Source organism: Paenibacillus sp. EPM92, assembly GCF_016586185.1.
Classification (GTDB): Bacteria; Bacillota; Bacilli; order Paenibacillales; family NBRC-103111; genus Paenibacillus_G; species Paenibacillus_G validus.
Genome location: NZ_BCPS01000044.1, coordinates 1 through 57,671 on the forward strand (window position 1 = coordinate 1; position 57,671 = coordinate 57,671).

Here is a 57,671-nt window from a genome sequence, read left to right on the forward strand (position 1 = left end):
CTGCCCGGGGAAGCCGCCAGGTCCCTGCCCCGGGAAGCCGCCGGGCCCCTGCCCGGGGAAGCCGCCAGGTCCCTGCCCCGGGAAGCCGCCGGGCCCCTGCCCGGGGAAGCCGCCGGGCCCCTGCCCGGGGAAGCCGCCGGGTCCCTGCCCGGGGAAGCCGCCGGGCCCCTGCCCGGGGAAACCGCCGGGCCCCTGCCCGGGGAAGCCGCCGGGTCCGCCCGGCGTCCCGGGAAAAAGACCGCGGTCCGGATCTCCGTTCGTAGGTTTAACCATTGTAAATCTCCCCTCTGCTAGTAAGTTGCTATCGGATAGGCTGATGCCTAATAGAAACCTTACCCAACTATATGTAGCAATACTGCAAAGGTGAACAAGAAAAAAGAAGAGGCTTGTCGCTTTTCGCCTCTTCTTGTCCGTCCGAACCGCGCGCCTTTCGCTAAACGGTTTGGAGTATGAATTTATCCACGACGTGTTTGACACCGTCCTCATTGTTGCTGAGCGTCACGTAATCGGCGATCTCCTTCAACGGGTCGACGGCGTTGGCCATGGCCACGCCAAGACCGGCCGCCTCCAGCATTTCACGGTCGTTCCAGCTGTCGCCTATGGCGATGACTTTCTCCAAATCGAAGCCGAAATGGCCGGCCAGATGAGCCAGCGCATGTCCTTTCGTTCCTTCCGCGTGAACGATCTCCAGAAAATGCGGCTTCGATTTCGTAATGTGCACCTGCTGCCCCAACAACCCGCGCAGCTCGGCGGCGACGCTGTCCAGCTTGTCGGGCTCGTCGATCACCAGAAGCTTGTTCGACGGCTTGCCGGCCAAGGATCGGAAATCCGGTTCGACGATGAAAGGGACCTTGGATAACGAGGCATACGCTTCCGCCTTTTCGTTACGCTCTTTCACGTATAATTGGTCGTCCACATACAGCTGCAGATGCAGTCCGTTGCGCTCGCAATAATCGAAAATGAGCTGCGCGGCGGAAGCCGGCACACAGCGCTCGTACAAGACGTTGCCGTCTATCGCGTTTTTCACAAGCGAGCCTTGATAAGTGATCAACGGTACGTTCAGACCGAGCTGTTCGGCGATCGATCGGGCGGACGCATACATGCGGCCGGTAGCGAGCGTTACGACAACGCCGCTGGCTATGGCTGCGGCAAGCGCTTTCTTCGTGCCTTCGGTTACTTGTTTGTCATCGTTGATCAAGGTGTCGTCAATGTCGATCGCGATCATTTTATAGTTCATGATTCGTCCACTCCCGTGCTTCAAATTGTTCTTATTATAACGGAAGGGCACGGGTTTGAAAACCTTGACTCCCGGCCATCGCCGCAGAGTTCCGTGAGCGTGGAGCAACCGCGCATGAATTTGAATGTGCTTATAGTATTTTTTTCTCAAGGGATTGAAGCTGCGAAAAAAAGTGCTATCATGCTTGGAAGGTAGCGAATTAGCGAAGCTTGGGCTGGAAAAAAAGTATGGTTGCCGCTAATCGCCAAATCAATTACCTTATGAATGTGACATTGCCAAGGAGGTATAAGATGCCTGGAAAAGAAAGAGGTCGAAAAGGAGTCAAGGCGCTGCTTGTCTTGGTTTGTTTTACGGCTTCCGTACTGAGCGCATGCACAAGCAACGAAAACGGGATGAACAAAGGAGGAAAAGAACAAAATCCGGACAAACCGCTTGAGGTAAGCATCATGACTACGTTCCGCGGTGCAGAACCCCCTTTGAAGGATAATCCGATATGGATAGAGCTGGAAAACAAGCTGAACGTCAAGCTGAACATAACGTGGTATTCTCCAAATAATTACTTGGACAAAATGAATGTGACCCTGGCTTCCGGAGATTTGCCGGATTTGCTGTTGATCGAAAACCCGTTCGCGCCGAACGTTGTTAGCGCGGTGAAACAAGGGGTTTTCTGGGATTTAACGGACATCGTTACCCATTACCCTAATTTGATGGCAGCTCCGAAAGATTCCTGGGAAAATATTAAAATCGAAAATAAAATTTACGGCATTACCCGCGCGCGTCCCACGGTGGGCCAGTATGGAATTCCAATCGTTCGTAAGGATTGGCTCGATAAGCTGAATCTTGAAGTTCCGGAAACGATGGACGATTTGTATCAAGTCATGAAAGCGTTCACCGAACAAGATCCTGACGGCAACGGGTTAAGAGATACCCCCGGGTTTGTCGGGATGGTGGAAGCCGATAACATGGGTTATTTTACTTGGGCTCGCGACGTATTTAATCATGCCAACGGTTGGAAAGTAGACGGCGACCAAATCATTCATCCCGATCTGCTGCCCGGGACCCGGGAAGCGCTGCTATGGTGGAATAAAGCCTACACCGAAGGTCTGGTGAACCCCGATTTTGCCGTCATGAAGCTTTCCCGGATGAAAGATCAGCTGAAGGCGGGAAAAGGAGGCGTCTTTTCCTCCGCCGTCATCCAGGACTGGATTCTGCTAAGAGATTTGCGGAAGGTTGAACCGAAAGCCGATTATTATCCATTAAACTATGTACAGGGTCCCGGGGGCAGATTTGTCGGACGGGATACGGGCAATTTCGGTATGTATGCGATTTCAAAAAGGGTGCCGGAATCCAAAATGAAGCAAATATTGAGCATGATGGATAAAGGAGCTACGGATGAAATCGCCAACATCGCGAACTTCGGCATGGAGGGCATTCATTACAACGTCGTGAACGGGATGAAGGTTTCCACGGAGCAAGCGGTTAAGGATAACGTATCCTTGGAAGTCTTCGGACAAGTGTTCACAACGAACGACAAGTATGCGTTAAGAGCTTTCGCTACGGGCATTCCGAAGGATTTGTACGAAAGAAACAAACTTACGCTCGATGAACGGGAGAAGTACAGCGTGGCCAACCCGGCGGCAAATCTTATTTCCGAAACCGGAGATAAGTACATGCCGGAAGTTAACAAAAAATCCCAGGATCTGAAGACGAAGATTATTATGGGAACCGAACCGATTGAAGCTTGGGATCAATTCGTTCAAAAGCTGAAAGCCGATGCTAACTTTCAGAAATATATCCAGGAAATGAATGAAGCATACAAAAAGTCCCGAGGGAAGTAAGCGCAGCAAAAATTAGGATAACTCATAAGGTGGGCGTTCGAATGTTTGAAGCAGCAGCACAAGAATTAGGTTTGAAATTTGCCGGGGATATCCATACGGATGTTTTTGTTATGGGAGGGGGGTTCGCGGGCATAGGGGCGGCCGTTGGGGCGGCGAAGAGCGGAGCAGAGGTTTTGCTTATTGAAAAATACGGATTTCTAGGCGGCATGGCTACCGCCGCGGCCGTGAGCACCATTTGCGGAGCTTACTCGGCCGACAAGCAAAAAAAGATTATAGGCGGTATTCGAGATGAACTCTTCGATGAGTTGAGAGCGCTTGGCGGGGTACAAGAAGGCGTCGATTTCGGGCAGCATCGCGCCGATACATGCGACCATCACTTGTTGAAATATGCCATCGATCGGGTGTTGTTGAATTACAGCAATATCCATCTATTATTACACACTCAAGTGATTGGGGTTAAGCAAGAACACGCGAAGATCCAGTATGCGATTATTACGAATAAAGAAGGGATCTTTCGGGTATTTTCAAAAAATTATATCGATTGTACCGGCGATGCGGATATTGTCGCTCTGGCCGGCGCCCCTTATGTAATCGGGAATGAAAAGGGACAGATTCAGGCGGCGACCACCGTGTTCAAAATGGGGGACGTAAAGGTTCAGGAAGCCAAAACGATTACGCGGCAAGCATTTAAGGACAAGGTTCAACAAAGCATCGATGACGGCGAATACGATTTATTTCGGACTGCCGGCGTATTTATGGAGTCGGCTGTGGGCGACTCCGTCATTTGCAACATGAACTGGATATCCGATTTTTCTTCATTGAACGCCAAGGAAATGACGTATGCGGAAATCGAAGGAAGGAGGTCGAGTATTGAATACAGTAAATTTTTGAAAGATAAGATTCCAGGGTTCGGCAGTGCCCATTTGAGTGAAATCGCTACGCAAATCGGCATCAGGGAGTCAAGGAGGATCATTGCCGATTTTGTTCTGACCGAAGAGCATGTCATGCAGGGTGCGTCCTTCGAAGACGCGATTTGTTGGGGAGCATGGCCTGTCGAATACCACGATGCCCGAGAGAACAAAACGATAAAAAAATATTTGGATCATGATTACCAAATTCCTTATCGAACCTTAATTCCCCGAAACGTAAACAATCTGCTTGTCGCCGGAAGATCCATCTCGACGACGCATTATGCCAATGCCTCCACCAGGGTCATGGCGCAATGCATGGCGATAGGTCATGCCGCAGGCGTAGCGTGCGCATTAAGCGGTAAGCAGAATGTGCCCCCGAAAGATATAGATATAGCGGGCTTGCAAAAGCAATTACGCGATCAAGGCGCCATCATTTAATCATCCCATAGCGATTATAGGAGGAATACTCAATGAAATTGCATAGCCAAGGAAAGTTTTTGAAAAAGGGAATCGTTTTTACGGCAATCGCAAGCATGCTTATGATTACCGCTTGTTCTGCGAACGGCTCTGAGCCGAAGTATCCTACCAAGTCTATCGAGGGCATCGTGCCGTTCGGAGCGGGCGGAGGAACCGATCTCGTTTCGCGCGCCATAGCTACGGTTGCCGAGAAGAAGCTGGGCCAGGGGATTGCGATCACGAACAAGCCCGGCGCAACCGCCACGGTAGGTACGCAGTACGTTTATGATAAAAAGGCGGACGGCTACACCTTGCTGTTCTCAGCGGAAAATCCCGGCATCTACGGCGTGCTGCAGCTTTCGGAGCGGGGGTTTCATGAATTTTATCCGGTCAACATCATGGGGCGCGGTATAGCCACGATCACCGTACCGAAAGATTCCAAATATAAAACGCTGAATGATCTGATACAGGATGCGAAAACGAATCCGGGCAAAGTTAAAATGGGTTCGAGCGGCCCCGGGGGACTTTCATTCATGGTCACCACGATGATCAATTCCATCTCCGATACCAAATTCAACATGGTTCCGTTTGACGGCGACGGCCCGATTCTCACGGCGCTGCTCGGCAATCATATTGACGTGTCGGTCGTAGCTTTGTCGGCGGCGATCGAAAATGCGAAAGCCGGAAAGGTACGCGTGCTTGCCGTTGTTAACGATGAGAAGGTGAAGGAACTGCCGGACGTGCCGGCGATTACGGAAACGTTGCCGGATATGAAGAAGTTTCTTCCGTGGGGACCGTTTTATGGCGCTTGGGTGAAAAAGGATACCCCTGACTCTGTTAAACAAAGTTTGGTGAAAGCGTTCTCGGAAGCGCAGAAGGATCCCGAATTCCTGAAACTGCTGGAGAAAATGGCCGTGGTACCTATGGGAATCTCCGGCGATGAAGCAGAGAAGTTCTGGCGCGACTGGCAGTCAACCTCCGCTTGGCTATTGCAGGATGCCGGCGCGGCTAAAGTAAGCCCTGAAACATTGAAAATTCCTAGGAAACAATAATCGTTCCTATCGATTATAGGAAGCATGCGATCGCATGTTCGATGGGCAGCCGTGGGCAAGCAGGAGACCGTTCTCCCTCTTGCCCGGCTGGAGGAAACATGGAATGAAAGGAGGATACCCTATGTTGTCAGACCGTATCGGCGGGCTGATCAGTATCGTCTTCGGCGGCATATCGGTGTCGGAAGCCATACGTTTATATCCCGAGCGTGTAAGTACGTTTGTCGGGGATTACCTATTGCCCGGAGTTGTAGGCGCAGGTTTGATCTTACTCGGCCTGCTCATGCTCTTCGCGAAAGGGGAGCGCTTCAAGGTAGAGTTCCCCGAATCTAAAATCATGCGCGGGATGCTCCTCGTCGTAGGCATCATGTTTGTTTATTGGATTTTACTTCAATTTTTAGGGTATACCCTTAGCACGTTCGTCGTTTCCATAGCTTTATTTAGGGTCATCGGCTCCTACAATTTGCTTAGATCGGCGATTTATTCGACCATTCAAGTAGCGGTCATTTACCTGATTTTTGTTTATTGGCTCAGAATGCCGTTCCCTGAGGGAATTTTAAATTTTTAGGCTAAGGGAGTAAAGGTTAAGATGGAAGCAATAAACTTGCTGTTAGACGGCTTTTCAGAAGCCCTTTCGCCTATGAACCTCATGATGGCCATGTGGGGGGCTATAATCGGTACATTAGTCGGCATGCTGCCGGGGCTTGGACCTACATCCACCATTGCTATTTTGCTTCCGTTCACAACGATACTCGGACCTACAGAAGGCATCATTATGTTGGCCGGCGTTTATTACGGCGCTATGTATGGCGGCTCTACCACCGCAATCCTGCTTAATATTCCGGGGGAAGTTTCCGCAGTCCCGACCTGCCTGGACGGTTATCCGCTTGCCAAACAGGGCCGTGGCGGACCTGCGCTCGGTATTTCCGCCATAGCTTCTTTTGTTGCCGGAACGATGGGGGTCATCGGCCTCGTATTTTTTGCACCGATGCTTGCCGATCAAGCGTTAAAATTCGGCCCTCCCGAATATTTTGCGCTCATGGTATTAGCGCTTACCGTTATTGTTAACTTGTCCGGCAACTCTTTGAAAAAAGGGTTGATCATGGGACTTTTCGGTTATTTGCTCTCCATGGGAGGGATGGGGCTGACCGGAGGAAAGATGCGCTTCAGCTTCGGTTTCGAACCGTTAACGGCAGGTATTGACATGATCAGCGTTGTCATTGGCCTGTTTGCTATCACCGAAGTGATCAAAGGAATGGAAGAAAACACAAAAACGATCGCGATTCAAAAAATCGGCAATATTTATCCGAAATGGTCGGAATTGCGCCAAACGTCTAATTCGATGCTCAGGGGAGGCTTGGTTGGTTTCTTCCTCGGTCTGCTCCCGGGGTGTTCCGCAGCCGTTACAACCTTCCTGGCTTATGACTTGGAAAAGAAAGTGTCCAAAACTCCCGAAAGATTCGGTCACGGGGCCATGGAAGGGGTCGCCTCTCCCGAAGCGGCCAACAATGCAACGAGTTCATCGGGCTTTATCCCGCTTTTTGCGCTGGGGATCCCCAGTTCCACGCCGCTCGCCGTATTGCTGGCGGGTCTGATGATTAACGGACTTACGCCTGGGCCCACCCTGTTTGAAGAGCACGGACCCTTTGTTTGGACGATCATTGCAAGTATGTTTGTCGGGAATGTGATGCTGCTTGTATTAAACTTGCCTTTAGTCGGGCTGTGGGCCAAATTAACGCGGATTCCTTATGGAATCATGGCTCCCATTATTTTGATTCTTAGCGTGATCGGGGCATATTCCATCAATAACAGCATGTTCGATGTATTTGTATCGCTCCTGTTTGGCGTGATCGGATATATCTTTCATAAATATCGTTGGCCTGTCGTTCCGCTGCTTTTATGCTTTGTGTTAGGACCGATGTTCGAGAAGTCCTTTATTCAGTCCATGGCTATGTCATCCGGCAGCTTCAGCATTTTCTTCGAGCGGCCGATCTCGTTGACCATTATGCTGCTTTCCCTGGTGCTTTTCGCATTCTCCATCGTGATGATCAAGCGAACCAAAGCACGGGTCAAGGCTGCTGTTGGCGCTGACGTTGACATTGCTGAATAAAGCCGGAATACGGCTTCATTGGAATGCTGCGGCTTGGCAGCTTATGATTGATCATGCCGGCTCCGTAAGTTAGTATGATATTGGAGCTTCCAAGCGGCAGCAGACTTCAGCTTTTCTAACAAACCAATGGAGACGAAGCATAGTGCATAGACTCATTAACAGGATGACGTCATACAAAAGTGTTGCGATGCGTAAAGGCAATTTGTACAAAAAAATATTGATCATTATCCTTATCATCACTTGTTTCCCGGCGGCCTTGATCGGTCTAAGCTTTTACTTTATCGGCACCGAACAAATCGAGAACGAATTGATGCAAACCCATCGGAGTCAGCTGGAGAAGGATCGGGAACGAATTGAAGAACAGCTTGCGCATATCGAGCTGACCGCTTCCCAATGGGCGCTCAATCCGCAGTTTGACGAAAAACTCAAAGATATCGATTTCTACAAGCAATTCCTGGTCACGCAAGAGCTCTATAAGTCATTATCGATTATTAAAGGTTCAAGCACGTTGATCGATCAGGTTTATCTGTATGTGGACGGGCAGCGTTTGCTCGTTTCCGAGGACGAAGGAATCATACAGCTGACCGAGGAAAACAACCACATCTATCATACGTTGCTGCAGGATAACCGGTCTATTCTATGGACGAAAGCAGCCATCCGCAAAGCGGGCACATCCTTGTCTTTAGTCCATGCATTGCCCAGATTCGGTGCGCTCATCATTACTTTAAACGAGTCCAAATTCAATGATATGGTCAGTGAACTGACCATTGATAAGAAAGGGTCCTCCTTTATTATCAAGGAAAACGGAGAATGGGTAACGACGGGAATGGACGGTGTGCAAGCGCCAAGCGATCAGGCCGTTTTTTTAGGCAACGAAGTGCTCAAGCGAAGTACGGAGGCCGATTCGTTTATCCTGAAGTGGAACAAGGAAGATTATTCGGTTTCCTACGGGAAGTTTTCCAGAGCGAATTCCACCTGGATTTATATTACGGCTACACCGGTTTCCCAATTAATCGCTCCCGTGCTTTTAATGTCGAGAATGATCCTGGTTGTAAGCGGGGTCGGCATTGCGACCGCCATTTTTCTGTCCTGGTTCGGCTCGGTGCGCCTATACAGCCCGATTCATCATCTGGTCAACATGTTCCGGGAAACCGGTTCCGGGAAGCACGGCGGAGAAGCGGACGAGTTTTCTTTCATCAAGAACCAGTGGCAGCAGCTGATACACGAAAGCCATTACTTGCAATTCCGTATCGAAGAGCAGTCGTCCATGCTAAGAGAAGGCTTCTTATTGCAGCTCGTTCAAGGGCATTTGTATTCGTTTACAGAAAAAGAACTGCGGGATCGCATGATTGACTTCGGCTGGAACGTCGATGAGAAATGCTTTTCCATCATGGTTGTACAACTGGTTGGCTTCTTTAACTCTCCGGGCAATTTTCTGGAAAAGGATAGACAACTGATTACGTTTGCCGCAGCCAACATTATCGAAGAATTAGCCTGCAGTAAATTGGATGCTCCTGCCGTCATTAACTTTCAGGATTTAACGATCGGACTGATGGTTGCTTTTCCGGCGGAGAAGCATTGGCGCCAATTCAAGAGCGAGCTGTTTAAATTAGCCGATGAAATCACCGCGACGCTGAATGCGCTTTTGAAATTGAATGTGATCATCAGCATCGGGAAATCGACCGATTTGATCGGTGAAATTCCGAACGTGCTGCAGGAAGTCAGACAAACGCTGCCATTTCGTACTTTGGAGGAAAACAATCAGGTACTGGACATGGATGAATTCCTGCCTCCCATGACCAATGCCTCCTATTATCCGTTTCAACTTGAAAAGGAGATTCATTCTGCGGTTCGCCGCGGAGACGGGGAGGAAGCGGGCAGACTCATCGGTCAATTTTTCGAAGATATGAGGGACCATCGGACGACCGAGTTTGCTCTTTTACAGTCGGCGTTATATTTGTTGGGCAGTATACTTCAGACGATCATTCAGATCGGGTTTAATCCTCATCATCTTTACAAGGGAGAAAATTTATTCGAGCAACTGGTCAAAAAGCGGGAGCAGGATGAAATCCACGTATGGTTCAACGATAAAGTGCTCGCGCCCTTCGCCAAGGAATATTCGGAAACGCAGGATTCACAATTAAAGTCTTTCGTAAAAAGTGCGATTGATACGATTGATACATGTTATATGAACGATATCTCGTTGGAAGTATGCGCGGATCAGCTGGGCATTCACCCCGTCCGCTTAAGCAAGGGCTTTAAGCAAATTGTCGGGACGACGTTTATCGATTTTTTGACCAAGGTTAGAATCGACAAATCGAAAGAACTGCTCAGATCCACGGATTGGAAGATTCATGATATCGCCAAGCAGGTGGGCTATAATCCTTCTTATTTCAATAAAATTTTTCGCAAGCATGAAGGCATGACGGCAAGCGAATACCGCAGCTTATGCAAGGGTGAGCATTAGAAAAAGGAACAGTGATGTCATGACGAGCAATCAAACCAAATGGACAGGGCTATTAGGGTATCCCGTCGAGCACTCCATGTCTGCGGTTATGCAAAATGCGGCGTATCAAGCTTTGGGCTTACCTTATCAGTACGTGTCTTTCCCGGTTCCGCCGAATGAGTTAAAAGACGCGATTTCCGGAATTAAAGCGCTTGGATTCCGGGGAGTTAACGTCACGATTCCGCATAAAGTTGCGGTTATGGAGCTGCTCGATGAGGTTGACGACTTGGCGCGCGATATCGGCGCTGTAAACACCATCTCCTTAGACCGGGGCCGCCTGATCGGATTTAATACGGATGGAACCGGATATATTCAGTCGTTACAGGAAGATTGCGGCATCGATGTATCCGGGTTGAATGTGCTTGTGCTCGGGGCAGGAGGAGCTGCGCGCTCCGTTACGGCCGCGCTGGCGCGTGCGGGAGTCGGACGGCTGCATATTTTCGACCCGCGGCCCGACTGCTCGCACAGCTTGGCGAAGCAGTTGGCCTTGCGGGTGGAGGCCGAAGCGGTAACGGATACGGTTATGGAGAAGAGAGGGCTGGCCGACATCGATTTATTGATCAATGCAACTCCGGTAGGGATGTACCCTCATGTGAACCATATGCCTCTGGCTCCGTCACTGCTGCATCCGGGATTGACCGTAAGCGATATCATATACAATCCCTACGAGACGGCCTTGATTAAGGAGGCGCAAAAAATCGGCGCTAATGTGCATCGGGGCGTAGGCATGCTTGTTCATCAAGGGGCTTTGTCTTTCCGATTATGGACGGGTCAGCAGGCGCCGAGCGATGTGATGAGAAACGCCGTGCTTAACCAATTGAGCATCGAGGTTAGGGAAGCATGAATCGGACGATTCCGTTTATGAAGACATGAATATCAGGAGGAGGAATCCGCTTGAAGATAAGCGTATGCACTTCGGGATTTAAAGATTGGCCCATCGAAAAAGTGTTGGAGTGGGCGCATCCGCTTGGGTTTGATGGGATCGAGCTGTGGATGGGGCATATTGAAAGGTACCAGGAGGAACATGGCCCGTTGGATAAATTATACGCCCGATTGCAGGAGTACGGACTCGAGGTTCCCGCTATTAGCGGATACACCACGTTCTCGGGCGGGTTTTCAGGCGAGAAGGATTTGAAGCAGGAGTTCAAAGCCATGAACCGCTTGCTTGATGTGGCCAGGCAGCTGAAGTGCCCCTTGATTCGTACGTTTGTAGGGCACATCTCATCGCGACGCGCGTCGCCGGAGCAATGGGGGCAAATCGTGCGCGACGTGAAGAAAGTCATGTCCATGGCCGATCAATATGAAATCGATATCGCCGTGGAAGTTCATTATGATACGTTCGCCGACAACACAGAATCCGTGCAAACGCTGATTCGGGAAGTGGATCACCCCCGGCTGCAGCTCGTTTTTGACGGAGCCAACCTGAATGTGGAACGGATTGATCAAATGGATGCATTGCCCATTTTATATCCTTTGGTAAAGCATGTGCATTTGAAAAACTACAAATGGGATCATTCGAACTGGTACAAGAGCACCCCGGTACCTATTTTTGAAGGCGACATTGATAATCGGACGCTGATTAAGGAGCTTGAACGGCGGGGGTACCCACACTATATTTCCTTCGAATATTTTGGGGAGAAGAAGGAAGCGAACATCAAGGGTTCGCTGCAAAACTGGAATGAGCGGCAGCCTGCTGCAACGGAATGTGAATAACTTCAATCCCGATATTAGCGAGACACCTGGCCAGCGCTTAGCCGGGTGTTTTTTTCTTGGTATGGACAAATAACGAGAAGCAGCTCGGGCGCGTACGTCTTCTGAACCGGTACAATAAAAAAACGGAGCGAATAGCAAGATCTATTGCATTAGCCAACCACACCCCTGCAATTCCCATATCCAAGTGGAAGCACAGTGCATAAATGCCGACAACGCGTACGAGCCATATGCCGATCGCCGTGCTGTACATGGGGGTTTTCGTGTCGCCCGCTCCTTGTAGCGCTCCGGCGATAACTAAACTCATCGCTAGAAACGGCTGCGCGAACGCATCGATACGGAGTGCAAGGGTCACCATTTCGATGATATATCGAATCCTCTGTAAACAAACCGGCTGCTATATGACCTGCAAGAAGATGGGCGGCATATACGTCCGTTCCAATCCGTACAATCAGTCCCATATAAAAGACTTGCCCTAAACGCATCATTAAACGCTCGGCGGCTGCGGGGGCGGAAAGCCTCAACAAGGGAAGCGTGAATGCAGTCGAGGATCCTTTGCGCAAGTACAGGACAGCCGCTCCCATGATCCGAACGCTCATTGTCGCCCAGGCGGCTCCCGCAATTCCCCAGCCCTCCCAGTCCCCTAAACCAAAGATCAGCACGTAGTCCAAGCCGATATGAATCAAGTTAATCCAAATGCCGACCTTCATCGGGGTCGTGGTATCGCCGGCTGTACGTAAGATACTGCCGAACACCGTCATGAGGGAAATGAAAATGGAGGGAATGGCTACGATCCGGAAATAAACGACCCCGACCGCTATTGCCTGCGGTCCGGTTCCTATAAGACGTAATAATGATTCGGCACAGAAGAGTGTGACGATGCCGAACAATAGACCTGTAATCGCTGCAACCATTGTGGAAAGCCGTGCTGCTGCTTTCGCCTTATCGACCTCCCCGGCACCCAGGCACCGGGCAATGAGCGAGGAGGCTCCGATCCCAACTGCCATAAATACGGCGATATGACCGCAATAATCGTATGTGTCACTCCGATCGCCGTTACTTCATGTAAACCGATCCTGGATACAAACAGGGTATCTACAAATCCGACGATGGTTAGTAAGAAGTTTTCGATCATGGTGGGTACGGCAAGTCCCAATATGATTTTTATTTTTTGTTTTTGATTCGTATCACCAATACGAGTTGCTTCTGGCATGAATGAACCTCCATGATCTGGGGTAATGGAGCAGCCTTCTGCTACCGTACATATGGATTGTTCCGTATAACTTGGCATGGATCCTGGAAATACAGGATACTTCCATAATCGGTCCTGTACTCATTGTTACTAATCGTAATATTTACATTTACAAATAGTAATAATTACGTTTATAATGAGGTTTGTGTCGACATAAAACCAGAATGAGAACGATAGCATAGAAAGGAAGAAACCGTTCTTGAGTACATGGATGTTCAATTCCAAACGCACACTTGTTCTTCTGTATGCATGCTTGCTAGTTGTTGTTATCGCGCTGGCCGGCTGCAGCCAGAAGGAGCAGCTTCCCGGGAATGCCCAACCGGCTTCAGATAGCGGCGGTAAGGCTGGGAACGCATCTGACAAAGTTAAACAAGCAACGCTGATTTATCATTTTAAAAGCAGCAGTCTTGATCCTGCCAATGACTATATTGTGTTGAAGGCAGGGGTTGTTGAAACGCTGGTCCGTCTGGACGAGAAGCTGGAGGTTCAGCCATGGCTGGCGACAAAGTGGGAAACCAAGGACAATAAGACCTGGAAGTTCACCATTCGCGACGGCGTATCGTTCCAAGACGGACTGAAATTGGATGCGACAGCCGTCAAGGCATCGCTGGAACGTTCAATCGCTGCGAGCAAGTCGCTGAAAGGCGCGCTGAAGATCGCTTCCATGGCAGCGGCCGGGCAGGAATTGACCCTTGTGACAAGTGAGCCGCATCCTGCCCTACTCTCGGAATTGATCAATCCTTACTCAGCCATTATTAGTGTGGAAGCCGAGAAGAAAATGGGAACGCAAGCCTTCAACGCGGCCCCGGTCGGTACGGGACCCTTTAAGGTGAAGAAATTTACGCCGAACGTGGAGATTTTATTAGAACGTTACGACGGTTACTGGGATGGGGCTGCCAAGTTGAACGAAGTCGCATTTAAGTTCAATGAGGACGGTAATGTCAGAGCGCTGGCGCTGCAATCGAAGGAAGCCGATATTGCCACCCAGATTCCGGCCGAAAGCGTTGCTTCCGTACAAAAGGACAGTGCCTTAACCGTCGAAACGATAGCAGGACTTCGCGTCCATTTCCTGCTCTTCAACCCGAGTCGGGAAGCCGTGAAGGATGTAAAGGTCCGCAAGGCGCTGGACATGCTGCTGAACCGTGAAAGCATCGCCAAAGACATCATGCTCGGGAATGCTACACCGGCCAACGGACCTTTCAACACACGTCTTCCTTTTGGCAGCCAAGATCCGGTCCAGAAGCTGGATATAGAGGGAGCGAAGAAGCTGTTGGAAGAAGCGGGGTACACCGCGGGAGCTAACGGGAAGCTGGCGAAGGACGGCAAGCCGCTGACGCTGGAAATCGTGACTTACAAAGCTCGTCCCGAATTGCCGCTTATCGCGCAGCTGCTGCAGTCGGATGCGGCGAAAGCCGGGGTTACGATCAACATTCAAACCGTGGAGAACATCGACACCTTTTTACGCGAGAACAAGAATTGGGATATGGTTACCTACAGCAACTTGTCCGCGCCCCGCGGCGACGGGGGCTATTTCCTGAACTCGGCATTGATGCCGGGGGGATCGCTGAATGCGGGGAATATCAGCATTGAGAAGTTGACTGCGGTTATTACACGTCTTAACGCGACTAGCGATGTGCAACAGCGCAACGAAATCACGCAGGAAGCATTAGCCATTATCAAGGAAGAAGTTCCGCATGCTTATGCGGTTTATCCCAATGTCATCGTGGGCCTCAACAAGCGAATTACCGACTGGAAGCCGGGTGCGGAAGAGTACTATATCGTGACCCATAAGATGGATGTGAAGTAATGTGCTGAGACTGGTCAAAGCGCGATTGCTGCAATTGGTTGTCGTCCTGTTTATATTATCGCTGGTGACGTTTTCCTTGATGAAGCTCGCGCCCGGGGATCCTGTCCTTCGGTTATTACGGGCGGACGAAGTTCATGTAACGCAAGCCGATGAAGCCGCGCTCCGGGAGGAGCTCGGCCTCAACCGGCCTATATACGTGCAATATTTGGAATGGATGTCTAATTTGCTCAGGCTTGATTTTGGAGATTCGTTAATTAAGGGGAAGCCGGTTTTGGACGAAATGGCGGATCGTCTCCCCGCAACCGTGCAGCTAACGATGGGCGGTTTAGCGGTCATGCTCCTCCTTGCCGTGCCTCTCGGCATGCTGGCTGCGAAATTTCCGGGCGGTCTTCCCGATCAATTGGGACGAATATTTGCGCTTATTGGTGCTTCCATGCCGCTATTCTGGGTTGGTCTCATCATGATTTATATCTTTGCCTTCAAACTGCAATGGTTCCCCACAATGGGACACGGCGGCTGGCGTGAATTCGTTCTTCCTTCCGTCTCGCTTGGTTTCGGATTGGCGGCGGTACATGCGCGCTTGCTGCGCTCCGGCATGCTCGACAGCTTGTCCCAGGAATATATACGCGCGGGGCGGGCAAGAGGCATTTCGGAGTGGCGTATATTTTTCCGGCATGCGCTGCGTGCAGCCCTCATCCCGGTATTGACGGTATTTGGCATGACTTTCGGCAGTTTGGTTGCAGGCTCGGTTGTCATCGAGACCTTGTTCTCTTGGCCAGGCTTGGGAAGTATGGCGGTTGAAGCCATATTCCAGCGGGATTATCCGTTGGTTCAGGGATATCTGATGCTGTGCGGAGCCTTTATTATTATCATAAATCTGGTCGTCGACCTGATCTATGGCATCCTTGATTCCCGGATTCGCCTGCACAAGGGGGGAACGGCATGAACGGTTCTGGTTCTGCAGCGGTTCCATTCACTCGGCATGCCCGTCCCACGGTATTCGGAAGCATGCTGCGCGATCCGATGGTTGTGACCGGCATGAGCATTTTGCTTGCCATGCTGATCTTAACGCTGGCGGGTCCTTTTCTTATTGCGAACGATCCGGTCACCGTAAACATGTCGGAGCGGCTCCTTCCGCCCAGCTGGGAATACCCTCTCGGCACGGACCAGTTGGGCAGATGCCTCTTCACCAGACTCGTGACGGGAGCGGAAACGACGCTTGGCATCTCGGCGCTTATCATCGTGATGGTGATGCTGATCGGCATTCCGTCAGGATTATTATCCGGTTATATCGGCGGCCGCGTCGATGCCCTCCTGATGCGGATCGTCGACGGGATGAGCGTTCTGCCAGACTTTATGCTGGTCATCGCCATATCCGGGTTTCTGGGCCCCAATCTCCAAAACATGATTATAGCCATCGTGCTGATCAACTGGATCGGGTATGCAAGAGTGGTTAGAAGTATCGTACTATCCGAGCGGGAGAAGGAATATGTATGGGCGGCTCGCGTCGCCGGTTGCAGCATGTGGACGATCCTGAGACGGCATTTGCTGCCGCAAATCATTCCGCCGGTTCTGGTTTTTGCGGCATTGGATATCGGCAAAACCATTTTGGTCATTTCCGGGTTGTCCTACCTGGGCCTGGGCGCCCAGCCTCCGTCACCGGAATGGGGGGCTATGTTGAACGATGGACGCACATATTTTCAGACGGCCCCTCAACTGATGATCTATCCGGGCGTCGCGATTATGCTGGTCGTCATTTCCCTGAATTTGATCGGAGAAGGGCTGAGGGACATCCTTGATGTTCGCGGCCAATAGTTTTTGGCTTAACAAACGGGAAGGAGGCGGCATATGCAGCTGCTTGAACGCCAAGCAAGCGGCGTCAGGGAAGAGGACAGAAGCTTGCAATCTTTCGAAGCGCCGGTTTCCCCGACAAATCCCGTCCTGCAATTGAACGGGTTGACCGTCCAGATTAGACATAAAACCGGTGTCGATTCCATCATTCAGGATATATCGTTTGATATCCATCCGGGGGAAACGGTCGCTCTGGTTGGGGAAAGCGGCAGCGGGAAAAGTGTGACGGCCGGAGCCATCCTGGGGTTACTGCCGAAATCCATGCATGTGGCGGCCGGACAGATTTTGTTTCAGGGCGAAGACATTGTGCAGTGGCCGACCCCAAAGCGGAGAAAACTGTGCGGTAGTCATATCGGGTACGTATTTCAAGACTATCAGGGAAGCTTCACGCCCTTTATGAAAATGGGGAGCCAGTTGGTGGAGACGCTTCGCACGCATCGCAAACAATCGTATAAGCAGGCGAAAGTGGCGGCCCTGGCATGTCTCGAGCAGGTTGGCCTGCCGGCGGAACGCGCGTTTGACAGCTATCCGTTCCAATTGAGCGGCGGGCAGCTTCAGCGGGCCGCATTGGCAGCGGGCATGATGCTTCAGCCTGCGCTTCTGATCGCGGATGAACCGACTACTGCGCTTGATGTGCTGACGGGTGAACGAGTTCTCGATCTGCTTGACCGGATGCAGCGTCAGATCGGCTGCGCCGTTCTGTTCATCTCGCACGATTTGCATCACGTCATGAAGCGGGCGGATAACGTTGCGGTCATGCGCAGCGGCATGATCGTCGAAAGGGGGGCGTCGTCGGCGATTCATGGACGCGCCAAGCATCCGTACACGCGAATGTTATTGAATGCGAAGCCGCTTCTTTCGGAAATCCATCCGGACTTCGACCTGGAAGACGATGAACACCTATTTGAGTCCATGCACCGGGCAGGAGGGGGACCGGTATGAATGAACTGATGAGCGTCGAGGGGATCAGCAAAACATACACGGATAACGGCCGTAAGATTGCCGCTTTGCAAGGCGTTTCGCTGCATATCGGAGAAGGAGAATGTCTTGGCGTCGTTGGCGAAAGCGGCAGCGGGAAGAGCACGCTAGGGCGGCTTTTGCTTGCTCTGGAACGGCCGGACGAGGGGGATATCAGGTTTCAGGGTGTGTCCCTCACAGGATTGAAAGGCAAAGCGTTACGCACAATGAGACAGCATATTCAGGTTGTCTTCCAGGATCCCACCGCATCGCTGAACGGGCGGCTTCCCATCTGGCGTTCCGTCATGGAGCCGCTCGATAATTTCCCCAGCGTGATTCCTCCGTTCCTCGCCGATACGAGGAAATCCCGAAGAGAGACAGCCGCCAAGCTGCTGGAGATGGTCGGTCTGCATCGGGATTATGTGGAGCGATATCCGCATGAGCTGAGCGGCGGGCAGAGACAGCGCGTCGCGATCGCACGCGGAATCAGTTTGAACCCGAAGCTGCTCATTTGCGATGAACCGACCTCCAGTCTGGACGTATCGGTGCAAGCCCAAATCCTGAAGCTGCTGAAAAGCCTGCAGGTTAAGCTCGGGATGTCCTATTTGTTCATTTCTCACGATATAACGGCTGTTCGAATGATCAGCAACCGGATCATCGTGATGAAAGAGGGACAAATTGTGGACCGGTTCCAAAGCGATCAGATCACTAGCGAAGAACGGCACGCCTACACGCGTTTGTTGATTTCCGCTGCCGGTTAACCGGTAAAATAAAATCTTGCTATCTTCCCTTATTTTTAGCGTGATGAATGCACTGGTTAAAGAAGTCAGTTCTACGATTCCTTCATCGGAGGTTGCCTTCTTCCGAGGGTTGATCGGCACGGTCATAATCTGGTTCATGATGCGCCATAGCGAGGTTGCTTTCTCAAGGCGCGGGATTTCTATGCTCGTCTTGCGGGGCGTGCTTGGCGCGCTTTATTTAATTGCCTATTTTTATACCATTTCCAAAATCCCGCTTACGGACGCCAGCATATTGGCGCATTTGTCGCCGATCTTTGTCATCATCATGTCGGCCATTTTCCTGAAGGAGAACATATCCGGGAAGATCGCGCTGATGTTACCGATCATATTCATCGGCGCGCTGTTGTTGGTCAAGCCGTTCGACTACTCCAGCTACTCGGTTTACGCTTTTGTCGGTGTTTTGAGCGCGATGCTGGGGCAGCTGTATTTAACCAAAGCGTTCACCCATGAGAAAGCCGTTGTCGTGGAGGTCACCCGCTATATCGGGATTGTCTATAATGCGATGCGGGGCTTTCTGTTTTGGGGCGAAGTTCCGGGCATTGTCACAATAGCAGGAGGCGTCCTGATTGTGGCCGGTTGTATGGCGTTGTCCAGGGTGGAGCCTGCTTAAGAGTTGAACCATCGAAAAGTCGTCCGTTATTGCGGACACAAACGCCAAGGAATCGCTCCCATCGCGTGGACGCTGCGAAAGAACTCAGATTTGGAAAAGCAGTCGGATGAAATCGGGAATATCGTGCAAGCTGTAGTGAGAATCGCAGATCAGACCAATCTGTTGGCCTTAAATGCCGCGATTGAGGCTGAAATCTTGCTGAAATATCTGAGAAGTCGGCAAGAAACATCAGAGAATTGGTTACCGAAATTCAAAGCAATGTGAAAATTGTCGTTAGTGATATTGAAAATGCAGGGAAAGCCGCTAATGCAGAGGTGGAAAAGGCAAAGAAAACGACTGCAGATCTTGTGAAAATCAACGAGGAAATCGTGGTTGTACAGAAAGCCGTTGCTGAAATATCACAAAATGCTGTCGATGCCAACAAGGGTGCCTCTGAATTTCTTAACATTGTCGAACAAATTGCCGCGGCGGCTGAACAGCAAAGCAGCGCTTCCGAGGAAGTAGAAAAATCCTTGCAATTGCAAAATAAAGCTTTCGATGAGTTGAATTCGGCTGCTTCCGAATTAGCCCAGATAGCTGAAGATCTGAAGCTATCTACAGACGCGCAAAAATCATCCGAGGCTCTTGCTGCCGCGGCACAGGAATTAGCCGCCAACGTGGAGGAGGCGAATTCAACATCCAGTGAGATTATGAAGTCGGATATGAGGCTGAGCACCGATAGGATAAAGCTTATTGTGCCCAATATGTTTGATCAGCGAACCAATGATTCGAAAGAAAACTTAGCGTTATTGAAGGAATTTATTGCGGACGATCATCTGCTGACCGAACCCATCCATCGCAGGGTAAAGATCGCAGAGGCCGGGAAACTGGGGAAAACTGTTTTTGAGTATGACGATGAATCTGCACAGCAGTTTCTAAGCATCGTTAAAAAGGTGATAAGCAAAAATGCCCAGGAAGAGCAATAGTAAAAAGGACCAATCGAATTTGGAAAAGATGAAAAACGAAATGAGAAGAAAAAAGGAAAAAGCGGAAAAAGGTCCAGTCGCCGCTCTGATTGACGAGTCGACGGATATGCCGCAAAAACAAGATAAAGGGGAGACGGCGTCATCCGGTTCGGAAGAAGCTTTTTTGGCGTTTGCTGAAGGTGAGTCCCATAATCGGGAAATGGGCCAAGTCTTACATCATGTTGAGGTTGACGATGTTAAGCTTGTTATTTTGCAGCCGCCGGCCAACATACAAAATAATCAAAGCGGGGAAATCAGCGGCATTGTATGGGGAGATAACGGAAAAAGCATCATTATGGTTGTAGATGTGGAGAACGTTGTGAAATTTGAACAGTTGAATAACGATTTTATGAGCGGCGGCAAGGCATTGGAACGTGCTAAGTCTTTTTCTCCGAGTACCCATCATGTTGACGAAATAGAGTGGGTCATTTTCCTTATCAGCGGAGAGCAATATGCCCTCGACGTCAGAAACGTAAAAGAAATTCTGCGATGTGCTGAGCTTTTAAAAGTTCCCCATTCTCCGTACTATGTGGAAGGCGTTATTTCTGTAAGGAACCATCTTCTTGCGGTAATAAATCTCGCCAAGCTCTTTGGGACCGGGCATTGCGGGGTTGATGAATCGACCCGAATTATTGTTGTTGATGCCGGCGATATTTCTTATGGGATGATTGTCGATCAAGTGTCGGAAGTAGCGCGGGTTCCAAGGAATCTTGTTTACCAACCTAATCATAGGCTCCTAAATGCCGGTATGCAGTTTATACGTGAATTTATCCATGTCAATGATGGGAAACAGGTTGTTATGGCTCTTGACCCATATCAATTAATACCCTGTAACGATTTGAACGCAATTCGCTTTGAGAGTCTGGCAGACGGTGAAAGCGGGAACGTTTTGAACAAAGAGATGTCGCGGAATCTACATCTGGATCAGGAGCAAATTGTAGCTTTTAAAATAGATAACGAAGAATATGGCATAAAAATCGATTTTGTTTGTGAAGTGAACAATATTGATGAAATTTACAGCTTCCCCGGCGCTCCCGACTTCATTGACGGAATGGTAAACCTAAGAGGGGATATCATACCTGTATTAAATTTGGGAACATTTTTTGGGATATCTGTTACCCAAAAGAGTTCCTTCTCCAAGCTTCTGGTTGTTGAATATCAAAAAGAACGCATAGGTATCATGATCGATTCCGTAACAGAAGTCGAAGCTTACAATAGGATGTCAGCTCTTCACAATTGATTCGAACATTCCGAGCAGAATTAATCGGAGTTGGCTTTCAAGTTTCAGAGATTATGAATATAATAAGAGATGGTAGTGAGGTGGACAGAACGACTTTTGAAAAAATAGAGGGACTTGATCAAGGGAAAATTAAATGCCTTCGTCACGGCGCAAAGTTCTATCTTATGAGGTGAATAATGAAAGCTTATTTAGATCTTCTTAGGGATGTTTTAGATCATGGAATAAAGAAGGATGATCGCACGGGTACAGGGACGATTTCCGTTTTTGGTAGACAGATGCGAATGAATCTTAAAGAAGGCTTCCCGATCCTGACTACAAAGAAGCTTCATATCAAATCCATCGTTCATGAACTGTTGTGGTTTTTAAGCGGAAGTACGAATGTAAAGTATTTACGTGACCATGGTGTGACGATATGGGACGAATGGGCTGACGAAGAAGGAAATCTTGGTCGAGTCTATGGCGCTCAGTGGAGAACGTGGCAAGCGCCAAACGGTCAAGTTATGGATCAGATCTCAAAGTTGATTCATCAAATAAAGACTAATCCCGATTCTCGCAGACACTTGGTTAGTGCATGGAACGTTGCAGAAGTGGAGAACATGGCATTACCGCCTTGTCACTATGCGTTTCAATTCTATGTTGCAAATGGCCGACTATCCTGCATGTTCCAAATGAGATCGGTTGATACTTTTTTGGGGCTTCCCTTTAATTTGGCGTCATATGCCTTATTAACGCATATGGTTGCACAGCAGTGTGATTTGGAAGTCGGAGATTTGATCTGGACGGGTGGCGACGTACACATCTACCTAAATCATATTGAACAAGTCAAGCTTCAACTAACAAGGGAACCCAGACCACTGCCCACGCTGCACATCAAAAGGAAGCCTGATTCCATTCTGGATTACCAATTCGAAGATTTTGAATTCATTGGCTATGATCCTTTACCAAGTATTAAGGCACCAATCGCAATATGAATAGTGCAACAGAAATGGAACTTTATGAATCGTCAAAAAAGTTTTTCCATTAGACTTTACCAGTTCAAAGAGGCGTATGGCTGCGCTTCTTTTTTGTTTAGAAATAATACATGAACAAACAGGACTCCTATATGCATGTAGTTGATGTAAGGAATCGAATCATCATTCAACGAGTTACACGAAGTCGCCGGCGTTTATTTAAGCTGCTGGTAGCGCAGGGATATTTCTTTGGCTGCCTGCAGCACGTGTTTGGTCAGTAACGGTATGTTGTCCGGGGTGATGCGCTGGGCTGGTCCGGGCATGCTCACGGTTGCGACGACTTGCCCCTTGGCATTCCGGATCGGAGCGGCAATCGAGGTTATTCCCTCGTGCAGCTCCCCTATGCTTACGGCATATCCTTGTTCCCTGACCTTGCGCAGTAACGCATGCATCAGATGGGCCTCCGTTATGGTTGTTTTTGTGTAGCGCTTTAATCCCTTGTTTATAATACGGTCTACGACTTCTTTCGGCTGATAGGCCAGAAAAACTTGGCCCGAGCTGGTGCAGTGGGCGGGGACCCTGCTGCCGATCTCGGAAAGCGCGGGAATGAAGTCCAGGCCGCCCACGATACGATTGAGAAAGATCACTTCATCCCCCCGAAAAATACCGAAAAGGAAAGACTCCTTCGTCTTCTTTCCCAATTCGTGCAAGACAGGTAAGGCCGCTTGATGGACGGGCATCGTCGATGTGAGGACATTGCTTAATGCCAGAATCGAGATGCCGAGACGATACTGATTCGTATTCTTGTCCTTGGCGATAAAGCCTTCGCTTGCCAATGTCGTGACCAAACGGTGAACGGTGCTCTTGGCGATTCCGAGTTTGTCCGATAGCTCGCTAATCCCGAGCTCCGCTTCCTCCACCGAAAATACATTCAGCAGCCGTATTGCGTTTTGCACAGAGCTGAGCCGTTCGTCTTCTGGAGACTTCATCGTCATTTCCTCCTTCATCATGCACATCTGGTAAAGTCGAAGCTGAATTATTTCGCATTTGTTTAATATAGAAGAAAACTATTGTTTTAAAACAAGGAGTCAAATGCTATCATACATGTCAGGGGCAACAAAGGAAATGGCTTTTTGTAACCGCTTTATTAATGAAAGAATAAGCCAATTGAGAGGAGCTTCAACATGTCACAATCGATTACAGGCAACCCATCTCCGGCAGCGAATGTACTGGCGGATCGTGTAGAAACCGGCTTAAATAAAAAATATACCACGGCTACCGCATTTATGGAAGCGCTTCACGAGGCCGGCGTATCTTGCATTTTTGCGAATTTAGGGAGCGATCACCCTGCAATTATCGAAGAATGGGCGCAGGCTCAATTGCAAAACAAGGACTATCCCCGCATCATTATCTGCCCGCACGAGTTCGTCGCATTGAGTGCTGCACATACTTATGCGCAAATTAGCGGAAAACCGCAGGCGGTGTTTGTCCACGTGGAATGCGGTACACAAAATCTTGGCGGAGCCGTGCATAATGCGGCGAAAGGAAGAGTACCCGTCCTTATTTTTGCCGGGGCATCCCCCTATACCCAGGAAGGCGAGCTTGTCGGAAGCCGGAATGAACATATTCATTGGATTCAAGACGTGTTTGATCAACGCGGCATTGTAAGGCAGTACATGAAATACGATAATGAAATTCGCACGGGGAAAAATGTGAAGCAGCTTGTCCACAGGGCGATACAAATAGCGGAAAGCGATCCGAAAGGACCGGTTTATTTAGTGGCCCCGCGTGAAGTGCTGGAGGAAGAGACCCAACCGATTTCCAGCCGTCGAAGTGAATGGGAACCGTTGTCCCCGAGCGCGATTCACCCCGCTATGGTTTCCGAAATCGCGAACGATCTGCTGAAAGCGAAAAAACCGCTTATCATAACTACCTATTTAGGAAGAAATCCGGAAGCGGTTGATGAACTTGTGAAATTTAGCGAGCGATTGGCCATCCCGGTACTGGAGTCGGCGCCCTATTATTTGAACTTTCCTGGAGATCATCCGTTGCAGGTCGGCTATCAATGGAATAAGCCGGGCCAAAACCCGATTCTTGCCGAGGCTGATCTGATCCTTGTTCTGGACAGTGATGTGCCTTGGATGCCGCTTCATAATAAACCGTCCAAGGATTGCACAATTTACTACATCGATATCGATCCGTTGAAAGAGAAAACGCCTTTGTGGTATATCCCGTCCAAAAGATCTTATAAAGCCGATTCTTTTGTGGCCCTGCAGCAATTGAACGCCTATTTGGATACGGTACGCGACCAGATCGATGACAAAGCCGTACAGGAGCGTTATCAACAATTTACGGAGATTCATAACCGGCAGCGGGAAGAATGGAACCGTCTGGAGCAGCTGAGCGACAGCTCCGTCATTACTCCGGAGTATTTGACAGCGTGCATTCGGGAAGCCATTGACGAGGATACGATTGTACTGTTTGAAACCATTACGAATTATGAGACCGTCAGCAAGCATTTGCCCCGCACGAAACCCGGTACGATTTTTGGAAGCGGCGCAAGCTCTTTAGGATGGCATGGCGGAGGAGCGATCGGCGCCAAGCTGGCGGCTCCTGATCAAACTATCGTCAGTCTTACGGGAGACGGCTCTTATATTTTCAGCAATCCGACACCCGTTCACTGGGTTTCCAAGAAATACAATACGCCGTTTCTGACCGTCATTTATAACAATCATGGATGGGGAGCGCCCCGAATGTCTACGCTCGGCGTCCATCCACAAGGAATTGCCAGTCAGACGGATCAATTTTGGGTCAATTTCGATCCAACGGCCGAATTGGCTAAAGTAGCTGAAGCGGCAGGCGGGGCTTATGCGAGAGTCGTTGAAAAACCTGGCGAATTGATGGAAGCGATCGTGAGCGCTTTGCAAATCGTAAGAGAAGGTCGATCCGCTGTACTTGATGTACGTTTGCCTCAGGTTTCCAAGCAGAGCACGAATTAGGATCCATGGCACTTGTGTAACGACCCTATGGAGGGAACTCGATGAAAAATATATCCAAGTTGTTAAATAACTCCTTGAATATTATGATTGCGCTTTCGCTGGCGTTCATGTGCTTCCTGGTTTTTGGCAATGTGGTATTGCGCTATGCGTTTAATTCAGGAATTACATGGTCTGAGGAAATGTCGCGCTTCTTGTTTGTGTGGATGATATTTCTGGGTTCAATCGGGGCGCTGAAGGATAAGCAGCACCTCGGGGTAGAGATGCTGGTCAAGAAGCTGCCGCCCACGGGAAAGAAGATCGTGTACACCATAAGCAATGTGTTGATTCTCTTTGCATTGTGGCTGATTTTTGAAGGCAGCTGGAAAATGGCCCTGCTCAACCAGGACAGTAAAGCTCCTGCTACCGGATTGCCTATGATCTATTTATACGGTGTCGGTATGATCATGAGCGTGGCGATGGCCATTGTTGTTCTTGTTCATTTGTACCAGGCGTTTTTTCAAAAAGATGCGATTCATGAGCTTACTCGCCTGAAGGAATCGGAAGAAGAAATGCTCGGGGGAATTTATGATCAGGGACAGAGTCTACCGGGAGGAAACCGATCATGACCATTACCATCTTCCTTGGTTCGCTGCTGGGGGCTATGGCTTTAGGCATGCCCATCGCGTTTGCCTTATTGATCAGCGGTGTCGCTTTAATGCTCCTTCTGGGCATGTTTGACAGCCAAATCATTGCCCAGAATTTGTTTGACGGGGCGAACAGCTTCCCGCTCATGGCCGTCCCCTTCTTTATCCTCGCGGGTGAATTGATGAATGCGGGGGGAATTTCGAATCGTATTATCAATTCCGCCTTGTCTTTTGTCGGACATATTCGAGGGGGGTTAGGCTATGTAGCCATCATCGGCAGTGTCATATTTGCCGGTTTATCCGGATCGGCTTTGGCGGATACAGCCGCGCTTGGCGCGATATTGATCCCGATGATGGTAAAGGCCGGTTACGACAGAAACCGTTCGACCGGTTTGATTGCAGCGGGCGGGATTATCGCGCCGATTATCCCGCCGAGCATTCCGCTGATCATCTTCGGGGTTACGAGCGGCGTATCGATTACCAAGCTCTTTCTGGCAGGCATAGTCCCGGGGATTCTGATTGCCGTAGGGCTGGTCATTACCTGGACCATTATCGTTCGCAAAGATAAGGTCGACGTGCTGCCCCGCAGCTCCTTCAAGGAAAAATGGCAGGCGACGAAACAAGCCTTTTGGGCGCTCCTGCTGCCGCTTATCATTATCGGAGGGCTGCGCGGCGGAGTGTTCACCCCAACCGAGGCAGCGGTCGTCGCCGCATTTTACGCCTTATTTGTCGGCCTGGTCATCTACCGTGAATTGAAAATCGAAAATTTGTACCATATCCTCGTGACTTCCGCCAAAACGACGAGTGTGGTCATGTTCCTGGTTGCCGCATCCATGGTGTCGGCATGGCTGATTACGGTAGCCGATATCCCGGCTCTTATCACGGATTTACTGGGTCCGTTTGTTGAAAACAAGCTGGTGCTGCTCCTGTTGATTAACTTATTGGTTTTACTGGTTGGAACAGCTATGGATTTAACGCCTACCATTCTCATTTTGACGCCGGTTCTGATGCCGATTATTGAAATGGCCGGAATTGACCCGGTTTATTTCGGGATTCTCTTCGTGCTCAACAATTGCATTGGTTTGCTGACTCCGCCGGTAGGGGCCGTATTAAACGTTGCATGCGGTGTAGGGAAAATCGAAATGGAAGATATCATGAAGGGGATTTGGCCTTTCTTGCTCGTTGAAGTGCTGATTCTGCTTTTATTGATCCTGTTCCCGTCTTTGGTTACCGTTCCGCTGCAATGGATGACTTCCTAAAAAAACTGATGAAATGAGGGGTTGCTGTGAAAAAGTGGGGGAGAAATGTAGTTGTCGGTTCGATTGTGTCCTGCTTGTTTGTTCTTACAGCTTGCGGCAGCAGTGGAAATAGCGGGGCGAACGGGTCATCAACGCCCGCTTCAAGCCAAACCGCCGGAACCAAGAACATCCAATCGCGTGTCATGAAGGCCGGGATTGTTAGCCCTAAAGGCCATCCGCAAGCGATGGGGCTGGATAAATTCGCCGAAATCGTCGAAAAAAACAGCGGCGGAAAAATGAAAATTCAGAAATTCAATGACGGAACGCTTGGCGACGATAAGAAAATGATGGAGGCGTTGCAGGGCGGTCTGCAAGAAATAGCCGTAATCACCACGCCGCCGGTATTCGGAACGATCAAAGAATTTGGCATATTCGATTTCCCGTTAGTTTTCAAGAATGAGAAAGAAGCCGATGCCATCATGGACGGGCCTATCGGCAAAAAATTGCTCGATAAATTACCGGCGCATAATCTGGTCGGGCTTGCGTACTGGGAAAACGGGTTCCGCAGCATCACCAACAGCAAGCATCCGATTCAAAAGGCCGACGATTTAAAGGGCTTAAAGATTCGCACATTGCCGAACCAAATTCATTTGGAAGCCTTTAAAACCTGGGGCTCCAATCCGACGCCTATGGTATTCGCTGAAGTATTCGCAGCCTTGGAGAGCAAAGCGATTGACGGACAGGAAAATTCATTAGCCGTTATTGAATCGCACAAGCTGTATGAAGTGCAAAAGTATTTAAGCATCACGAATCATCTGTATGCTCCGTTCGTATTTCTTGTCAGCAAGAAGTACTGGGATCAATTATCGGATGAGGAGAAGAAGATTATACAGGATGCCGTTGCCGAATCGACGAAATTCCAGCGGGAAACCAATCGGTCCATGGCTAAGAAAACGTTGGAAAATTTAAAGAGCAAAGGCATGCAGGTCAATGAAATGCCGGCTGAAGAAGTAGCCAAAATGCAGGAAGTGACGAAGCCTCTCATTGATAAATTTTCGAAGGATGTCGGCGAAGATCTGGTGAAAGAGCTGTTCAGCGAGCTGGAGAAATTGAGAAAATAAGCGTCATGGGTGAATAATTGTACGTGATTGAGTTATAGGGGCAAGAGAGGTGCTGGAATGAAAATTGCAATTGCAGGCGCAGGCGCAATGGGATGCCGCTTTGGCTCGATGCTGTATGAGTCCGGGCAATCCGTGACCTTGGTGGACAACTGGCGCGAGCATGTGGAAGAAATCCGGAACAACGGCCTGCGCGTGATCCATGAGGGCGGAACGTCTGCATTTCCGCTGCAGGCCACAACAGATCCTGCCACAGTCGGAGTCGCCGATCTCGTGATTATATTCACCAAAGCGATGCATACGAAAACCGTTATCGTCAATACGCTGCCTATCATCGGACCGCACACCCAGGTGCTGACTTTGCAAAATGGGTTGGGCAATGTGGAAGCCATTACCGCTCATGTCCCTCGAGAACGTGTGATTGCCGGCGTTACCAATTTCGGTACCGAGCTGGTCGCGCCCGGAGTGATTCGTGCGCTTGGTTCAGGGGAAACCAGCATGATGCGCGTAGACGGACAAATCACCGAAGAGTTTCTATTGATTTGCGATAGGCTGAACAAGAGCGGTCTGCATGTAAAAATCGAACCGGACGTTATGAAAATTATTTGGAAAAAAGTCGCTTTTAACGCAGTATATAACCCTCTTGCCGCACTAACCCGATTGAAGACATTGGATATCGGCCGTTATGAGAAGTTTGACCGGCTCGCCTATGGCATCATAGATGAGGTCGTTGCTGTGGCGAAAGCGGAAAACGTCGATATCGATAGGGAGGACATTTATACATCGGTGCAAAGTGTGCTTACGCCGGAAATGTCGGGCGAGCATCTTACATCGATGCTGCAGGATGTGCTGGCCAAACGAGAAACGGAAATCGCCTTTCTCAACGGGGCGATTGCGGATAAAGCGGCGCAATACGGCATTGCAGTTCCCTACAACACGCTGCTCAGTCATCTCATCCGCATGCTGGAAACCACCTATTCCAAACAAGTCGAAGTTCTTAGATGAGGGGAGTAATCGCAAATGACACGTTATGAAGAGTTAAACCGGAGTTTTATTAACGGCCAATGGACAGAAGGCAGGAGTGACCGAACTTACGATATATTAAATCCATACGATGGTTCAACTGTTGCTTCCGTTCGTTTAGCGACAGCAGCGCAGCTTCAAGAAGCGTTTGAAACGGCGAAGAAAGCGCAGAGGGAATGGGCCCAAACTTCTGCGGATGAAAGGAAAGAGATCCTGCATAAGGCAGCCGAATATTTAAAAGCGGACCGTGAAGCGATCGTGGATGTCATTGTTCGCGAAACGGGAGGAAGCGTCTTAAAAGCGAACGTGGAGCACCATCTTGCTTTGGAAGTGCTAGAGGAAGCCATTCATTTTGCGGACGAAATTTATAAGGTGAGAGAAGTTCCTGCTGCGATCGAAGGAAAGGTCAATCATATTCATCGGCTGCCTCTAGGCGTTATCGCATCGATTTCACCTTTCAACTTCCCGTTGAACTTATCGATGAGAACCATTGCACCGGCTATTGCCTTGGGGAACAGCGTCGTACACAAACCCGATATTCAAGTGGGCTTAACCGGAGGCTCTATCATCGCCAAGGCATTCGAGCATGCCGGGCTGCCTGCAGGCGTATTGAATGTTATTTTAACGGATATAACGGAAATTGGAGACGGCATGTTAACGAATCCGCACGCCCAATTGATCAGTTTCACAGGCTCGACGGCGGTGGGAAGACACATTGGTGAAATCGCCGGCAGAAACTTAAAGCGTGTCGCACTTGAGCTTGGAGGAAACAGTCCGTTTGTGGTGTTGTCCGATGCCGACGTCGATCGCGCGGTGGATGCGGCTGTCTTCGGGAAGTTCATTCATCAAGGACAAATTTGCATGATTATTAACCGGTTTATTATCCACAAGGATAAATATGAGGAATTTGTGCAGAAGTTTGTCGAACGGGCCAAGGCAATTCCTTATGGCGACCCAAGAGATCCCAAGACCGTTATCGGTCCTCTCATTAATGAGCGGCAGCTTGAAAAAGCGATCAACGTTATTGAAGAAGCCAAACGTGAAGGGGCGAAGGTTGCCCTGGAAGGGGAACGTATCGGCAACGTACTGACGCCCTATGTATTTACGGAAGTGAGCAACTCCAGCAAACTTGCCCAAACCGAGCTGTTCGCGCCTATCGCAACGATGATTAGAGCCGATACGGACGAAGAAGCCATCCGGATGGCGAACGATACGGAATACGGCTTAAGCTCGGCCATCTTTACGAGTGATTTGGCAAAGGGAGAAGAGCTGGCCCTGCAAATCGACAGCGGGATGACGCATGTTAACGACCAAACCGTGAATGACAGCCCGACGATTCCATTCGGAGGCAACAAAGCAAGCGGTTTAGGCCGGTTTGGGAATCCGTGGATTGTAGAGGAGTTTACCGTTACCAAATGGGTCTCGGTCCAACAAACTTACCGCAAGTATCCGTTCTAAATCCAAACAAGGCGACCGTTTCACGTCATGAACGTGAAGCGGTCGCCTTGTTTGTGCGGGCGGCTGCCGTTCTGAAGCCTGTCTAAGCGTAATGGCCCAATTTGCTGGAAATCTCATTCGCAGCGCTCTTGAGAATGCCAACCGCATGCGGAATATCGAAGTTCCGGATGTGCTCGGTCGGCCCCACAATACTAAGGGCGGCAATCACTCCTCCGGTGTAATCCCGCACAGGCACCCCGATGCTTGCAACCCCCTCGTGTATTTCATCCAGGCATATGGCGTACCCTCGACTGCGAACCTCCGCTAGATGCTGTTTAAACTGTTCAGAGTCGGTAATGGAGTTAGGGCCATAAGGCTGCAGGCGTTCGGCTATTTCTGCAATCATGTCCTCCTTCTGATAGGCGAGAAGAACTTTTCCTGTTCCGGTGCAGGATGCGGGGTTTCGGTTGCCGACCAAGGAGAGCAGGAGATCCGGATGCTTGATTTCCACTTTCTGAAGGTAGGCGACATCGGTGCCTTCCAATATGCCGATAAAGGCGCTCTCGCCCAATTGCTTCGCCAGATTCTCCAGGACAGGAAGCGCAATTCGATGAATTTCCATCTGGGTTGTAATAATACCGGTGTAACGCAGCAGGGCAAGACCAAGACGGTACTTGGACTTGGGGCCTTTTTCCAATAGGCCGTCGGCGGTAAGGAACGTCATAAGATGATAGACGGTGCTTTTATTCAATCCGAGCAGCCGGGCTATTTCGGTTACTCCCAGTTCGGGACGTTCCAAGGAGAACAAACGTAAGATGCGCATCGCATTTTTGACGGAATGGAGCGTGTAATCTTTTTTGTTAAGCGCTTTCATATAACCTCCAACACAATGAGCGGTAGTGGGCTTGCCCCTTACTTTTAGTATAACACGGCACCGGGAGGACTTGAAGGCGAAGATTTCCGTACACTTTCAAATGTGATATGATGGATAACAATTAAAATGCCCAAAATCATTGTGGTTAAACATTAAATGGGTTAGGGGAAATATAGGCAGGACGGAAGGAGTGTTGGCGGATGACGATTTCTTATATTTTGGCGATGGACGAGGCCCGGGGGATTGGGGTTGACAACCGGTTGCCCTGGCATTTACCGGCGGACCTGGCCTATTTTCGCAAGAAGACAACGGGGTATACCATCTTAATGGGACGTAAAACGTATGATTCGATCGGTAAACCGCTGCCGAAGCGCACGAACGTTATTTTGACGCGGGACGCATCGTTTCAGGCCGAAGGCTGTACGGTCATCCGCTCGGTGGAGGAAGCTGCTCAAGTGTACGGACGCGGCGGCCGCAACGAGGAAGAAGAGCTGTTCGTCATCGGCGGAGCCGAAGTGTTTCAGCTGCTGATGCCGTACGCGGATCGGCTGTATATCACGGAAATTGCGCACCGTTTTGAGGCGGATACGTTCTTCCCGGAGCTCGAGCCGCTGGAGTGGCGTGAAGTTTCGCGCGAGCGGGGCGTCAAGGATGAGAAAAATCCGTACGATTATGATTTTGTCGTATACGAGCGCGTAAGGAAGCCGTAGGTTGCGCGGGCAGGGTGCCCCATGGAGGAATGAAAATGTCGGTTTTCGCGCATCTTAAAGGCTGAACGTACACATTGGAGCCGAGAGGAAGATGCCGACATGACCGAAGTGAACCAGCATCAAATGCCGCTGCGCCACGTCATCGACAACACCGAGAAGGCCATTCAAGTTGCCAAAGATGCGGAAATGGCCGTCAGACACGCCCAATTGGAGTCGAACCCGCACAAGGTGCAGGCTGCTTTGGCCGAGATGGAAGCCGCACAGCATGCGCTGCATAAAGCGCAGGGCCAGATGGTCGCCAAAGATAACGACCATCATCACCAAGAGCTTGCGCAGGTGCAGGATCAATTGACGCAAGCGATACAAAGTCTGGATGTTACCGCTTCGAACACACATCAGCCGAAGCAAGTCCGTTAAAAGCGGTACCGGTTCAAACCAAAAAACAGCTGGAGGTTGGCTTCATGCCATACCGTCCAAGCTGTTTTTTTGCAGTACATTTACTTGCGGCCGCGTCCCTGACCTTGCCAGCCGCCTTGCCCTTGACCATGTATTTGCCCATACTCCTGCCCATGCCCGCCGTATCCGCCATGTCCGTAATAATGTTCGTGTCCGCCATAGTGGTGGTGCGGATGGTAGTGGTACGGATGGTAGTGGTGCGGATGATAGTGGTGCGGATGGTAGTGGTGCGGATGGTAATGGGGTTGTGGATGATGGTACGGATAATGTGAACCGGACCAGCTTCTCTCCTGATCTTGAATTTGCGGATAACCGCTGGAAGAACGCGTATTTGCTGGCATAAGTCATTCTCTCCCTCGCTGTGTGAGTGTGCTGATTACGTAATAAGTATATGACGAACACACAGAAGGGTGTGCAGGTGCCTTAGCAATTGGGCTGATTTTTTCGGGAAGTCTATTATGAATCCGAATCCTTCATGGACCGCAGCGCCTTCAGCGGATAGAACGTTCCCCGCCAATAAATGCCGCCTTGGCGCAAAGTCAATCCGACCGAGCGGACGACGACATAGGTTAACAGCAGGACGGCGGCAGGCAGAGCGATCGTTTCGATGCCGCTTCCGCCGGTCATGGCGCGAATCAACAGCAAGTAAACGACGACCATCAGCGCCGCAGACAAGGCGAACGTCCAGGCGCTCCAGCCGGGAAGCAGCAGCCACGCGATCCACGGGAAGAAGAACAAGCCGAGCTGGCCGCAAACCCCCAGCGCCGCTTTCCACAAACGGTAGCCGAAGCCGGAAAATAAATTTTTCTCCAGCCCGCGGACGGCGTCGTGCAGGGTGGCATACCATTCGACCTCAATATGGTCCGCTCCCGAGGCGAGCCGCTGCCGCAATCGGGCGCGTTTCACCAGTCGTCCGAGCTGCAAGTCGTCGTCGGGCCGCATGGCCAACGCCTTGTGTGTGCCGATTCGCTCGTAAGCGTGCCGAGTAATCAAGTTGAAGGCCCCGATGCCCATGCCGTGCTTGTGCTGAAAATCGTCGTTAGAGCGCCAAGGACGCACATACAAGCCGAGCGTAAAGAAGAAATATTGCACGAACGCCTTCAGCCAAAAGCCCCGCATCCGCATTCGGGGAGCCAGCGTCAGATGATCGGCTTGCTCCTCTTGCAAATAATGAACCGCGTCGGAAACCGTGTTCGGGGCAAACTTGACATCGGCGTCGGTAAACAGCAAGTATTTGCCGCGAGCCTGGGCGTAGCCTTGATACAGCGCGTGGTTTTTCCCGATCCAGCCGGACGGGAGCGATGTAATATGAATGATGCGTACCGGTATGTGAAGATCGCCGCGGTTCTCGGACCAGCGCCTGAGCTCGTCCAGCTTGCGGCCGGTGCTGTCGCGCGAGCGGTCGTTCACGGCGATAATCTCGATTCGCGGATAGGTTTGATCGAGCAGATGCTTCACCGTATCGGCAATCGTTGACTCTTCCTCCTTCGCGGCGATGATGATCGATACGAGCGGTGGAAGGGAGGGCGCCTGCTTGTCCGCCGACCGCTTAGGCTGCGCCGGTATAGTCGGATGACCCGCGTAACGGGGCAGCTTGAACATCCATCGCCGGGCACGAAGCACGTCCAGCAGCATGAAGAGCCAGTAGCCAAGCGCTGCTAAGGCCAAGCCTTCCGTGAAATTCATGGTTCACCTTCATTCTGTACTCGGTTTTCAGAAAATTATAGCATGCCTGGATCAGGCGCAACAAATGCTGCGGGGCGTTGTCCAGTCGCCTGATGCTGCCATATAATAAAAGAATGAAGATTCGGCAGCTAGAATCGGGTGAGGGGGAATGGCGATGGGGGGAGATACGGCGCAGCCGTTATTTCGGAAAAAGGTAAGGGCGGACGAACTGCCTGAGTTTCTGCGGTTGATCCGGCAGCAGGGGGTGACGACGCTTGACCTGTTGTTTCTTTGTATTGGAACGGATCGCTCGACTGGGGATGCGCTCGGGCCTCTCATCGGCTCGATGCTGGAGGAGTCCGGCTACCGGCATGTGATCGGAACGCTTGCGCATCCTTTGGATGCGAGCAATCTGTTCGAGCGTCTCCATGAAATACCGCCGGGCAAAGTGGCGATCGCTATCGATGCCTGTCTTGGGCAGGCGTCCTCGTTAGGATGGTACCAGGTATCGAACCGACCGATCGCACCGGGCAAATCTGTCGGCAAGCAGCTGCCCCTGCTGGGCACGTATTCGATAGCCGGGATCGTGAACATGGATGCCGGGCAGAAGTACGCCATCTTGCAGAGCACGTCCCTGAACCGGGTGATGAATATGGCCCGAGAAGTGACGGCGGCGATTCGCGCCGTATTTCCTCTTCCTCCAGAATCGGAAGGCAAGCATAAGGAGGAGCGTTCATGAGAGGAATGGGCGCAGGCGGATCGAGACACGATCTGCAGGAGCGCGGCCAGGCGGAGCTCAAGGACGTGCCGTTGTCCCGCATATACGGACTGTTCCGCAAGTACAGGGGGCAGTTGACAGCGATCGTGCTGCTGGCGCTGGTCGGCGGCGTGATCGGTCTCATCCCCCCGCTCGTGATGCGGGAGATCATCGATCATGCGCTGCCGGAAGGCAATAAAACGGGACTGCTCGTCATGGTCGGTCTGCTCGTGCTGCTGCCGCTCGCGAGCGGGCTGCTCGGCGTTTGGCAAAACCATCAGAACACGAAGGTCGCTCAAGGCGTTATGCGCGATTTACGGCAGTCGCTGTTCGCCAATCTGCAGCGGCAATCGCTGGGGTTCTTTACCGACGCGAAAGCGGGCGAGATCATCCAGCGGCTGACCGGGGACGTACAGGCGGTGCAGAACGTCGTCTCCACGCTCGTTGTCTCGGCGGTAACGCAATCCGCGATCGTGCTGACGAGTGTCGGCATTTTGTTCGCGCTGGATTGGCAGCTGGCGATCTTGGCGACGGTCATCCTGCCGTTGTTCCTGCTGCCGGTTCGGCAAGTGTCGGCGATCCGCAAGCGGCTCCGCATCGAGACGCAGCGCGTGCGGGGCGATATGTCCGCCCGTCTGGGCGAAATCTTCGGCGTGTCGGGCGCGCTGCTGACCCGCATCTTTCAGCAGGAGCCGCAGCAGCAGCGGCAGTTCTCCGAGCTGAACGAACGGGTTATGCAGCTGGAGCTTCGGCTCAATTTGGTCGGGCGCTGGTTCGGGATGGTCATCGGGGTGCTGGGGCCGCTCGGAACCGCCCTGATTTATTTGTACGGCGGCTGGAAGGTGATCGAGGGAACGATGACGATCGGCAGCATCGTCGCCTTCGCCGCTTACCTCGGCATGCTATACGGACCGGTCGCCACGCTGCTCAATTTGCGGGTGGAGCTGGGAACGGTGCTCGGCGTGTTTCAACGGCTGTTCGAGTACGAGGATGTGGTTCCCGAAATTAGCGATCGTGAAGGCGCCGAGCCGCTTCGGGAGGTGGAAGGCCGCATCGAATATTGCGGCGTCTCCTATGCTTATCAGCCGGGACAATATGCGCTGCAGGACGTGACTTTCAGCGCGAATCCGGGCGAAGTGACGGCAATCGTCGGGCCGAGCGGCGCGGGCAAGTCGACGCTGATCGGACTGATTGCGCGGTTATACGATCCGACCGAAGGGGCTGTTACCATCGACGGTCGCGATATCCGGGACGTCACGCTCCACAGCTTGCGGAAACAAATGGCTTTCGTGACTCAAGAGTCGTTCCTGTTTCACGATACGGTACGTCAAAATCTGCTCTTTGCGAAGCCCGAAGCCTCGCAGGAAGAAATCGAGGAGGCCTGTAGACAGGCCTATATCCATGAGGTCATCTCCGCCTTGCCGCAAGGCTACGATACGATGGTTGGCGAGCGGGGGCACCGGCTCTCCGGCGGCGAACGCCAGCGGCTGTCGATTGCCCGCGCGATCTTGAAGGACCCGCGCATCCTTATCCTCGACGAAGCGACTTCGCATCTCGATTCGGCTTCGGAAGCATTCGTGCAGGCGGCGCTTGACGAGCTGATGCGCGGGCGGACGACGCTCGTCATCGCACACCGGCTGTCGACAATTTTGACCGCCGACCGCATCGTAGTCATGGAGGCGGGGCGTATCGCGGAGACCGGAAGACATGCCGGGCTGCTTGCGGCGGATGGGCTGTACGCGAAGCTGTACCGCACGCAATTCGCCAAAGCCGGGGCTGATGCTGAAGCGGAGCTGCGCGCTTCTACCGCCAAGTCACGGTAGAAGCCGATTGCGGCATGGCACCGCGGAACGAACACATAACGAAAAGCGGAACCGGATGCAGGATCACAGTTCCGCTTTTCGTTATGCCGTCATTTTCAGGCCGATAAGGCCGACCAGAATGGCGATCAAAAAACCGATCCGCAGCAAATCGCGCGGTTCCCCGAGAAACAGCATGCCGATCACAACCGTACCGACGGCGCCGATACCGGTCCAGACGGCGTAAGCGGTGCCCATCGGCAGCGTTTTGATCGCGAGCGACAGGAAATAGAAGCTGACGATCATGCCGGCTGCCGTCAGGATGCTTGGCGTCAGCCGCGTCCACCCGTTCGTATATTTTAACCCGATGGCCCAAAAAACCTCCATCAATCCGGCAATCACCAAATAAACCCAAGCCATGGTGCTTATCTCCCCTCTAGATGATGTTCGCTTGCATAATGCCTTTCCAAAATATGGACCACACGGCATCGATCCGCTGTTGCCAGTCATCGCGCCGGTAATAATATTGCTGCAAGAACATGCCGTCCAGCAGGCAGTAGAACGAAGCGATCAGATCGTCGACAGGCTCCCGGCGAAGCAGGCCGGAACGCATGCCTTCCTCGAAAATATTGCCCAGCGCTTCGTCCAGCAGCCGTTCCGATAAGGCGAATTGCTCGCGCAGCTTGTCCTGCAGCGGCGCGGGCGGGAACAGCAGAGCCACCTTCAAGAAGGTCACTTGCTCCTGACCAAGCAAATAGCTGCGGCTTGCATCCTGAAACAGCGTACGCAGCTTCTCCTCTACGCCCCGGTCTTGCAAATCCCCGATCAACTGCTTCATCCGGCGCGTATGCTCCTGAAGACAGTCTTCGAAGACGGCTATGAACAAGTCGTCTTTGCTTTTATAGTGAGCGTAGATGGAAGGCGTTCTGATACCGACGGCGGCTGCGATTTCTGACAGCGGAACACCGTCGTACCCGCTTCGCGCAAATAGCTGCAGCGCGGCCTCTCTTATTTTACCGGCAGTCATCCTGCCCCCTCCTTCCTAACTAACGATAATTAGGCAATGCCGATTATACAAGGTTTCCACTCTAAAGTAAAGGGATACAAGCCGTCCCATTCTTTTCACATAACGAGGTTCGTCCGCATATATAATGGATATTACCTTCTTGGTGTCATCATCCGATCGCCTGGTAAAGGAGCGATGCGTATGCGTCAAATTCATCATATCAACCTTAAGGACGAAAGCGGGCGCATTTACTGCTGCTTGCGAAATAAAGTGGTGAAGTTCGACGAGAAGCAGCGGCATGATTTTTGCGGGGGCTGCAGTATGTTTGCCGGCGAAGCGGGCGGGTTGGGCGTCGAGTGCGTCTGGGAGGATTTACGCCCGGTAAGCGATCCGCACACGGCCCAAGACCCTGCAGCTGAATGGCGCAGCAATCAAATCAAGCACATTTGGCCTGCCGACCATTTGGCCACCTGTATCGTTAACACGACGTGATACCCTGCGTAAAAAAAGGGTTTCGACAATACGTGTCGAAAAAATAAGGAGAGGTTGAGCGCCGAATTAATCGGACCGCACACCTCTCCATTTGTTTTATAAGAGCAGATCCCATAGCTGCTTGCCGATCAACAACGACGTGACCCCGATAAAGAGGGGCTTTACATAAGCCGAGCCTTTGCGGATAGCAAGCTGCGAACCGACGTAAGCCCCGACGATCATAGACAAGCCCATAGGCAGTCCGTAGCCGATATGCACCGACTTTAACAGAAAGAAGGAGGCGAGGCTTGCGATGTTGCTTGCAAAGTTCAATACTTTGGCGTTCGCCGATGCGCCGACAAAATCGTAACCGATCATGAGAAACAGGAACAGCAGAAACGAGCCGGTTCCGGGTCCGAAGAAGCCGTCGTAAAACCCGAGCGCGAACGCGCAGGCGGCAAGTCCTGTGCGGCGGAGCGGCGTCATCGGCTTCAAGCTGCCCGAGCCGTTCCAGTTCTTCTTGACTAACGTATAGATTAATATGACGATTAGCAAGCCCACGACAAGCGGCCGGAGAAAGTCGGAAGGCAGCAGATGCACCGTGTAGGTGCCAAGCGCCGCGCCGACGAACGATAGCGGAAACAGAAGCAGCGAAATCTTTTTATGTATTTTCCCTGAACGAAAAAAAGAGACGGTGCTCGTCAGCGACGACAGCGTCCCGCCGAGCTTGTTGGTGCCGAGCACGAGACCGGGCGGCAATCCGGTGAGCATCAGCGCAGGCACGGAGATGAGCCCGCCGCCGCCAACGACCGAATCGATGAATGCAGCTACAAATCCAGCCGCGATCAGAAACAGGAGCATGTCTAAAGCCGGCCATTCCATCTAGCGACTCTCCTTTTTTTCACACAATAGATTCAGTATAGTCAACCAGCCGTTATTTCTCAATGAAAACTTATCATGCGATAGTAGGAAGGGAGTTGACCGATGGTTCGTGCTGCACGGCAACAAACGTTGAAACAAAAATTGCGTATGTGGTATGCCGTCCTTATTCTCGTTCTCGGCTTATCGGTCGTGCTGGCCTACTTCTTCACTACGCAGCGGCAGGCCAGAGAGGTCGCGCACCGCGAATTGGGAAATCAGCTGACGCTGCAGGCGATGATGATCGAGAACTGGTTGCGGGAGCGGATGAGCGATATTCGGCAAATGTCAGAGACGCAAGCTGTCCAGAAGCTGCAGAAGGACGGGATACGCCGCAATTTCGAAAGCTTCATCCGGCAGCAGCACGAGTTTGAGAGGCTCGTGTTCGTTAATAAGAACGGTGAAATGGAACTAGACACGTCATCGACGTCAGGCGCGTTGGTTGCGGATCGGGAATATTTTAAAGCCGCTCAGCAGGGGAATTCGTATATGTCTGACGTGATGATCGGCAGATTGTCCGGTAAACCGATTCTGGCCTTCTCGTACCCGACTTATGACGAGCATGGCAGCTGGTCCGGATTGATCTTCGGCTCGGTAAGGCTGCCGACGCTGCAGCATGTTATACATACACTCGACAACGATAATGCGGAGTTTTATGTGCTCGACTGGCAGGGGACGCTGATTACGGCACCGGAGGACTTGCAGCTGGATCCTCAGCAGAACGTCAAGATCGATACGGAAATCGTCGAACGCGCGCGCGGCGGAATAAGCAGCGGGGCTTCGTATCTCAATTATCGGAACGAACGCGTATACGGCGAATATCGCTTGGTGGGAGGGGGACGCTGGATCATTATCGGCGAGATCGGCCGCCATGATTTGTTCGCCAATATATACAACACGATGTTCGTGGTGAGCGCGATCATCGTGATTTTCCTGATCGTCAGCTACAGCGGCATCAAAATTTTGACAAGGCGCATCGAACGGCCGCTTGCGCTCCTGCTGGAAGGCACGAAACATCTCAAGGAAGGCGGCTTCGATTACCGCATCGAGGCGTCGTCGTTCCGTCAAGCGCCCGTCGAGCTGCGCGAGCTGTGCGATACGTTCAACCTGATGTCCGGTAAGCTGGAGTCGAATGTGAGGCTTCAGGAGGAATACGCGCTGCTGGATCCGCTGACCGGATTGCACAACCGCCGCTACATGATGCAAACTGGCGGGCAGCTGCTGCTTGGCGCGCTGGCTTCGGGGAAAACCTGTACCGTACTGATGGTGGATATCGATTACTTCAAGCAGGTGAACGACACGTACGGCCATCTGATGGGCGACCTTGTGCTTCGGTATATCGCGACCCGCATACGCGAAGCTTGCGGGAGCGGCGATATTGCGGTGCGATACGGCGGGGAAGAGTTTATGATCCTCTCCCTGCAGTCGGACGAGGAACACGGCCGCACGTTGGCGGAGAAGCTGCGTACATCTGTCGCTTCCATTCCGTTCGAGGAGCAGGGACTGCGCATTCCATTGACCCTAAGCATAGGCGGGGTGACGAAGCGCGAAGCGGTCGAGGACGGAGACGGCACCGAGATCCTCTGGAAACTGATCCGGGTTGGCGATCAAGCGCTGTACGACGCCAAACGAAGCGGCCGGAACCGCGTGGCGTGGAGGGCTGCACACGAGTAGGCGTGTGCCCATGGAGAAAGTCGCGGTCCACAGCGGAAGGAATCGAGCGGTTGAATAAGCCAGGGAATAGGCGAACAGGTGAGTGAGCGGGAGAACCGGGCGACCGGACGAAGGAGCGGCCGGATGGCCGGCTAACCGAGGGACACGCTCCGGCTTCATGGCAGACGGCTTCATGGCAGACGGCTTCATGGCAGACGTTGCGGGGGCCGGTTTGGTTGTTGACGGAGTTTGTTGTGTTTACCGGCCCGGCATGAAATAATACGGATAACTAAACGATGAAACGGCAAAGGGGGAGAAGCGGGATGTCGAAAATTGCGGTTGTGGCCGGCGCTACAGGACTGGTCGGGGGTGAGCTTGTCCGCTTGCTGCTGGAGCATGCGGGGTACGATCATGTAGTGACGCTCGGGCGGCGGCAGACGGGACTGCAGCACCCTAGGCTGACGGAACGAACCGTTTTGTTCGATCGGCTGGAGGAGGGGACGGACCAGCTGCTGCAGGGCGCGGACGTGTTCTGCGCATTGGGGACGACGATCAGGAAGGCGGGGAGCGAGGCGGCTTTCCGCCAAGTCGATTACGAGTACCCCTTGGCGCTGGGAAGAGCGGCATTGCGGGACGGGGCCGCCCGGTTTCTGATGGTGTCCTCCATCGGTGCGAACCGGGAGTCGAGCTTCTTCTACCTGCGGGTTAAAGGGGATATCGAGCAGGCTTTAGCGGAGCTGAAGCTGCCGGAGCTTGCGATTTTCCGCCCTTCGCAGCTGCTGGGCGAACGCAAGGAAGCCCGGCCCGCGGAGCGGTTGGCCGGGGTGCTGGTTAAGCCGCTCGGCAAGCTGCTGATCGGCCGGTTGGCCAAGTATCGCGCGATCGAAGTGCGGACGGTGGCCTTGGCCATGGTCCGCGCTGCGCAGCGGGGAACGCCCGGCGTCCGCATCTACGAGTCGAACGAGATCGCGGCGCTGGCTGCCGGGACATAGCGCATCATCTTCCGTTATACCCCGGCGGCAGCCGAAAAAAAGACCTGGCGCGCCAGGTCTTTTTTGAATCAGCCTCAACCTCCGAACGAATCCCGAAACGCGCGAGCCAGCACTTCCCGCTCCACGCCGTAGATTTCAGCCACCTCGCCGCATACGTGTTCGTTGAACCAATCGGCAAGCAGCTTCCGATTGCTACCGTTCTCGGCGATATAGGGCAAGTTTGCCAGCACCTTCTTGAAATAGACGTCGTCGGCTCGGTCGATTTGCTCCGCTGTGATGTGACGGCCGACTTTTTTGCGCGCGCGATACAGCTCCCGGCTGCAAGTGCGGCGAATTTGCCGAACCGAAGGCAGCGGCTGCTGATGCTTCATTTTATTCCCCGGCTGCATAGGCCCCTGTCACTCTCCTTCCTGCTTACATCGTATGCGGAAGGGCGGGCGGGCGTACCGCCGGGTAAACGGAGCCGGAGCGGCTTACCGCTGCGGCCTGCTGAGCTTGCTACTTATCCACGACCAAATAGCCGATCATCGGGCCGTTGTGCGCGATATCCGGATGCGTCAAACAGACAATGCGGTAAATGCCGGCCTCGTCGGCGCGGAAGCTGACGACGGTCTCCTCGCCTTTCTTGACCTCCCCTTTAACGTTCAGCCCCTCGATCACGAACGGATGGCTGGCGCCGTTGACGCCGAAGATGCTGAGCCGGACGTTGTCGCCTTTTTTGACATAAATCGTTCCGGGATCCCAGCGGTAAGCTTCGATCGTCCTGCCGTTCGGGCCGATTGACTTGAACTCTCCGGTAACGAGCTGAACGGTCCGTACGGCGGAGGTGGAGGCCGGAGCCATCGCCTCGCGCAGATCGTCACGCTGCAAGAACAAATACGCCGCTCCGCCCAGCAGCAGGGCGGCGGCTCCAAGCTTGAACGCGCGTATTTGTTTGGAGCTGGGCACAATAAATTTGGTCATAGGAATCACCTGCATCTCAAGGTTTGTACCTTGAGTGTATGCAGCGGCTTGTCTGAACATGTCCGGGCTTGGCCTGAAAGCTTGCTGCGTTCTAGCCCGCCGCTTTCGGAAGTGCTTTGGACTCCGCCAACAGCGCGAGTCCGTACACGAGCAGGAAGACGAGCATGATGACGGCCGAAGCGCGGTACATGATTGCGTAACCGACGCCGGCTGCGATGCTGCCGAGCAGGAGGGAACCGAAAGCGATGCCGAGATCGATGGAGTTGTAAAAAGCCGCGTTCGCCGCGCCGCGCATCTCCGGACGCACCGATTTGACCATCCAGGCTTGCAGCGAAGGCTGCAGCATGCCGTAACCAAGGCCGTATGCGGCTGCGGAAAGGAGCAAGCCTGCGATGCCTGCGGTGTACGATAGGCAGATGAGGCCGGCGATAACCAGCAGCGCGGCAGGCGGCAGCACGGCGCGATGTCCTTTAAGGTCGAACAGCTTCCCCGCTATCGGACGGATCAGCACGATGGCCGCGGCGTTGGTGAGAAAAAACCAGCCGACGTTGGCCAGATGCGCTTCCTTGCCGAACAGCGCCAAGAAGCTGATCAAGCCGCCGTAGGTAAAGGAAAGCATCATGCTGAGCAGGAAAGGGACGGCCAGCGTTTTGCTGATTTTGCGCCGCGGCTTTGGTGCGATGCGAACGGCCGCGCTGGTAGCGCTTGTTGTGGTCGAAGGGCCGGTCGAGCCGCTCGGCACGCGTCTAGTGCGGATGCCGAAGGTTAGCGGCAGGATGAGGGCGCCGAGCACGGTCGAGACGAACACCAACGTGCCGAATCCGTAGGCGTCGAGCAGCCACAGGCCGATCACCGGAGCGAGCGCCATGGATAAGCCGGTCGAGAGGCCGAAATAGCCCATGCCTTCGCCGATGCGCTTCAAAGGGATGACATCCGATGCCATCGTCCCGTAAACGGTGCTGGTCATCCCGAAGCCGACGCCGTAAAGAACCCGAATCGCCAGAAACAAAGCGAAAGCTCCCGCAGCGTAAAAGCTTGCCGTCGATAAAATATAAAGCCCCAGCCCGATCAGAACGATCCAGGTACGCTGGGACCCCTTGGTAAGTGCGCGTCCGGCAAATAAGCGGGCGACGATCGCCGAGAGCGCAAACAGGCTGATCACGAGGCTGACCGCCCATTGATCGGCTCCGAACGCGTCGGACACATAAGCGGGCAGGGCGGGAGTAATCATTTGCAAATTCAAATAAAGCAGCAAATTGCTGACCGTCAGCAGGATGAAATCCCGGGTCCACAGCTTGGCGGCAGGTGGTTCTTGTTGTACATTCATGGTGGTTAGGCCTCCTGTTGTTGATGCAGCGCGTCAAGCTGTCGATGCAGCTGCAGGTGCGTTTCGCGGAACCGGGCAAGCTCTTCGGCATCAAGGCCGGCAAAAATTTCCGCCAGCGTCGCTTTCTCGAGCGGCAGCAGCACGTCAAGTCGTTCCCGGCCGAGCGGGGTCAAATAGACGAGGAACGACCGGCGGTCCGCTGCGCTCATTTCTTTATGGACAAGCCCCTTGCGAATGAGGCAGTCGAGAATGCGGGCCGTCGTCGGCTGATCTTTCACCGTGCGCGCGGCGATTTCCTTCTGGCTGATTCCGTCCTGCTCAGCCAACCGGCAAAGCACCGAAAACTGTTCCGTCGTAATGTCGTATTCTTTAAACCGCGCGGCGAGGATGCCGACCATCTTGCGGTACGTTTGCCCGATCAAAAAGCCCATCGACAGAGTCGGATTCTCAGATGACAAAGCTGTACACCTCCTCCCATATAAATAATTGCTATGACAATTATATGTGCAACAATCGAAAATGTAAATAGCCCTGCTTCCCGAAGGCGAAGCAGGGCTATTCGCGCGGTGCGCCGTTACCGCCACCGCTGCGGATACGGCCGCCGCAGGAGGCGGTGAAACGCCCAGGCAACGGCGACGATCAGCGCGGACCCGAGCAAAGCGGGGGTCCAGAGGAAGCTCCATGCGGCGCCTCCCAGCATGACGACGAGCGGATCGGCGCCGGCGGGCGGGTGCAGCGTCCGGGTCAGCTGCATCAGCGTGATGGCAAGTCCGACGCCGAGTGCGGCCGACCAGGCGTGGAAACCGACCGTATGCTGCAGCGCCAGCCCGATCGCGGTGCTGAGCAGGTGACCGCCGACGATGCTGCGCGGCTGCGCCAAGGGGCTGCCCGGCAGTGCGAAAGCGAGCACGCACGAAGCGCCAAGCGGCGCCATCAGCAGCAGAGCGCCGCTCCATGCGCCGAGCTGTACGATGGCGAAGATGGCGGCGAAAGCGCCGAGGCCTGGCGCGAGGAAGGCGAGCGCTCGACGCAAGGGCGAGCTTTTGGAAGTGGAAGCGTCAGAGGCAGAGGTAGTCATGCAGCAGGCTCCTTTACGAATCGAGTCGGATAGGTTTGAAACGATGATACGTTTATGCTAGCATGAGACAGATGGATTTGAATAACGAATGATTATGATATCTGGTATTTGTAAATTCGATGGGTAAACGAGGTGGGCGGATGTTGCTGGACCGGTTGGAGGGGCGTTTTTTTCGCACGTTTATCGCGGTGTTGGAGGAGCGCAGTATAAGTAAAGCGGCGGCAAGGCTGGGCTATGTGCAGTCTACCGTAACGACGCAAGTCCGGCTGCTCGAGGAAAGTGTCGGACAGCGGTTGTTCGATCGGCTTCCCCGCGGGGTCGAACCGACTGAGGCGGGGCGTAAGCTGGAGGCGTATGCGTACCGGTTTTTGCAGCTCGGCGCGGAGCTGGAAGAAGGCTTGGCGGAGCACGGCGAGCCGCGCGGCGTCGTACGCTTGCAGGTGTTGGAGTCGTTCGGGGCGTCTTATTTATGGGACGCGCTGCAATCCTTTTTCATCAAGTATCCGCACATTGACGTCCAGATCGCTGCCGGATTTCAGGCGGACACGCTCGAGGCGCTGCGCGACCGTCGCATCGATCTGGGACTCATTCCGGGACTGGGGGAGGAAGAATGGACAGATATGGAGTTTGAACCGGTCGCCCGCGACGAGCTCATCTGGGTGGCCTCGCCGGAACGAGCCGAGCGGATTCGGGCCAAGGGGTGGGGAGGGGCGGCGGACGCCCGGCTGGTCGGGTTCGGCAGCCGCTGCATGTACACGTCCGAGGCGGAGTCGCTATTGAGCGGGGAAGCCGCCCGTGCGATGGGGCGCGCCGAGTTTGCTTCGCTGGACATGATCAAGCAAGCGGTGCGCAGCGGCTGGGGGATCGCTTTCGTTCCCCGTTCCGGGGTGAGTCGGGAGCTGGCCGCCGGGACGCTATCGGCGTGCGCTCCGCTCGGGAAGAAGGAGATCACACACGGGCTCGTGCATCTGAAACAGCGAACGCCGCGTCGTCCCGTGAATTTGCTGCGCGCCCATATCGCGGGCTGCGGTCTGAACAGGCTTATGATAGAATAAGATAGGCTTGAGAGAGACAAGAGCGGCAAGCTAACCTATATTTCGGAAAATCATAGGGAGAGGAAGAGGCTGTGAGGTCATGAGTGAGCTATTGCATAACTTGATTACTACGGCGCTTCATTTTATTGAAGGGCTGGGCGTATGGGGCATTCTGCTCGGACTCGCCCTGGAGGTCATCCCGAGCGAGATTGTGCTCGCCTACGGCGGTTTCCTGGTGTCCCGCGGCCAAGTGTCGCTGGTCGGCGCCATTGTATTCGGCACGATCGGCTGCATGCTGCAGCAATTGATCTTGTATGGGCTCGGACGTTACGGCGGTCGTCCGGTGCTTGACAAATTCGGCAAGTATTTGCATCTGAAGAAAAAACATCTCGATATTGCGGAAAATTGGTTTAACCGATACGGGCCCGGTATGGTCTTCCTGGCGCGCTTCGTGCCGGTGCTGCGTCAAGCGATTTCGATTCCCGCCGGAATGGCGCGGATGCCGGTTTGGAAGTTTCTGTTTTTCACGCTGCTGGGGACCATTCCATGGGCGATTTTGTTTGTCTATTTAGGACAGGCGCTTGGCGACAATTGGGAACAGATCGATGAAGTGGCCGCTCCTTATGTGAAGCCTTCGTTATATGGGGCGATCGCGCTTGCCTTGCTTTATTTTGTTTGGAAATGGCTCATTCGCCGGGCGGCGCGTCGTCGTGAGGGGAGCGGGACGGCTCCGGCTGCACCGGCTAAAGAACTCAGCGATGGAGAGCATGCCACAGCTCATCAATTGAAGTACATCGGAGGCGAATACCGCATCCTTCACGGCCTCCGGGTCAAGGGCGGCGGCTCGCAGCAGCAGATCGGCCATATTGTCATCGGGCCCAATGGCGTCTTTCATATCGAATCGAATCATGCATCGGGCGAGATTCGATTCGACGAGAGCAGTCTCGGCCGGGCGCAAACGAATGCACTTCGCGACGGCACCGGCGAGGCCGGCAGACAAGATCCGACGGTGCATTTGTACCGGCACGAGCGCGTCTTGAAAGAGCTGCTGAAGGAGCATAAGCTGCGTGCGGACGTCGTGGGCATCGTCTGCTTCACCCATCCGGACAGTCAGTTGATCGGCTCAAGTCCCGCCTTTGCGACGTTGAAAGCGGACAGGCTCGTGCAGCATATTAAGACCTATCGCCCGACCCGGACGCTCAGTCCGGCAGACGTCGCTTCCATCGAACGCCTGATTACCGAAAACAGCCAGTAAGAGGCGTTCTCCGGGTTCCCTCGCTCCCAGCGATTTTACGCAGATCATTTGGAGCAAGGGAACTTTTTTTGGTACAATAATCCATAGCAACACCTAATCAAGGAGGATGAAGCCGAGATGAGCAAAAATTTAAGCAGCAAGCTGCGCAAAGGATTGTCGCCCGAGCAGTTTATAAGCGGGATGACGAAAAACCAGGAGAAGTTCAAAGAGTGGTACGACGCGTTCACGTGGGAGAACGAGGCGGACAAAGAGTTTTTCGAATCGCTCAACAACCGTGACGATTTGCACTGCCTGATTTTGGCGGCCGATTGGTGCGGCGACGTTGTACGCAACGTGCCTGCAGTATTCCGCGCGCTTGAAATTTCCGGCATTCCGACCGAGGTGCTGATTAAAGAAGAGCATCCGGACGTGATGGCCGACTTCCTGACGATGGGCGGCGAAGCGATTCCGATCGTCATTTTTACCGATTTCAGCGGGTTCGTGCTCGGCCATTGGGGACCGCGTCCGGCGCACGTGCAAGCGGTTATGAACAAGTTCAAGCAGGAAAACCCGGACCGTGAAGCCCCGGATTATCAAGATAAAATCAAAGTCGCGCGCGAAGAGATGGTCCGCCAGTACGGCGAAGGCACCGGTTACCAGACGGTCATCGTGAAAGAGCTTCGCGAGCTGCTGTCCACGTTCTAAGGCGCCGGCTATGGAACAAAAACCGGTTTTGAAGGTGGAAGCATTCTCGCTTGGACCGCTGCAGACGAATGCCTATCTGCTCACCGTTCCCGGCGTGAACAAGGGCGTCGTCATCGACCCCGGAATGAACCCCGGACCGCTGTTGAAACGGATCGGCGATCTGGAGATCGAGGCGATTCTGCTGACGCACGCCCACTTCGATCATATCGGAGGCGTGGACGAACTGCGGCGCAGCAAAGGCTGTCCGGTCTATCTGCATGATGCGGAGAGCGACTGGCTCACCGATCCGAAGCGGAACGGCTCGGCGCGGTGGCCCGAGCTTGGCGCGCCGATTACGACCGATCCGGCCGAGCACGGGCTTGACGACGGCCAGCGGCTGACGCTGCTGGAAGGAGTTACCTTCCAGGTGTTCCATACGCCGGGCCATTCGCCGGGCAGCGTCAGCTTCCTGTACGGCAACCAGCTGTTCGGTGGCGACGTGCTGTTCAAGCTGTCCGTCGGCCGCACCGATTTGCCGGGCGGCAGTCAGCGCGACCTGATGGATTCGATCCATGGCAAGCTGTTCGATCTGCCGGACGATACGATCGTCTACCCGGGACACGGCCCGAAGACGACGATCGGTTACGAGCGGGAGCATAACCCGTACGTATAGATAAGGCAACAAGAACCCCTTCCTTCGAGGGGTTCTTTTCGGTTTATAAACCGGGGGAGACGAGAGGAGGGGCCGCCTGCCGTTCTGCCGCTCTGCCGCTCGCAGCGGTCCGAACAACTGTTGCTGACGAGTTCCGGGGCGCCCGAACCCTCCTGTTTGGCGATGCCGAGGCAAGCGGGCGGTATGCGCCCTTCACGCCGCCCGCCGGTTCCTGCGGTTTGCCCGATTTGGCAGTTTTCGGCGCAGGGCAGGAGTCCAATTTTCCAGACATGGGTGAATACCGTGATCCGCAAACGTGGAAGGCCATAGACTGATGATGTGTTCGAGAGGAACACCTGACTATGACGGTCCGCCCGGACCTGGACCACCGCCTGCATGCATTCACGGCGGCTCCGCCAAATATTACGGAGGTGTTTATCCTATGGAAAAGTATCAACCGTTCGCTATGCCGGCCCCAATGCCAGCTCCAATGCCAGCTCCGATGCCTATGGCCGTTTCTCCGGTCGAAATGCCGGAGCCGATGTACGGCGCTCCGATCAACGTTCATTATGAAGAAGTTAACATTTACGCGCCGAAGAAACACCACCACCATCATCATCACGGAGGCCTGTGGCCGTCTACCGCGATCATCCTGGTGCTGTACATCCTGCTCGTCATCGTTCTCCGCAGCTCGTTCCGCGGTTGACCCCGCCGGCTGACGGCGGTTTGGCCTTAAGAGCGGCCTGCTGCTGAAGCCAAGGTCACAAGGCTCCCTGCGTTAGATCTTCGGGGAGCCTTGCGGAAGGCCTTGGCCGATAGGTCCGGGTTCTATCTATCCCCTTCCATGAACGCCTTCCCCTTATGCCTGTTTTGCCCCCAGGAAAAAGCTTGAAAACATCGTTGACAAAGAAATTTCTCCCGCCTATAATTTAAACAAACGTTTAATTTAAACAAATGTTTAAGTTAAACATCCTATACATAGATAAGGGAGAGATTGTCATGCTGCAAGCATTACAAGCTTATTTTAAAAAGCCCGCAACCGTCATCGGTATTGCTACTGCCATGATGTTCCAAATCATTTTCAGCCTGATTTGGATGACTGGATACAACGGAGTAACCGACAACGTCAACCAGTTGAAAATTGCTGTCGTCAACGAAGACCCCGCAATGGGGGCCAACATTGTCGAACAGCTTGCCGGCAGCCTGCCTTTCCAGCTCGTGAAAGAGAGTTCGCTCGACCAAGCCCAAGACAAGCTGAACGAGCGTGAAGTGCAGATGGTGCTTCACCTGCCCGCCGACCTCTCCAAGCAGCTGCAGGCGCAAGGACAGCAGGCCGAAATCCGGTACGTCATTAACGAATCGAATCCTGCGTTGATCAAAAGCATGATGCAAAGCGTAGCATCCGGCGTAACCGCCGCCGTTAATAAAGAAGCGACGGTCGCAGGCGCGGAAGCGGTGTTGAAGCAGGCGAAAGTTCCGGCACCGCAAGCGCAGGCAATCGCTCAAGGCATTACCGATAAAGTGAAGTCGAACATTGCCTATACGAACACGGTTCAAGGCATGAACAACCAAATGGTGCCGATGATGATGGTGCTCGCGTCTTTCGTTGGCGCCATGATTATGGGGATGAACGTGCAGCAGGCCACGATGCAGCTCGGGCCGGACTTTTCCCGATGGAGCAAATTCGGCGCGCGCGTCGTGATTAACCTCGCATCCTCCGTCGTTATTGCCTTGATCGGCACGTCCCTGGTTGTCGCGATGGGCGGGCAGCACGCCGGCGGATTTGTTTCCGTATGGCTGTTTCAGGCGCTGCTTCTCATGACGTTCATGTTCTTCTCGCAGATGTTCCTGATCATTTTCGGGATGGCCGGCATGTTGTTTAATATCGCGATGTTATCCGTGCAGCTCGTATCGTCCGGCGCCATGGTGCCGCGAGAATTGCTCGGAAGCTTCTATCACAGCTTCAGCCAGTACTTGCCGGCGACCTATGCGGTGGAGGGCGGCATGAACTTGCTGTTCGGCGGTCCGAGCGCGGCCGGGGATGCGGGAGCGCTTGCCTGCATTCTCCTCGTGTGCGCCGCGGCCGGCTTGCTTGCCACCGGCTTGCGTAAAGAAAGCAACAAGCCGAACGAGGCGGCTGTAAAGACCGGCGAACCGGTTCCCGCTCGCTAAGGATACCGCTTCAGGCCTTGCGATTCGTGTCCATTCGTTCCATAATGAAGAAACAACTGTCCCCAGAGAAGGAGAATGCGGCATGGCTGCAGCCGAATCCGAAATGAAAATGCGTATCCTGCTCGCCGCCAAAAAGCTGTTTGCCAAACAGGGCTTTGACGGCACGAGCGTTAGACAAATATGCGAGGAAGCCGGTGCGAACGTCGCGCTCGTCTCGTATTATTTCGGCGGGAAGGAGAACGTGTTTCGGGCGCTGTTCGAGAACTTTTTTCCCGGCCAACGGATGTCGGAATACGAGACGCTGTTGAAAGATCCCGTGGAAGGGCTTCGGCTGCTCGTCACCGAGGTGATCATGTTCGGCATGGAGGATATCGAGTTCAGCACGATTTTACAGCAGGAGCTGGAGATGCGCTCGGCGCGCACCGAGATCGTGACTTCCTTCACGGCGCCGATTTGGCGTAAAGCGCGCGAGCTGCTGGAGCAAGGCCGTGCGCAGGGCGTCTTTCAGTTCGATTCGTTGGACCATGCCTGGATGTTCGTCATGGGAGCGGCGTTAGCTCATAAAAAAATTATCAACTACGCCTCCATGCTGTCGGAAAGCGAACTCGATCCGGAACAGACGGCCAGTCAGACGGTCAAATACATTTTCGCGGCGTTTCGCCCCAGCGGGACATCCGCCTAAGCCAAACCGGGCTTTTACCGCATAAGATACAGCATCCGACAATCCGAATAAGCGAAGGGTGATGGATATGGTGAGCAGGTTGCCGGGCTTAATCCGGAACGTGAACGAAGGATTGGATGAACTGCTGGTTGCGATGGATAAAGTCCATACGATCTGGCAATCGGCCGAGCAGATGTCCCCGGTCTTCAAGCAGCTGGCTAACGTGGTAGCCGACGTTCAAGCGGCCGTCGCCAGACCGAAGCAGAAGGCGGTACGACTAAGCCGTACGAATGGACGTAAGCGTCGAAGCGGCCGTTCCCGCGTGCCGCGGTATTAACACGTAGTAAGGCATTGGCGCGATAGCGGCAGATGGATAAGGAGATGGGCGTTTGCCCATCTCCTTATTTTTGTGCCCGTAGAAGGCAGCGCGCCAAAGAGGTGAGTACATCAACATTTTCACCCCAAACGATCAATTTTTTCCGCTTACGGCGCATGAAGCGAAGTGTTAAGATGAAAATAAAACCCAATATTTGGTAGATTGAGCAAACGTTTACATCATGCTGTGCGCATAACAATTCTCGCGTTTGCACGGGTTCTGAACCCTTTAATGCTTGCCGGTTATGCGCCAAAGGGGCCAATAACGCCCTTCTTTCCCGCCACGCTTCGATCCTGCTGCGAAAGGACCGGAAGCGGGTTGCGTGTACGGCCCGCCCGAACGGACAAGAAGACCCGCACCACCCGGTATCTACGCGGTTAACCATGCCGCGCCTGGATATAAACGTACATAAAGGAGGTTCATGAAGTCATGTCATTCCTGCAAAGCAAACGCAGCCTGAGAGGGGTTGCCGTCCTGACGATCGCGCTTATGCTGTTTCAGGCGCTGTTCGGACTGACGGTCGGTCCAGCGAGGGCGGCAGCAGCCATTACCGCCGACGAGCTGACGGATCAGCCGGGAGGGACGACGAAGTGGGTGGTCGTCGGAAGCTTCCAGGGCTGGTCGAACGATTCGGCAGAGACTCGGATGAAACATTTGGTAGGGGACTTCTACCAGTATTCCCGCGTGTTCGAAGCAGGCAGCTACGAATTCAAGCTGGTGCGAAGCGGCACCTGGGACGGATTCAGCCACAACGGCAACAATTTTTCCTTCTCGCTTGCCGAGACGACGAAGGTTAACTTTTACATCAACGAAGCCATCGGCGAGGCTCGCATTTCGCTGCCGAACGTGCAGGGGCTGACGCAGTATGTGCCTGCGCTCTCACAAGCCCAGTGGCCGAGGCTGGTGGGCAATCTGCAAACGCTGTGGGGCGAGAGCGAGTGGTCTCCAAGCGAGGCGAAGCAATTTTTCGTCGATTATAACTTTAACGGCACCGTGTACAAGCTCCAACGCACGTTCCCGGCCGGTTCGTACGAAGCCAAAGTTAATTTCAGCGACAGCTGGAACGGCAACGATTACGGCGCTAACGGCCAAAATGTTAAACTCGTCACGATCGACCCGGCGGAGGTCACCTTCACGATCGACTATGCTGCGGCGAATAAAACGCTGACGCACGATTACGTGCCCAAGGAAGGCACTTTCGACGGCGACATCCAGAAGGATCAGCTCGCCTTCGACAGCCGCTCGGTTACTTACAAAAAGCCGTTCGGCGCCATTGCCGCCGGCGAGCAGGACGTGACGCTGCGGATGGCCGCCAAGCGCGATGACGTGCAGACGGCGAAAGCCGAGCTGACCGCGCCCGACGGGCTCTCGACCTCGTATGCGATGCGGCGGGTGACAAGCGTTGAAGACAAGGACTATTTTGAAATCACCGTTCCGAAAAGCGCTTTCGCCGGTAAAATCGGAATCTGGGGTTATAAGTTCATTCTTATCGACGGTTCGACCAAAACGGAGTATGGCGACGACGGCAGCCGCGGCGGAGCCGGTGCGGTCAGCGACGAAGGCGCAATCCCTTACGACTTGACCGTTTACGATCCGCATTACCGCACGCCGGATTGGATCAAGCATGCGGTCGTCTATCAAATTTTCCCGGACCGTTTCTTTGACGGGAGCGAGGCGAACAACCGGGCGAAGCTGCTGGACGGCGCGCGCGGAGCGAACCGTCCGGAGTATGCGACGAGCAAGAACGGCCAGAAGCTGCAGTACTTCGACGGCGGCGTGGGCAGCGATCCGGCGGCCGATCAAGTATGGGGCGAGTGGTCCGACATGCCGGAAAATCCGGACCGCCTCAAGCCGGAGAACGCGCCTTACTATCCGGACGCGAGGTCCGACGGCGCGTGGACGAATGAATTTTACGGCGGCGACATTCAAGGCATCCTGCAGAAGCTTCAATACTTAAAGTCGCTCGGCATTACGGCGGTGTACTTGAACCCGGTCGCTTGGGCCGCATCCAACCATAAATACGATGCCACCGATTATAAGCACCTCGATCCGATGTTCGGGGAGCCGGTATACCTTATACCGGGTGATCCGAAGTCCGGGCTCGATTATGTGAAGACGCGCGAAGCGTCCGATCAGGTGTTTCAAAACTTTACGAAAGCGGCCCGCGAGGCCGGCATTAAAGTCATCAACGACGGCGTGTTTAACCATGTCGGCGACGATTCGATTTATTTCGACAGGTATGAGAAATACCCGGAGATCGGGGCCTACGAATATTGGGCGAAGGTGTACGACAAGATGAACGGCGAAGGGAAAGCGCGGGCCGACGCGGAAGCGGAGGTGCGGGCTTCCTTCACAAGCCGCATCAATCCGATGACCGGCGCGAACTACAGCTGGCCGGACGATTTCCGGTACGTCAGCTGGTTTACTGTCTTGAACGAGAAGGTGAAAAACCGGGATGACGACGGGCTTCACTATAAATATGACGCTTGGTGGGGCTACGACTCGCTGCCGGTTATGGATGCGAAAGAGCCGCAAACGACGCCTACGGAGTATTTGCCGGCGGATACGTTGTCCATTCCGGGACAGCATGAGTGGAATAACATCGATTACCGCGATCATGTGATCGGGTACGATCTTACCGGGCGTTCCGATGCGTCCGCACAGCAGCAGATGCAGGCCGTCGGCTCGCAGCGCTGGCTGTGGATGGGGACGACAGGCTGGCGGCTGGACGTAGCCCCGGACGTATCCGGAGGCACGTGGGCGAAGTTCCGCCAGGCGGTTAAATCCACCGCCGGACGCACGGACGCGAATGGCAGCAAGATCGAAGATCCCGTGCTGATCGGCGAAGAGTGGGGCGTGGCGACGCGTTATTTGCTGGGCGACCAGTTCGACTCGGTGATGAATTACCGGTTCCGCGGAGCGATCCAAAACTTCATCGCTTCCGGTAACGCGGACAATTTGAATCAGGCTTTGGAGTCGATTCGCGAGGATTACCCGCAGGAAGCGTGGCAGGCGATGATGAACCTTGTGGGCTCGCATGACACGACGCGCTCGATTACGAAGTACGACCATCCGGAGTGGGAGGAGGAGCACCTGGCGATGGCGCCGGAAGCGAGCGCTAACGCGTTGAAGCAGCAGGGGCTGACCGCTATTTTCCAGATGGGCTATCCAGGGGCTCCGACGATCTATTACGGCGACGAGGTTGGCGTAACGGGGACGAAGGACCCGGATTCCCGCCGGGCGTTCCCTTGGGAACGCGTGACGGCCGAGGGAGACGGCGGTTTTAAGGGCAATGGAGCGTACCAAGAGCTGTTCGGGATCTATCAAAAGGCGGCGCAGATCCGAAACAGCGAATCCGTCTTCCGCACCGGCGAAATCATGACGGCTTACGCCAAGGACGATGTGATCGCTTATGCCCGCAAAAATGAAGCGAAAGGCGCGATGCTGGTCATCAACCGCAGCCATGCGGAACGCACGATCGAGGCCGACGTGGCCGGGTTTCTGCCGAACGGATTGGTCCTGAGCGACCGCCTGCACGGTCAAGTGGAGAGCACGGTGACCGGCGGGAAGCTGACGCTCACGATTCCGGCCCAAACCGGCCTGATGATGGTGTCGACGGTTAATCTGCGAACGGTGCCGCAGGTAACCGGCGTGACGGCGCAAGGGCAAGACGGACGCGTCGAAATCGGGTGGTCGGCGGTGCCGGGCGCTGAAAGCTACCAAGTGTATCGCGCCGCCATCGAGGGCGGATCGCTCACCATGGTCGGCACGGCGAACGGACTCGCGTATACCGACGTGAACGTTACCAATGGGACCAAATATTACTACGCGGTGACCGCGAAGATCGGCGCCGGCGAAAGCTTCCTAAGCGAAATGTCGGCCGCCACGCCGGCTTACACGATTACGGGCGTCGATACGCCGTCTGCGGTGACGAATGCGGTGTATCTTGGCGTCGGGAAGACGACCGGTAAAATTACGGTTGATCTGAGCGTCAGCGGTCTCACCGATAATCCGGTATACGCCGGCAAAGAGGCGCCGAACTTGATTGCGCGGCTCGGCTATTACAAGGACGGCGCCGATCCGGCGGACGCTCTGGAGACAAAGCTCCGTTACGAAGCCGATAACGGCGGCGCGAAGACGTATTGGGCGTCGTTCGAACCGACGGAATCCGGGGAATACCGTTATTTTGCGAAAGCTTCGACCGATAACGGGGAACGCTTTACCGTTTCGCCTACGGTGACGCTGCAGGTTTATGCCGATCCATACGACGTCGTGCCGCCGTCGGCGCCGGTATTGGCTGACTTCACGGTGGAGTCGAACCGGGCGCATGTGAAATGGACGGCTTCGGATGCGACGGCGGCGGGTTACGAGGTGTACCGGAAGTCCGTGACGGATGCGGTTTACCGGAAGATCGCGACGCTGGATGCGGCAGCGACGAGCTACATCGATTATACGGTCAGCAACGATACGGCGTATACGTATCAAGTGGCTGCTTACGATTTGGCTTACAATCGGGCGTTCTCCGCCGAAAAATCGGTCACCCCGCGCTTGGTCATGGTGGATGTGACGCTGCGTTTGCAAATACCGGGCTACACGCCGACGAGCGACGATATTTATTTGGCGGGCAGCTTGAACGGATGGAATGTCAGCGGCACGAAGCTGCAGGTGCCGAGCGGAGCGACGGACCGCAATGTCGTTGAATATTCGTTCAAAATGATGGCCGGCAAAACGATCGAGTACAAATATACGCGCGGCTCCTGGGATACCGAGGCGTTTACGAGCCACAGCCGTGTGGCGAACGATACGTCCGATTACGGCAACTGGGCGTACAGCTCCACCGATACGAACATGAAGCTGACCATTGCGAATCAGGGCGATAATCGAATGACCGTCAACGACTACGTCCTGCGCTGGGTCGATATGCCGATGATGATTTCGATGCCGCGCATATCGTACGGGGACGATATCGTATTCTCGACGGCGGAAGAGAACGTGAAGCTGAAGGCGGTCGTACCTTATGGGGTGGCTTTCACGATTAACGATCAACCGATTGAGCAGGGGGCGATGGATGCCTACGGGAACGTGGAAATTCCGGCGCTTGCGCTGAAGCAGGGCTTGAATGAGTTCGTGCTGCACATCGAACCGACAGAAGCGACGCTCAATCTGCCTTGGTATACGGACAAAGGGCGTAAAAGCCAGGCGACGAAAACGATCAACATGAAGGTGACGCGTACGTCGGGAACGACACCGGGGCCGGGTAACGGCGGACAAAACCCCGATACAGGCGATGACGATGGAGGAACCGGCGGGGCCGTTAGCGGTAGTGTCGGCAGCCCTAACCAACAAGGCGGCGAGCGGAAAGTGGTTGGCGAAGAAGCGCTCCGCGGTGGAACCGATCGGGTAACCGTAGAGCTTGGAGCGAAGCAGAACGAAGTGCTGCTTCCGGCGACAGCGGCCGACGTG

54 protein-coding genes and 3 pseudogenes (1 of these 57 running past the window's edge) are annotated in these 57,671 nt (G+C 53.3%); 42 read left to right on the forward strand and 15 right to left on the reverse strand.

Going from position 1 to position 57,671, the window contains the following annotated elements; genetic code table 11:
• Positions 1-433: 433 nt before the first annotated feature.
• Positions 434-1,237 (reverse strand): Cof-type HAD-IIB family hydrolase, encoded by an 804-nt coding sequence (locus tag JMF85_RS08130; protein ID WP_054799926.1) that lies wholly within the window; start codon positions 1,235-1,237, stop codon positions 434-436.
• A gap of 290 nt (positions 1,238-1,527) precedes the next feature.
• On the opposite strand from JMF85_RS08130, the gene JMF85_RS08135 reads away from it, so the two are divergent.
• The 8 genes from JMF85_RS08135 (at position 1,528) to JMF85_RS08170 (ending at position 11,820) form a co-directional block, all read left to right on the forward strand.
• Positions 1,528-3,075: an extracellular solute-binding protein gene (locus tag JMF85_RS08135; RefSeq protein WP_201318035.1), complete on the forward strand. Its 1,548-nt coding sequence runs from the start codon at positions 1,528-1,530 to the stop codon at positions 3,073-3,075.
• Positions 3,076-3,116: 41 nt separating this feature from the next.
• Positions 3,117-4,424, forward strand: a complete 1,308-nt coding sequence (locus JMF85_RS08140; protein ID WP_127608791.1) for an FAD-dependent oxidoreductase — start codon at positions 3,117-3,119, stop codon at positions 4,422-4,424.
• Positions 4,425-4,456: 32 nt separating this feature from the next.
• On the forward strand, positions 4,457-5,494 hold the full coding sequence (locus JMF85_RS08145) for a Bug family tripartite tricarboxylate transporter substrate binding protein (protein ID WP_127608790.1): 1,038 nt from the start codon (positions 4,457-4,459) through the stop codon (positions 5,492-5,494).
• A gap of 121 nt (positions 5,495-5,615) precedes the next feature.
• On the forward strand, positions 5,616-6,059 hold the full coding sequence (locus JMF85_RS08150) for a tripartite tricarboxylate transporter TctB family protein (protein WP_054798185.1): 444 nt from the start codon (positions 5,616-5,618) through the stop codon (positions 6,057-6,059).
• A 21-nt stretch (positions 6,060-6,080) separates the two neighbouring features.
• Positions 6,081-7,601, forward strand: a complete 1,521-nt coding sequence (locus JMF85_RS08155) for a tripartite tricarboxylate transporter permease (RefSeq protein WP_155615071.1) — start codon at positions 6,081-6,083, stop codon at positions 7,599-7,601.
• Between the two features lie 142 nt (positions 7,602-7,743).
• Positions 7,744-10,068, forward strand: a complete 2,325-nt coding sequence (locus JMF85_RS08160) for a helix-turn-helix domain-containing protein (RefSeq protein ID WP_201318036.1) — start codon at positions 7,744-7,746, stop codon at positions 10,066-10,068.
• A 19-nt stretch (positions 10,069-10,087) separates the two neighbouring features.
• A complete protein-coding gene (locus JMF85_RS08165; protein ID WP_127608786.1) occupies positions 10,088-10,951 on the forward strand; it encodes a shikimate dehydrogenase in 864 nt (287 codons plus the stop codon).
• Between the two features lie 50 nt (positions 10,952-11,001).
• Positions 11,002-11,820: a sugar phosphate isomerase/epimerase family protein gene (locus tag JMF85_RS08170; RefSeq protein ID WP_127608785.1), complete on the forward strand. Its 819-nt coding sequence runs from the start codon at positions 11,002-11,004 to the stop codon at positions 11,818-11,820.
• Between the two features lie 37 nt (positions 11,821-11,857).
• Here JMF85_RS08170 and JMF85_RS28565 read toward each other — a convergent pair whose 3' ends face one another.
• Both JMF85_RS28565 and JMF85_RS28785 read right to left on the reverse strand, forming a co-directional pair.
• On the reverse strand, positions 11,858-12,175 hold the full coding sequence (locus JMF85_RS28565; protein ID WP_307720687.1) for an MATE family efflux transporter: 318 nt from the start codon (positions 12,173-12,175) through the stop codon (positions 11,858-11,860).
• Positions 12,176-12,536: 361 nt separating this feature from the next.
• A pseudogene (locus JMF85_RS28785) lies at positions 12,537-12,824 on the reverse strand (MATE family efflux transporter); the annotation flags it as partial.
• 444 nt (positions 12,825-13,268) lie between these two features.
• Between JMF85_RS28785 and nikA the strand changes: the two are divergent.
• The 10 genes from nikA (at position 13,269) to thyA (ending at position 22,309) form a co-directional block, all read left to right on the forward strand.
• A complete protein-coding gene (gene nikA, locus JMF85_RS08180; protein ID WP_236595780.1) occupies positions 13,269-14,876 on the forward strand; it encodes a nickel ABC transporter substrate-binding protein in 1,608 nt (535 codons plus the stop codon).
• Position 14,877: 1 nt separating this feature from the next.
• Positions 14,878-15,822 carry a nickel ABC transporter permease gene (gene nikB / locus JMF85_RS08185; protein WP_201318037.1) on the forward strand — a complete coding sequence of 315 codons (945 nt, stop codon included), beginning with the start codon at positions 14,878-14,880 and terminating at the stop codon, positions 15,820-15,822.
• Entirely contained in the window at positions 15,819-16,691 is an 873-nt protein-coding gene (gene nikC / locus JMF85_RS08190) for a nickel transporter permease (protein WP_127608783.1), read from the forward strand. Before nikB ends, nikC begins: the two co-directional genes overlap by 4 nt.
• Before the next feature lie 33 nt (positions 16,692-16,724).
• Positions 16,725-17,669, forward strand: a complete 945-nt coding sequence (locus tag JMF85_RS08195; protein WP_127608782.1) for an ATP-binding cassette domain-containing protein — start codon at positions 16,725-16,727, stop codon at positions 17,667-17,669.
• Positions 17,666-18,445 (forward strand): ABC transporter ATP-binding protein, encoded by a 780-nt coding sequence (locus tag JMF85_RS08200; protein ID WP_201318038.1) that lies wholly within the window; start codon positions 17,666-17,668, stop codon positions 18,443-18,445. Before JMF85_RS08195 ends, JMF85_RS08200 begins: the two co-directional genes overlap by 4 nt.
• 16 nt (positions 18,446-18,461) lie before the next feature.
• The gene (locus tag JMF85_RS08205) at positions 18,462-19,094 is read left to right on the forward strand and encodes a DMT family transporter (protein ID WP_483874218.1); all 633 of its coding nucleotides are present in this window, start codon (positions 18,462-18,464) and stop codon (positions 19,092-19,094) included.
• A 3-nt stretch (positions 19,095-19,097) separates the two neighbouring features.
• Positions 19,098-19,358, forward strand: coding sequence for a methyl-accepting chemotaxis protein (locus tag JMF85_RS28515; protein WP_201318040.1), 261 nt, complete (start codon positions 19,098-19,100; stop codon positions 19,356-19,358).
• Positions 19,331-20,059, forward strand: a complete 729-nt coding sequence (locus tag JMF85_RS08215) for a ParA family protein (RefSeq protein WP_201318041.1) — start codon at positions 19,331-19,333, stop codon at positions 20,057-20,059. The genes JMF85_RS28515 and JMF85_RS08215 overlap by 28 nt, the downstream gene beginning before the upstream one ends.
• A 28-nt stretch (positions 20,060-20,087) precedes the next feature.
• Positions 20,088-21,338 carry a chemotaxis protein CheW gene (locus JMF85_RS08220; RefSeq protein WP_236595783.1) on the forward strand — a complete coding sequence of 417 codons (1,251 nt, stop codon included), beginning with the start codon at positions 20,088-20,090 and terminating at the stop codon, positions 21,336-21,338.
• Positions 21,339-21,514: 176 nt separating this feature from the next.
• Complete coding sequence (gene thyA / locus JMF85_RS08225) at positions 21,515-22,309, forward strand: thymidylate synthase (protein ID WP_141336524.1); 795 nt, start codon at positions 21,515-21,517, stop codon at positions 22,307-22,309.
• A 194-nt stretch (positions 22,310-22,503) separates the two neighbouring features.
• Here the strand turns inward: thyA and JMF85_RS08230 are convergent, their stop codons facing one another.
• Positions 22,504-23,277 (reverse strand): IclR family transcriptional regulator, encoded by a 774-nt coding sequence (locus JMF85_RS08230; protein ID WP_201318043.1) that lies wholly within the window; start codon positions 23,275-23,277, stop codon positions 22,504-22,506.
• A 195-nt stretch (positions 23,278-23,472) separates the two neighbouring features.
• Between JMF85_RS08230 and JMF85_RS08235 the strand changes: the two genes are divergently transcribed.
• From JMF85_RS08235 to JMF85_RS08260, 6 genes are read left to right on the forward strand one after another with little or no spacing between them, the layout of a single operon-like run.
• Complete coding sequence (locus JMF85_RS08235) at positions 23,473-25,287, forward strand: thiamine pyrophosphate-requiring protein (protein ID WP_141336523.1); 1,815 nt, start codon at positions 23,473-23,475, stop codon at positions 25,285-25,287.
• 41 nt (positions 25,288-25,328) lie between these two features.
• On the forward strand, positions 25,329-25,892 hold the full coding sequence (locus tag JMF85_RS08240) for a TRAP transporter small permease (protein WP_127608777.1): 564 nt from the start codon (positions 25,329-25,331) through the stop codon (positions 25,890-25,892).
• On the forward strand, positions 25,889-27,169 hold the full coding sequence (locus JMF85_RS08245; protein WP_201318044.1) for a TRAP transporter large permease: 1,281 nt from the start codon (positions 25,889-25,891) through the stop codon (positions 27,167-27,169). The genes JMF85_RS08240 and JMF85_RS08245 overlap by 4 nt, the downstream gene beginning before the upstream one ends.
• A 26-nt stretch (positions 27,170-27,195) precedes the next feature.
• A complete protein-coding gene (locus JMF85_RS08250; RefSeq protein WP_236595781.1) occupies positions 27,196-28,269 on the forward strand; it encodes a TRAP transporter substrate-binding protein in 1,074 nt (357 codons plus the stop codon).
• A 57-nt stretch (positions 28,270-28,326) separates the two neighbouring features.
• Positions 28,327-29,271, forward strand: a complete 945-nt coding sequence (locus JMF85_RS08255) for a ketopantoate reductase family protein (protein WP_155615055.1) — start codon at positions 28,327-28,329, stop codon at positions 29,269-29,271.
• Between the two features lie 15 nt (positions 29,272-29,286).
• Positions 29,287-30,747 (forward strand): aldehyde dehydrogenase family protein, encoded by a 1,461-nt coding sequence (locus tag JMF85_RS08260; protein WP_054797994.1) that lies wholly within the window; start codon positions 29,287-29,289, stop codon positions 30,745-30,747.
• A gap of 82 nt (positions 30,748-30,829) precedes the next feature.
• On the opposite strand, the gene JMF85_RS08265 is transcribed toward JMF85_RS08260, so the two are convergent.
• Positions 30,830-31,600, reverse strand: a complete 771-nt coding sequence (locus JMF85_RS08265) for an IclR family transcriptional regulator (protein ID WP_127608773.1) — start codon at positions 31,598-31,600, stop codon at positions 30,830-30,832.
• Positions 31,601-31,800: 200 nt separating this feature from the next.
• On the opposite strand from JMF85_RS08265, the gene JMF85_RS08270 reads away from it, so the two are divergent.
• Together JMF85_RS08270 and JMF85_RS08275 are read left to right on the forward strand one after the other, a co-directional pair.
• Positions 31,801-32,310 (forward strand): dihydrofolate reductase, encoded by a 510-nt coding sequence (locus JMF85_RS08270; protein ID WP_201318045.1) that lies wholly within the window; start codon positions 31,801-31,803, stop codon positions 32,308-32,310.
• Positions 32,311-32,409: 99 nt separating this feature from the next.
• Complete coding sequence (locus tag JMF85_RS08275; RefSeq protein ID WP_054797996.1) at positions 32,410-32,727, forward strand: hypothetical protein; 318 nt, start codon at positions 32,410-32,412, stop codon at positions 32,725-32,727.
• A gap of 80 nt (positions 32,728-32,807) precedes the next feature.
• Here the strand turns inward: JMF85_RS08275 and JMF85_RS08280 are convergent, their stop codons facing one another.
• Together JMF85_RS08280 and JMF85_RS08285 are read right to left on the reverse strand one after the other, a co-directional pair.
• The gene (locus JMF85_RS08280) at positions 32,808-33,107 is read right to left on the reverse strand and encodes a hypothetical protein (RefSeq protein ID WP_201318046.1); all 300 of its coding nucleotides are present in this window, start codon (positions 33,105-33,107) and stop codon (positions 32,808-32,810) included.
• Between the two features lie 115 nt (positions 33,108-33,222).
• Positions 33,223-34,452: a glycosyltransferase family 2 protein gene (locus JMF85_RS08285; RefSeq protein WP_054797997.1), complete on the reverse strand. Its 1,230-nt coding sequence runs from the start codon at positions 34,450-34,452 to the stop codon at positions 33,223-33,225.
• Between the two features lie 154 nt (positions 34,453-34,606).
• Here JMF85_RS08285 and yyaC point away from each other — a divergent pair, with 154 nt between their 5' ends.
• A complete protein-coding gene (gene yyaC / locus JMF85_RS08290) occupies positions 34,607-35,170 on the forward strand; it encodes a spore protease YyaC (protein WP_201318047.1) in 564 nt (187 codons plus the stop codon).
• Entirely contained in the window at positions 35,167-37,011 is a 1,845-nt protein-coding gene (locus tag JMF85_RS08295) for an ABC transporter ATP-binding protein (RefSeq protein ID WP_201318048.1), read from the forward strand. Before yyaC ends, JMF85_RS08295 begins: the two co-directional genes overlap by 4 nt.
• 81 nt (positions 37,012-37,092) lie before the next feature.
• Here JMF85_RS08295 and sugE read toward each other — a convergent pair whose 3' ends face one another.
• Both sugE and JMF85_RS08305 read right to left on the reverse strand, forming a co-directional pair.
• Positions 37,093-37,407 carry a quaternary ammonium compound efflux SMR transporter SugE gene (sugE, locus tag JMF85_RS08300; RefSeq protein ID WP_127608771.1) on the reverse strand — a complete coding sequence of 105 codons (315 nt, stop codon included), beginning with the start codon at positions 37,405-37,407 and terminating at the stop codon, positions 37,093-37,095.
• A gap of 16 nt (positions 37,408-37,423) precedes the next feature.
• A complete protein-coding gene (locus JMF85_RS08305; RefSeq protein WP_054798001.1) occupies positions 37,424-38,014 on the reverse strand; it encodes a TetR/AcrR family transcriptional regulator in 591 nt (196 codons plus the stop codon).
• A 180-nt stretch (positions 38,015-38,194) separates the two neighbouring features.
• On the opposite strand from JMF85_RS08305, the gene JMF85_RS08310 reads away from it, so the two are divergent.
• A complete protein-coding gene (locus JMF85_RS08310) occupies positions 38,195-38,485 on the forward strand; it encodes a hypothetical protein (RefSeq protein ID WP_054798002.1) in 291 nt (96 codons plus the stop codon).
• A gap of 96 nt (positions 38,486-38,581) precedes the next feature.
• Here the strand turns inward: JMF85_RS08310 and JMF85_RS08315 are convergent, their stop codons facing one another.
• On the reverse strand, positions 38,582-39,346 hold the full coding sequence (locus tag JMF85_RS08315) for a sulfite exporter TauE/SafE family protein (protein ID WP_201318049.1): 765 nt from the start codon (positions 39,344-39,346) through the stop codon (positions 38,582-38,584).
• A 102-nt stretch (positions 39,347-39,448) separates the two neighbouring features.
• Here JMF85_RS08315 and JMF85_RS08320 point away from each other — a divergent pair, with 102 nt between their 5' ends.
• The 3 genes from JMF85_RS08320 to JMF85_RS08330 all read left to right on the forward strand — a co-directional run bounded on the left by JMF85_RS08320 (position 39,449) and on the right by JMF85_RS08330 (position 42,027).
• On the forward strand, positions 39,449-41,056 hold the full coding sequence (locus JMF85_RS08320) for a sensor domain-containing diguanylate cyclase (RefSeq protein WP_201318050.1): 1,608 nt from the start codon (positions 39,449-39,451) through the stop codon (positions 41,054-41,056).
• An 82-nt stretch (positions 41,057-41,138) separates the two neighbouring features.
• A complete protein-coding gene (locus JMF85_RS08325; protein WP_201318051.1) occupies positions 41,139-41,315 on the forward strand; it encodes a hypothetical protein in 177 nt (58 codons plus the stop codon).
• 43 nt (positions 41,316-41,358) lie between these two features.
• Positions 41,359-42,027: an oxidoreductase gene (locus JMF85_RS08330; RefSeq protein WP_201318052.1), complete on the forward strand. Its 669-nt coding sequence runs from the start codon at positions 41,359-41,361 to the stop codon at positions 42,025-42,027.
• Positions 42,028-42,101: 74 nt separating this feature from the next.
• Here the strand turns inward: JMF85_RS08330 and JMF85_RS08335 are convergent, their stop codons facing one another.
• The 5 genes from JMF85_RS08335 to JMF85_RS08355 all read right to left on the reverse strand — a co-directional run bounded on the left by JMF85_RS08335 (position 42,102) and on the right by JMF85_RS08355 (position 45,395).
• Positions 42,102-42,416: a dehydrogenase gene (locus JMF85_RS08335; protein ID WP_127608767.1), complete on the reverse strand. Its 315-nt coding sequence runs from the start codon at positions 42,414-42,416 to the stop codon at positions 42,102-42,104.
• Positions 42,417-42,525: 109 nt separating this feature from the next.
• Positions 42,526-42,990, reverse strand: a complete 465-nt coding sequence (locus tag JMF85_RS08340) for a cupredoxin domain-containing protein (protein WP_127608766.1) — start codon at positions 42,988-42,990, stop codon at positions 42,526-42,528.
• A gap of 91 nt (positions 42,991-43,081) precedes the next feature.
• A complete protein-coding gene (locus tag JMF85_RS08345) occupies positions 43,082-44,317 on the reverse strand; it encodes an MFS transporter (protein ID WP_141336411.1) in 1,236 nt (411 codons plus the stop codon).
• A 5-nt stretch (positions 44,318-44,322) separates the two neighbouring features.
• Positions 44,323-44,775, reverse strand: a complete 453-nt coding sequence (locus JMF85_RS08350; RefSeq protein ID WP_230876201.1) for a MarR family winged helix-turn-helix transcriptional regulator — start codon at positions 44,773-44,775, stop codon at positions 44,323-44,325.
• A 116-nt stretch (positions 44,776-44,891) separates the two neighbouring features.
• Positions 44,892-45,395, reverse strand: coding sequence for an HPP family protein (locus JMF85_RS08355; protein ID WP_127608764.1), 504 nt, complete (start codon positions 45,393-45,395; stop codon positions 44,892-44,894).
• Positions 45,396-45,535: 140 nt separating this feature from the next.
• Here JMF85_RS08355 and JMF85_RS08360 point away from each other — a divergent pair, with 140 nt between their 5' ends.
• From JMF85_RS08360 to JMF85_RS08400, 10 genes and pseudogenes are all read left to right on the forward strand, one after another.
• Positions 45,536-46,450, forward strand: a complete 915-nt coding sequence (locus JMF85_RS08360) for a LysR family transcriptional regulator (protein ID WP_236595782.1) — start codon at positions 45,536-45,538, stop codon at positions 46,448-46,450.
• 79 nt (positions 46,451-46,529) lie between these two features.
• Positions 46,530-47,150 (forward strand): annotated as a pseudogene (uptA, locus tag JMF85_RS27990) (undecaprenyl phosphate transporter UptA); the annotation flags it as partial.
• Positions 47,151-47,198: 48 nt separating this feature from the next.
• Positions 47,199-47,684, forward strand: a pseudogene (locus JMF85_RS27995) (nuclease-related domain-containing protein); the annotation flags it as partial.
• Between the two features lie 117 nt (positions 47,685-47,801).
• Positions 47,802-48,368 carry a thioredoxin family protein gene (locus JMF85_RS08370; protein WP_054800338.1) on the forward strand — a complete coding sequence of 189 codons (567 nt, stop codon included), beginning with the start codon at positions 47,802-47,804 and terminating at the stop codon, positions 48,366-48,368.
• A gap of 10 nt (positions 48,369-48,378) precedes the next feature.
• A complete protein-coding gene (locus tag JMF85_RS08375; RefSeq protein WP_141336410.1) occupies positions 48,379-49,020 on the forward strand; it encodes an MBL fold metallo-hydrolase in 642 nt (213 codons plus the stop codon).
• A 421-nt stretch (positions 49,021-49,441) separates the two neighbouring features.
• On the forward strand, positions 49,442-49,705 hold the full coding sequence (locus JMF85_RS08380) for a hypothetical protein (RefSeq protein ID WP_054798302.1): 264 nt from the start codon (positions 49,442-49,444) through the stop codon (positions 49,703-49,705).
• Positions 49,706-49,998: 293 nt separating this feature from the next.
• Complete coding sequence (locus JMF85_RS08385; RefSeq protein WP_201318054.1) at positions 49,999-51,171, forward strand: YhgE/Pip domain-containing protein; 1,173 nt, start codon at positions 49,999-50,001, stop codon at positions 51,169-51,171.
• Between the two features lie 82 nt (positions 51,172-51,253).
• Positions 51,254-51,853, forward strand: coding sequence for a TetR family transcriptional regulator (locus tag JMF85_RS08390; protein ID WP_127608760.1), 600 nt, complete (start codon positions 51,254-51,256; stop codon positions 51,851-51,853).
• 67 nt (positions 51,854-51,920) lie between these two features.
• Positions 51,921-52,169 (forward strand): hypothetical protein, encoded by a 249-nt coding sequence (locus JMF85_RS08395; protein WP_155615048.1) that lies wholly within the window; start codon positions 51,921-51,923, stop codon positions 52,167-52,169.
• Positions 52,170-52,637: 468 nt separating this feature from the next.
• Positions 52,638-57,671, forward strand: the 5' portion of a protein-coding gene (locus tag JMF85_RS08400; protein WP_201318055.1) for an alpha-amylase family glycosyl hydrolase. 1,008 nt of this gene lie beyond the right edge of the window; the window shows 5,034 of its 6,042 coding nt (coding positions 1-5,034); the start codon lies at positions 52,638-52,640; the stop codon falls past the right edge of the window.

Excerpts from the sequence above, each read along its gene's own strand:
- yyaC (WP_201318047.1), top strand. The coding sequence starts at position 34,607 with ATGGGGGGAGATACGGCGCAGCCGTTATTTCGGAAAAAGGTAAGGGCG.
- JMF85_RS08145 (WP_127608790.1), top strand. The coding sequence starts at position 4,457 with ATGAAATTGCATAGCCAAGGAAAGTTTTTGAAAAAGGGAATCGTTTTT.
- nikC (WP_127608783.1), top strand. The coding sequence starts at position 15,819 with ATGAACGGTTCTGGTTCTGCAGCGGTTCCATTCACTCGGCATGCCCGT.
- JMF85_RS08135 (WP_201318035.1), top strand. The coding sequence starts at position 1,528 with ATGCCTGGAAAAGAAAGAGGTCGAAAAGGAGTCAAGGCGCTGCTTGTC.
- JMF85_RS08195 (WP_127608782.1), top strand. The coding sequence starts at position 16,725 with ATGCAGCTGCTTGAACGCCAAGCAAGCGGCGTCAGGGAAGAGGACAGA.
- JMF85_RS08220 (WP_236595783.1), top strand. The coding sequence starts at position 20,088 with ATGAAAAACGAAATGAGAAGAAAAAAGGAAAAAGCGGAAAAAGGTCCA.
- JMF85_RS08295 (WP_201318048.1), top strand. The coding sequence starts at position 35,167 with ATGAGAGGAATGGGCGCAGGCGGATCGAGACACGATCTGCAGGAGCGC.
- JMF85_RS08355 (WP_127608764.1), bottom strand. The coding sequence starts at position 45,395 with ATGACTACCTCTGCCTCTGACGCTTCCACTTCCAAAAGCTCGCCCTTG.
- JMF85_RS08305 (WP_054798001.1), bottom strand. The coding sequence starts at position 38,014 with ATGACTGCCGGTAAAATAAGAGAGGCCGCGCTGCAGCTATTTGCGCGA.
- JMF85_RS08360 (WP_236595782.1), top strand. The coding sequence starts at position 45,536 with ATGTTGCTGGACCGGTTGGAGGGGCGTTTTTTTCGCACGTTTATCGCG.
- JMF85_RS08140 (WP_127608791.1), top strand. The coding sequence starts at position 3,117 with ATGTTTGAAGCAGCAGCACAAGAATTAGGTTTGAAATTTGCCGGGGAT.
- JMF85_RS08265 (WP_127608773.1), bottom strand. The coding sequence starts at position 31,600 with ATGAAAGCGCTTAACAAAAAAGATTACACGCTCCATTCCGTCAAAAAT.
- JMF85_RS08150 (WP_054798185.1), top strand. The coding sequence starts at position 5,616 with ATGTTGTCAGACCGTATCGGCGGGCTGATCAGTATCGTCTTCGGCGGC.
- JMF85_RS08285 (WP_054797997.1), bottom strand. The coding sequence starts at position 34,452 with ATGAATTTCACGGAAGGCTTGGCCTTAGCAGCGCTTGGCTACTGGCTC.
- JMF85_RS08275 (WP_054797996.1), top strand. The coding sequence starts at position 32,410 with ATGACCGAAGTGAACCAGCATCAAATGCCGCTGCGCCACGTCATCGAC.
- JMF85_RS08280 (WP_201318046.1), bottom strand. The coding sequence starts at position 33,107 with ATGCCAGCAAATACGCGTTCTTCCAGCGGTTATCCGCAAATTCAAGAT.
- JMF85_RS08345 (WP_141336411.1), bottom strand. The coding sequence starts at position 44,317 with ATGAATGTACAACAAGAACCACCTGCCGCCAAGCTGTGGACCCGGGAT.
- JMF85_RS08320 (WP_201318050.1), top strand. The coding sequence starts at position 39,449 with ATGGTTCGTGCTGCACGGCAACAAACGTTGAAACAAAAATTGCGTATG.
- sugE (WP_127608771.1), bottom strand. The coding sequence starts at position 37,407 with ATGGCTTGGGTTTATTTGGTGATTGCCGGATTGATGGAGGTTTTTTGG.
- JMF85_RS08340 (WP_127608766.1), bottom strand. The coding sequence starts at position 42,990 with ATGACCAAATTTATTGTGCCCAGCTCCAAACAAATACGCGCGTTCAAG.
- JMF85_RS08130 (WP_054799926.1), bottom strand. The coding sequence starts at position 1,237 with ATGAACTATAAAATGATCGCGATCGACATTGACGACACCTTGATCAAC.
- JMF85_RS08230 (WP_201318043.1), bottom strand. The coding sequence starts at position 23,277 with ATGAAGTCTCCAGAAGACGAACGGCTCAGCTCTGTGCAAAACGCAATA.
- JMF85_RS08370 (WP_054800338.1), top strand. The coding sequence starts at position 47,802 with ATGAGCAAAAATTTAAGCAGCAAGCTGCGCAAAGGATTGTCGCCCGAG.
- JMF85_RS08245 (WP_201318044.1), top strand. The coding sequence starts at position 25,889 with ATGACCATTACCATCTTCCTTGGTTCGCTGCTGGGGGCTATGGCTTTA.
- JMF85_RS08375 (WP_141336410.1), top strand. The coding sequence starts at position 48,379 with ATGGAACAAAAACCGGTTTTGAAGGTGGAAGCATTCTCGCTTGGACCG.
- JMF85_RS08385 (WP_201318054.1), top strand. The coding sequence starts at position 49,999 with ATGCTGCAAGCATTACAAGCTTATTTTAAAAAGCCCGCAACCGTCATC.
- JMF85_RS08380 (WP_054798302.1), top strand. The coding sequence starts at position 49,442 with ATGGAAAAGTATCAACCGTTCGCTATGCCGGCCCCAATGCCAGCTCCA.
- JMF85_RS08255 (WP_155615055.1), top strand. The coding sequence starts at position 28,327 with ATGAAAATTGCAATTGCAGGCGCAGGCGCAATGGGATGCCGCTTTGGC.
- JMF85_RS08240 (WP_127608777.1), top strand. The coding sequence starts at position 25,329 with ATGAAAAATATATCCAAGTTGTTAAATAACTCCTTGAATATTATGATT.
- JMF85_RS08165 (WP_127608786.1), top strand. The coding sequence starts at position 10,088 with ATGACGAGCAATCAAACCAAATGGACAGGGCTATTAGGGTATCCCGTC.
- JMF85_RS08155 (WP_155615071.1), top strand. The coding sequence starts at position 6,081 with ATGGAAGCAATAAACTTGCTGTTAGACGGCTTTTCAGAAGCCCTTTCG.
- JMF85_RS08310 (WP_054798002.1), top strand. The coding sequence starts at position 38,195 with ATGCGTCAAATTCATCATATCAACCTTAAGGACGAAAGCGGGCGCATT.
- JMF85_RS08335 (WP_127608767.1), bottom strand. The coding sequence starts at position 42,416 with ATGCAGCCGGGGAATAAAATGAAGCATCAGCAGCCGCTGCCTTCGGTT.
- JMF85_RS08235 (WP_141336523.1), top strand. The coding sequence starts at position 23,473 with ATGTCACAATCGATTACAGGCAACCCATCTCCGGCAGCGAATGTACTG.
- JMF85_RS08330 (WP_201318052.1), top strand. The coding sequence starts at position 41,359 with ATGTCGAAAATTGCGGTTGTGGCCGGCGCTACAGGACTGGTCGGGGGT.
- JMF85_RS08315 (WP_201318049.1), bottom strand. The coding sequence starts at position 39,346 with ATGGAATGGCCGGCTTTAGACATGCTCCTGTTTCTGATCGCGGCTGGA.
- thyA (WP_141336524.1), top strand. The coding sequence starts at position 21,515 with ATGAAAGCTTATTTAGATCTTCTTAGGGATGTTTTAGATCATGGAATA.
- JMF85_RS08390 (WP_127608760.1), top strand. The coding sequence starts at position 51,254 with ATGGCTGCAGCCGAATCCGAAATGAAAATGCGTATCCTGCTCGCCGCC.
- JMF85_RS08200 (WP_201318038.1), top strand. The coding sequence starts at position 17,666 with ATGAATGAACTGATGAGCGTCGAGGGGATCAGCAAAACATACACGGAT.
- JMF85_RS08260 (WP_054797994.1), top strand. The coding sequence starts at position 29,287 with ATGACACGTTATGAAGAGTTAAACCGGAGTTTTATTAACGGCCAATGG.
- JMF85_RS08270 (WP_201318045.1), top strand. The coding sequence starts at position 31,801 with ATGACGATTTCTTATATTTTGGCGATGGACGAGGCCCGGGGGATTGGG.
- JMF85_RS28565 (WP_307720687.1), bottom strand. The coding sequence starts at position 12,175 with ATGGTGACCCTTGCACTCCGTATCGATGCGTTCGCGCAGCCGTTTCTA.
- JMF85_RS08395 (WP_155615048.1), top strand. The coding sequence starts at position 51,921 with ATGGTGAGCAGGTTGCCGGGCTTAATCCGGAACGTGAACGAAGGATTG.